The 57671-nt window shown below is 71.9% G+C and carries 47 protein-coding genes (2 of these 47 cut by a window edge); 24 read left to right on the plus strand and 23 right to left on the minus strand.

The window, feature by feature from the left end:
* The 4 genes from DVK44_RS24905 to DVK44_RS24920 all read left to right on the plus strand — a co-directional run.
* Positions 1 to 1255, plus strand: partial view of a S8 family peptidase gene (locus DVK44_RS24905; protein WP_228447361.1) — the final stretch only. The gene continues 2087 nt to the left of window position 1, outside the view; the window shows 1255 of its 3342 coding nt (coding positions 2088-3342); its start codon lies off the left edge, out of view; the stop codon is at positions 1253 to 1255.
* Between the two features lie 333 nt (positions 1256 to 1588).
* Positions 1589 to 2200 (plus strand): hypothetical protein, encoded by a 612-nt coding sequence (locus tag DVK44_RS24910; protein WP_162794040.1) that lies wholly within the window; start codon positions 1589 to 1591, stop codon positions 2198 to 2200.
* Positions 2201 to 2453: 253 nt separating this feature from the next.
* Positions 2454 to 3068 carry an SdpA family antimicrobial peptide system protein gene (locus tag DVK44_RS24915; protein ID WP_114662009.1) on the plus strand — a complete coding sequence of 205 codons (615 nt, stop codon included), beginning with the start codon at positions 2454 to 2456 and terminating at the stop codon, positions 3066 to 3068.
* The gene (locus tag DVK44_RS24920) at positions 3068 to 4099 is read left to right on the plus strand and encodes a sporulation-delaying protein SdpB family protein (protein ID WP_228447362.1); all 1032 of its coding nucleotides are present in this window, start codon (positions 3068 to 3070) and stop codon (positions 4097 to 4099) included. Before DVK44_RS24915 ends, DVK44_RS24920 begins: the two co-directional genes overlap by 1 nt.
* Here the strand turns inward: DVK44_RS24920 and DVK44_RS24925 are convergent.
* The 5 genes from DVK44_RS24925 to DVK44_RS24945 all read right to left on the minus strand — a co-directional run bounded on the left by DVK44_RS24925 (position 3991) and on the right by DVK44_RS24945 (position 6781).
* On the minus strand, positions 3991 to 4374 hold the full coding sequence (locus DVK44_RS24925) for a GntR family transcriptional regulator (protein WP_114662011.1): 384 nt from the start codon (positions 4372 to 4374) through the stop codon (positions 3991 to 3993). The genes DVK44_RS24920 and DVK44_RS24925 overlap by 109 nt on opposite strands.
* A gap of 2 nt (positions 4375 to 4376) precedes the next feature.
* On the minus strand, positions 4377 to 4904 hold the full coding sequence (locus DVK44_RS24930) for a hypothetical protein (protein ID WP_114662013.1): 528 nt from the start codon (positions 4902 to 4904) through the stop codon (positions 4377 to 4379).
* Positions 4901 to 5290 carry a hypothetical protein gene (locus DVK44_RS24935; protein WP_114662015.1) on the minus strand — a complete coding sequence of 130 codons (390 nt, stop codon included), beginning with the start codon at positions 5288 to 5290 and terminating at the stop codon, positions 4901 to 4903. The genes DVK44_RS24930 and DVK44_RS24935 overlap by 4 nt, the downstream gene beginning before the upstream one ends.
* Positions 5291 to 5409: 119 nt before the next feature.
* Positions 5410 to 5868, minus strand: a complete 459-nt coding sequence (locus DVK44_RS24940) for a hypothetical protein (RefSeq protein WP_114662017.1) — start codon at positions 5866 to 5868, stop codon at positions 5410 to 5412.
* Between the two features lie 139 nt (positions 5869 to 6007).
* Entirely contained in the window at positions 6008 to 6781 is a 774-nt protein-coding gene (locus DVK44_RS24945) for an SDR family oxidoreductase (protein ID WP_114662019.1), read from the minus strand.
* Positions 6782 to 6858: 77 nt separating this feature from the next.
* Between DVK44_RS24945 and DVK44_RS24950 the strand changes: the two genes are divergently transcribed.
* Entirely contained in the window at positions 6859 to 7848 is a 990-nt protein-coding gene (locus tag DVK44_RS24950; RefSeq protein ID WP_114662022.1) for a sigma-70 family RNA polymerase sigma factor, read from the plus strand.
* 63 nt (positions 7849 to 7911) lie between these two features.
* Here DVK44_RS24950 and DVK44_RS24955 read toward each other — a convergent pair whose 3' ends face one another.
* Together DVK44_RS24955 and DVK44_RS24960 are read right to left on the minus strand one after the other, a co-directional pair.
* Entirely contained in the window at positions 7912 to 8631 is a 720-nt protein-coding gene (locus DVK44_RS24955) for an AAA family ATPase (protein ID WP_114662024.1), read from the minus strand.
* Positions 8632 to 8686: 55 nt separating this feature from the next.
* Positions 8687 to 9199, minus strand: a complete 513-nt coding sequence (locus DVK44_RS24960) for an NUDIX hydrolase (protein WP_114662026.1) — start codon at positions 9197 to 9199, stop codon at positions 8687 to 8689.
* A 115-nt stretch (positions 9200 to 9314) separates the two neighbouring features.
* On the opposite strand from DVK44_RS24960, the gene DVK44_RS24965 reads away from it, so the two are divergent.
* The gene (locus DVK44_RS24965) at positions 9315 to 10847 is read left to right on the plus strand and encodes an FAD-dependent monooxygenase (RefSeq protein ID WP_228447363.1); all 1533 of its coding nucleotides are present in this window, start codon (positions 9315 to 9317) and stop codon (positions 10845 to 10847) included.
* A 59-nt stretch (positions 10848 to 10906) separates the two neighbouring features.
* A complete protein-coding gene (locus DVK44_RS24970; protein ID WP_114662030.1) occupies positions 10907 to 11446 on the plus strand; it encodes a DUF6584 family protein in 540 nt (179 codons plus the stop codon).
* 54 nt (positions 11447 to 11500) lie between these two features.
* Here DVK44_RS24970 and DVK44_RS24975 read toward each other — a convergent pair whose 3' ends face one another.
* Positions 11501 to 12976 (minus strand): glycoside hydrolase family 16 protein, encoded by a 1476-nt coding sequence (locus DVK44_RS24975; RefSeq protein ID WP_114662032.1) that lies wholly within the window; start codon positions 12974 to 12976, stop codon positions 11501 to 11503.
* Between the two features lie 193 nt (positions 12977 to 13169).
* Between DVK44_RS24975 and DVK44_RS24980 the strand changes: the two genes are divergently transcribed.
* The 7 genes from DVK44_RS24980 (at position 13170) to DVK44_RS25010 (ending at position 20905) form a co-directional block, all read left to right on the plus strand.
* On the plus strand, positions 13170 to 13649 hold the full coding sequence (locus tag DVK44_RS24980; protein ID WP_114662034.1) for a MerR family transcriptional regulator: 480 nt from the start codon (positions 13170 to 13172) through the stop codon (positions 13647 to 13649).
* On the plus strand, positions 13646 to 14008 hold the full coding sequence (locus tag DVK44_RS24985; protein WP_114662036.1) for a thioredoxin family protein: 363 nt from the start codon (positions 13646 to 13648) through the stop codon (positions 14006 to 14008). The genes DVK44_RS24980 and DVK44_RS24985 overlap by 4 nt, the downstream gene beginning before the upstream one ends.
* A gap of 193 nt (positions 14009 to 14201) precedes the next feature.
* Positions 14202 to 14966 carry a DeoR/GlpR family DNA-binding transcription regulator gene (locus DVK44_RS24990; RefSeq protein WP_114662038.1) on the plus strand — a complete coding sequence of 255 codons (765 nt, stop codon included), beginning with the start codon at positions 14202 to 14204 and terminating at the stop codon, positions 14964 to 14966.
* 123 nt (positions 14967 to 15089) lie between these two features.
* Positions 15090 to 16613 carry an amino acid permease gene (locus tag DVK44_RS24995; protein ID WP_228447364.1) on the plus strand — a complete coding sequence of 508 codons (1524 nt, stop codon included), beginning with the start codon at positions 15090 to 15092 and terminating at the stop codon, positions 16611 to 16613.
* Positions 16610 to 18046: an FGGY family carbohydrate kinase gene (locus tag DVK44_RS25000; RefSeq protein ID WP_114662078.1), complete on the plus strand. Its 1437-nt coding sequence runs from the start codon at positions 16610 to 16612 to the stop codon at positions 18044 to 18046. Before DVK44_RS24995 ends, DVK44_RS25000 begins: the two co-directional genes overlap by 4 nt.
* Positions 18039 to 19583, plus strand: coding sequence for an NAD(P)/FAD-dependent oxidoreductase (locus DVK44_RS25005; RefSeq protein WP_114662080.1), 1545 nt, complete (start codon positions 18039 to 18041; stop codon positions 19581 to 19583). Before DVK44_RS25000 ends, DVK44_RS25005 begins: the two co-directional genes overlap by 8 nt.
* Before the next feature lie 86 nt (positions 19584 to 19669).
* A complete protein-coding gene (locus tag DVK44_RS25010; RefSeq protein ID WP_114665421.1) occupies positions 19670 to 20905 on the plus strand; it encodes an NAD(P)/FAD-dependent oxidoreductase in 1236 nt (411 codons plus the stop codon).
* Between the two features lie 63 nt (positions 20906 to 20968).
* Here DVK44_RS25010 and DVK44_RS25015 read toward each other — a convergent pair whose 3' ends face one another.
* Complete coding sequence (locus DVK44_RS25015) at positions 20969 to 21655, minus strand: DUF2848 domain-containing protein (RefSeq protein WP_114662082.1); 687 nt, start codon at positions 21653 to 21655, stop codon at positions 20969 to 20971.
* Between the two features lie 208 nt (positions 21656 to 21863).
* Between DVK44_RS25015 and DVK44_RS25020 the strand changes: the two genes are divergently transcribed.
* Positions 21864 to 23216 carry an MFS transporter gene (locus DVK44_RS25020; RefSeq protein ID WP_228447673.1) on the plus strand — a complete coding sequence of 451 codons (1353 nt, stop codon included), beginning with the start codon at positions 21864 to 21866 and terminating at the stop codon, positions 23214 to 23216.
* A gap of 11 nt (positions 23217 to 23227) precedes the next feature.
* Positions 23228 to 24034 carry a carbon-nitrogen hydrolase family protein gene (locus tag DVK44_RS25025; protein ID WP_114662086.1) on the plus strand — a complete coding sequence of 269 codons (807 nt, stop codon included), beginning with the start codon at positions 23228 to 23230 and terminating at the stop codon, positions 24032 to 24034.
* Positions 24035 to 24077: 43 nt separating this feature from the next.
* Here the strand turns inward: DVK44_RS25025 and DVK44_RS25030 are convergent, their stop codons facing one another.
* Complete coding sequence (locus tag DVK44_RS25030) at positions 24078 to 24704, minus strand: GntR family transcriptional regulator (protein ID WP_114665422.1); 627 nt, start codon at positions 24702 to 24704, stop codon at positions 24078 to 24080.
* 227 nt (positions 24705 to 24931) lie between these two features.
* Between DVK44_RS25030 and DVK44_RS25035 the strand changes: the two genes are divergently transcribed.
* On the plus strand, positions 24932 to 27247 hold the full coding sequence (locus DVK44_RS25035; protein ID WP_228447365.1) for a HelD family protein: 2316 nt from the start codon (positions 24932 to 24934) through the stop codon (positions 27245 to 27247).
* Positions 27248 to 27313: 66 nt separating this feature from the next.
* Here the strand turns inward: DVK44_RS25035 and DVK44_RS25040 are convergent, their stop codons facing one another.
* The 5 genes from DVK44_RS25040 to DVK44_RS25060 form a co-directional block, all read right to left on the minus strand.
* The gene (locus tag DVK44_RS25040; RefSeq protein WP_162794042.1) at positions 27314 to 28723 is read right to left on the minus strand and encodes a hypothetical protein; all 1410 of its coding nucleotides are present in this window, start codon (positions 28721 to 28723) and stop codon (positions 27314 to 27316) included.
* A gap of 230 nt (positions 28724 to 28953) precedes the next feature.
* Complete coding sequence (gene glgB, locus DVK44_RS25045) at positions 28954 to 31137, minus strand: 1,4-alpha-glucan branching enzyme (protein WP_114665423.1); 2184 nt, start codon at positions 31135 to 31137, stop codon at positions 28954 to 28956.
* Between the two features lie 431 nt (positions 31138 to 31568).
* Positions 31569 to 33170 carry a maltokinase N-terminal cap-like domain-containing protein gene (locus DVK44_RS25050; RefSeq protein ID WP_162794044.1) on the minus strand — a complete coding sequence of 534 codons (1602 nt, stop codon included), beginning with the start codon at positions 33168 to 33170 and terminating at the stop codon, positions 31569 to 31571.
* A gap of 325 nt (positions 33171 to 33495) precedes the next feature.
* The gene (treS, locus tag DVK44_RS25055) at positions 33496 to 35238 is read right to left on the minus strand and encodes a maltose alpha-D-glucosyltransferase (RefSeq protein WP_114662093.1); all 1743 of its coding nucleotides are present in this window, start codon (positions 35236 to 35238) and stop codon (positions 33496 to 33498) included.
* Positions 35235 to 37232 carry an alpha-1,4-glucan--maltose-1-phosphate maltosyltransferase gene (locus tag DVK44_RS25060; RefSeq protein ID WP_114665424.1) on the minus strand — a complete coding sequence of 666 codons (1998 nt, stop codon included), beginning with the start codon at positions 37230 to 37232 and terminating at the stop codon, positions 35235 to 35237. The genes treS and DVK44_RS25060 overlap by 4 nt, the downstream gene beginning before the upstream one ends.
* A 585-nt stretch (positions 37233 to 37817) precedes the next feature.
* On the opposite strand from DVK44_RS25060, the gene glgP reads away from it, so the two are divergent.
* A complete protein-coding gene (glgP, locus tag DVK44_RS25065; protein WP_114662095.1) occupies positions 37818 to 40475 on the plus strand; it encodes an alpha-glucan family phosphorylase in 2658 nt (885 codons plus the stop codon).
* Positions 40476 to 40550: 75 nt separating this feature from the next.
* Here glgP and DVK44_RS25070 read toward each other — a convergent pair whose 3' ends face one another.
* Both DVK44_RS25070 and DVK44_RS25075 read right to left on the minus strand, forming a co-directional pair.
* A complete protein-coding gene (locus DVK44_RS25070; RefSeq protein ID WP_228447366.1) occupies positions 40551 to 42299 on the minus strand; it encodes an FAD-dependent oxidoreductase in 1749 nt (582 codons plus the stop codon).
* Positions 42300 to 42392: 93 nt separating this feature from the next.
* On the minus strand, positions 42393 to 43322 hold the full coding sequence (locus DVK44_RS25075) for a threonine/serine dehydratase (protein ID WP_114662098.1): 930 nt from the start codon (positions 43320 to 43322) through the stop codon (positions 42393 to 42395).
* A gap of 77 nt (positions 43323 to 43399) precedes the next feature.
* Between DVK44_RS25075 and DVK44_RS25080 the strand changes: the two genes are divergently transcribed.
* Positions 43400 to 44056 (plus strand): TetR/AcrR family transcriptional regulator C-terminal domain-containing protein, encoded by a 657-nt coding sequence (locus tag DVK44_RS25080; protein ID WP_114662100.1) that lies wholly within the window; start codon positions 43400 to 43402, stop codon positions 44054 to 44056.
* Positions 44057 to 44110: 54 nt separating this feature from the next.
* Here DVK44_RS25080 and DVK44_RS25085 read toward each other — a convergent pair whose 3' ends face one another.
* The gene (locus DVK44_RS25085; RefSeq protein WP_114662102.1) at positions 44111 to 46171 is read right to left on the minus strand and encodes a M4 family metallopeptidase; all 2061 of its coding nucleotides are present in this window, start codon (positions 46169 to 46171) and stop codon (positions 44111 to 44113) included.
* Positions 46172 to 46680: 509 nt separating this feature from the next.
* Here DVK44_RS25085 and DVK44_RS25090 point away from each other — a divergent pair.
* Entirely contained in the window at positions 46681 to 47418 is a 738-nt protein-coding gene (locus DVK44_RS25090) for a glucose 1-dehydrogenase (RefSeq protein WP_114665425.1), read from the plus strand.
* 72 nt (positions 47419 to 47490) lie between these two features.
* Here DVK44_RS25090 and DVK44_RS25095 read toward each other — a convergent pair whose 3' ends face one another.
* The 4 genes from DVK44_RS25095 to DVK44_RS25110 all read right to left on the minus strand — a co-directional run bounded on the left by DVK44_RS25095 (position 47491) and on the right by DVK44_RS25110 (position 53687).
* Positions 47491 to 48633, minus strand: coding sequence for a DUF1266 domain-containing protein (locus DVK44_RS25095; RefSeq protein WP_114665426.1), 1143 nt, complete (start codon positions 48631 to 48633; stop codon positions 47491 to 47493).
* The gene (locus tag DVK44_RS25100; protein WP_114662104.1) at positions 48633 to 49868 is read right to left on the minus strand and encodes a DUF1266 domain-containing protein; all 1236 of its coding nucleotides are present in this window, start codon (positions 49866 to 49868) and stop codon (positions 48633 to 48635) included. The genes DVK44_RS25095 and DVK44_RS25100 overlap by 1 nt, the downstream gene beginning before the upstream one ends.
* A gap of 91 nt (positions 49869 to 49959) precedes the next feature.
* Complete coding sequence (locus DVK44_RS25105; protein WP_114662106.1) at positions 49960 to 51858, minus strand: ABC transporter ATP-binding protein; 1899 nt, start codon at positions 51856 to 51858, stop codon at positions 49960 to 49962.
* Positions 51855 to 53687, minus strand: coding sequence for an ABC transporter ATP-binding protein (locus tag DVK44_RS25110; protein WP_114662108.1), 1833 nt, complete (start codon positions 53685 to 53687; stop codon positions 51855 to 51857). The genes DVK44_RS25105 and DVK44_RS25110 overlap by 4 nt, the downstream gene beginning before the upstream one ends.
* A gap of 172 nt (positions 53688 to 53859) precedes the next feature.
* Between DVK44_RS25110 and DVK44_RS25115 the strand changes: the two genes are divergently transcribed.
* The 4 genes from DVK44_RS25115 to DVK44_RS25130 are packed head-to-tail and all read left to right on the plus strand — an operon-like array spanning position 53860 to position 57574.
* The gene (locus DVK44_RS25115; protein ID WP_114662110.1) at positions 53860 to 54759 is read left to right on the plus strand and encodes an ABC transporter ATP-binding protein; all 900 of its coding nucleotides are present in this window, start codon (positions 53860 to 53862) and stop codon (positions 54757 to 54759) included.
* Between the two features lie 3 nt (positions 54760 to 54762).
* Complete coding sequence (locus DVK44_RS25120; RefSeq protein ID WP_114662112.1) at positions 54763 to 55560, plus strand: ABC transporter permease; 798 nt, start codon at positions 54763 to 54765, stop codon at positions 55558 to 55560.
* Between the two features lie 30 nt (positions 55561 to 55590).
* Complete coding sequence (locus DVK44_RS25125) at positions 55591 to 56886, plus strand: sensor histidine kinase (protein ID WP_114665428.1); 1296 nt, start codon at positions 55591 to 55593, stop codon at positions 56884 to 56886.
* Between the two features lie 37 nt (positions 56887 to 56923).
* Positions 56924 to 57574, plus strand: a complete 651-nt coding sequence (locus DVK44_RS25130; protein WP_114665427.1) for a response regulator — start codon at positions 56924 to 56926, stop codon at positions 57572 to 57574.
* Positions 57575 to 57627: 53 nt separating this feature from the next.
* On the opposite strand, the gene glgX is transcribed toward DVK44_RS25130, so the two are convergent.
* Positions 57628 to 57671: the 3' portion of a glycogen debranching protein GlgX gene (gene glgX / locus DVK44_RS25135; protein ID WP_114662114.1), read on the minus strand. It continues 2290 nt past the right edge of the window; only the last 44 of its 2334 coding nucleotides appear in the window; its start codon lies beyond the right edge, outside the window — the gene reads right to left on this strand; the stop codon is at positions 57628 to 57630.

Below are 57671 nucleotides of genomic sequence, written 5' to 3' on the forward strand. Positions count from 1 at the left end.
CGTCACCGAGAGCACCACCGTCACCTTCGACGCCCGCGAGGCCAAGCCGGTGAGCATCACCGCGCCGGACTCCGCCGAGCTGCGCGAGGCGTATGTGAGCTTCGATGTGAACACGAACAACGGCGCGTTCAACTTCTGGCTCATGGACAGCTTCGACGGGGTGCGCGTCGGCCATGTCGGCCCCCAGGTCCCGAAGGCGCTGCTCAACGCGCAGGTCGGTGGCACCTGGCAGAAGGGCGGCACCAGCTACAACCTGGTCTACAACCGCACCGGTTCGTTCTTCAAGGGGTTCAGCCACAAGGCCACCATGAGTGAACTGGCCCTGGTGAACGTCAAGTTCGGCTCCTCCGCCAAGAACCGCAGGGGCGATCTCTCACCGACCTGGACCTCACCGTCGGTGAGCCGGAGCGTCGGTACGATGACCAGCACGTTCGCCCTGCCCGCCACGGTCAAGGCGTATGTCACCACGCCCGATGGCTTCACCTGGCACTTCGGGGCCCGCCAGCTCGACAGCAAGGACGCCGACACCGAGCTGGAGCTCCAGTCCGTGGTGCCCAAGGTCTACGAGGCGGAGAAGTCGTACGGGGAGACGTTCAACGTCGGTGTGTTCAGCCCGAAGGTGCTCGACACGGGCGTCAAGCGGTTCCGTAACGGCATGGAGTTCTGCGTATCCGAGTTCACCGACGGGGTCGGCCATCTCGGCACCTCGACGGTCTCCAACCAGCGCTCCACGGTCGTGGTCAACGGGAAGACGACCGTCTTCGACGATCCGTACGTGCTGTGCGGGACCGCCGAGGGGCTTCCCGCCGAGTCCGCCACGATCAGGATGAGTACGGAAGCGACCCGCCCCACATCGGTCGCGGGTGTCTCGACCCGGCTCGTCGCGGCCTGGACGTTCACCTCGAAGGAGGTCACGGGCAGCGCCCCCGCGAATCTGCCGATCAACTTCGTCCGCTTCACGCCGAGTCTGGATCTGACCAGCACCGCGAAGGCCGGTGAGACGGTCACGTTCCCGCTCCATGTGCGGGGTCCGGCACAGCACAACCTCGGGTCGCTGACCGTCCAGGTCTCCTACGACGGCGGCAAGGTGTGGACCAACACACCGGTCACCTACGGCACGGGCACGGACGGCAGGCACCACATCACCCTGACCCACCCGACGACCGCCACCTCGGTCTCCCTCAAGGCGAAGCTCACGGACACGAGCGGCAACGCCTACGACGTGACGATCGAGAAGGCGTACCTGCTCAACTAGGTACAGTCCTGGCGAACTTGGCGCCGGAGTGCCCGCAGGGTGGTTCCCTGTGGGCACTCCGGCGTTTCGGCGTTCCGGCACTTCCACGGCTTGGCGGAGGCGGCCCGCAGTGCGGTCGGCGGGCGGATGGAATGCATTCGTCCGTTTATCACGTGCTCCGGAATGTCTTACTCCAATTAATGCCGCATGCAGGCATAAGTTCAATTCCGGCCATGTTCATGATCGGAATGGCCTGCTCCGTGCTTTCCCCGCCCGAGCGTGCCCGATGAAGATCTCTTCTTGTTGAGCCCATCCAACCAGAACAACTAGGGGATCTTTATGATGCACAAGCGCATGATCACCGCGATCGCCGCAGTGGCCGCCCTCGGCGTCGCGGGGGTGACCGCAGCGCAGGCGGTCGCCGCGCCGGCCGGTGTTTCGTCGATCGCGGTCTCCGCTTCGAGCGTGGCCGATGACGGGCGCGCGGTCTTCGCCGGGATCTTCTTCCTCCAGGGCGAGGTCGGCGCGGAACTGTCGAAGTCCCCGGCCTTCTCGGACCCGGCGGGGTGGATGGCCGAGAACGACACGGACGAGGCGCGGAGCGAGGTCGGGGCGCTGATCGAGGAGATCCAGGCGGGACAGCCGGGATTCTTCGGCGAGTTCGGGGACAGGATGCGCTCCGGCGACCCGCGCAAGGTCGAGAGCGCTCTGGACGAGGCCGGCGCTGTTCTGGCGGAGTACGTGGCCAAGACCGAGGGCGGGCTCAAGGACGTCGCCGCCGGTGACGGCCGGGGTCAGGGGCGCTGTGTGCTGAACGTCGCGGTGGCCGGCAACGTCGTCCTCGCGCTGAATGTCGTCAACGTCGCCAACGTCATCAACAAGGTCAACCTGTGGGTGGCCCCCGCCGACCAGGACCTGAGCAAGGAAGAGACGATCCGCGACCTGACCCAGCTTCTCGCCGCCTGACGCTGGGCGTTCAGCTCTGACCAGCCGACCGGGCAGGCGCCTGTCCGGCCAGCCGTGAATCGGTGTCGGCGCCCAGGCAGCCCCCCCCACGCCGGTGCGCGACACAAGGCCGGGCCACCCTCGGTGCATGAGGGTGGCCCGGCCGTTCCATTATCGCGGAAGCCGCCGGGCCGGCGCACCCTTTCGGCCTTCACAAAAAGGGATGTGGCGCCCCTCCGCGCCTTTTCGCTGAAATTCTTCTCATGGGATACGGATGACTTCACGAATCAGCGAGAGATTTCCCCTTCGGACCGAAGAGCCGCAGACCACAGGGGTCCCCCGCGCATGGCTCACCGCCGTCGTCGCGGTGGGCGCCGTCGCCGTCCTCTACACCGCTCAGGCTCATGTTCCGAAGAACGTACTCACCCTGCCGGGACAGCAACAGGTCGCCGGTGGGGTGCACGCGGTGGCCCCCCAGGGGTGGGCCTTCTTCACCAAGTCACCCCGGGACCCCGAACTGGTCCCCTACCGGTACGCCGGCACGTCCTGGAAGACCGTCTCCATGGGGCCGCATTCCAGACCGTCCAACGCGTTCGGGCTCGACCGCGCGTCCAGGTCGCAGGGCATCGAGATGGCCCTGCTGCTCAACGAGGCGCCGGAGCTGAAGTGGACCGAGTGCGAGGACCATCCCGACGTGGAGACCTGCCTGGAATCCATCACCTCCGCCTCCGCCGACGGCCCCGCCCGTATCCGTAACCGGTCCCCGGAACCGACACTCTGCGGGACCGTGGCCATCGTGCAGGCCGAACCGGTGCCGTGGGCCTGGCGGGATCTGATGGATGCCACGCACACGCCCGGACGCGCGGCCGTGTGGGAGGTGACGTGCTGATGCGTGACGTGCTGATACGTACGATCCCCTTGCCGTGGACGAATGTGTACGGAGTCGCCCGTACCCTCGCCGCTCTCGGCACCGCCGGGACCCTTGCCTTCTCCTCCGCGCGTACTCTCTTCCGGCCGGTGGCGCTGACCGGTGAGTATCCGCTGTGCGAGGGCATCTCGGCGGCCGGTGTCTTCTGTCTCGCTCCGGACGGCCACACGGGTCTTACCTGGGCCAAGTGGCTCTGTGTGCTGCTGCTTCTGGCGGTCGCCTCGGGATGGCGGCCCCGGCTCACGGCGCTGCCGCACGCGTACATCTCCTTCAGTGTGTACACGGGAATCGCCATCGGGGACGGCGGCGATCAGATCACCAGTGTGGTCACCCTGCTGCTGGTCCTGCCCGCGCTGGGCGACGGACGCCGGTGGCACTGGCAGACCGCGGGGCGTGAGCCGGACGCGCGGGAGAACGCGGGCACGGCGTACCGCGGGGCGTGGGCACTCGTCGGTGTGACGGGTCTGGTGCTGCTGCGCGTGCAGATGTCGTTCCTGTACTTCCAGGCCGCGGTGGCGAAGCTGCCGCACACGGAGTGGGCCGACGGCACGGCCATGTGGTACTGGGGGACCAGCCTCTCCTTCGGCGCGCCGCCCTGGCTGGAGCCCCTGATGACGCCCATTCTCCGGCTGCCGCTGGGAGTCGCGCTGCTCACCTGGCTGCCCCTCGTTGTGGAGATGAGCCTGGCCGTCGCGCTGCTGCTGCCGCAGCGCCTGCGGTGGCCGGTGATGGGCGCCGGTCTCGCCTTTCACCTGTCGATCGCGGTGGTGATGGGGCTGTGGAGCTTCGCGTTCGCGATGGCCGCGGGCATTGTCGTGCTGTGCTGCCCGCTCGGGGGCGTGCTGCGCCGTCGCGTTACCGGACCGGGCGGCCGGGCGGGCGGTCAGTGTGCGGGCGAGACGGAGGTGGGTGTGGTGGAGAGGCAGTTGGTGAAGGCCGAGAGTGTCTCCTCGTCGGAGAATCCCAGCTCACGGGCGAGTGCGACGGCCTGATTGAAGGTCTCGATGAGCAGGGCGTGCGAGCGGGGTGCGGTGGTGATCACCACCGCACCCCGGCCGGGCCGCAGATCGATCAGTCCTTCCGCCTTCAGCGCCTGGTAGCCGCGGAGAACGGTGTGGACATTCACACCGAGCGACTTCGCCACCTCGCGCGCCGCCGGGAGCCGGTCGCCCGAACGGAGCTGGCCTTCGGCCATGGCGCGCCGTACGGAGCTTGCCACCTGGTCCGACAGCGGCACCCGGGACGTGGGATCGATCTTCACGAGCATCTTCAGCTCCGTCGTTGTGCGCGCGCTAAAAGGGCATTGACGAGGGCCGCGGCGCCGGTCGCGTTGTCGACCGTGATGACGAAGTCCCGGCCGTTGTCGAGCCTGAGCCACAGCGAGTCGCCGGTCCGCAGCGCGATGGCGTGCCGCCCGGGCATGACACGGTACCCGAGCCCGCCCAGCTCCACGAGATTCGCCCAGCGGGCGGAAGCCGTACGGATCCGGTCCAGCCGGATACGGCGGCGGAGGACCGGCAGCACGGCGGGGGCGATCACCACGCCGTTGTCGTCCACCGACACCCGTACGGTGCCCATCAGGATCAGCGCCACGGCGAACGGGAGCGACGAGAAGAACCACGACGCGCTCGCCCCGCCGGGGTTCATGATCCCGCCGGTGACCCCCACAAGGGCCAGGACGGTGCCGGCCCCGGTCATCCACCGGGGGCCCGCGATCCGCGCCCAGACGGCTCTCTCGCCGTCCGCGAGAACGAGGGGGTGGGGGGTCTCCCTCTCGGGGGTTCTGTCTGTGTTCACACCTGGGTCCTCCTTGCCAGTACGTAGCCGATTCCCGACGCGCAGGCGGCGGTGACGGCGGCGGCGGGCAGCTGCCCGGCCAACTGCCAGCCGGGCAGGGGCTGTTCGGACAGTCGCTGTGCGGTGGAGAGATAACCGGTGAGACCGGCCAGGGCCCAGGCGAGTACGCAGTGTGCCTGCCGGCCGCGCAAGGTGCCCGCCATGAGATACACGGGATAGCCGAAGAACAGGGCCTCCACCAGGAACAGGGCACCCGTGGCCGGGGCGAGCCCTCCGGTCAGCGCGGTGTGGACGACCGCGGCGAGAAGGAACGGAGCGACGACGACCGAGGCGCGTGCCGCTCCGGACAGGGCCCAGACGCTGTTCCGGTCGGGTTGGGTACTCATGACGGTTCATCACCTCCCGGGTTGTACATATCATTCCCCTCCAATGAGAACAACACATACAGCCGTCTCAACCAGTCATCTCGACCAGCTGTCTCGACCGGCTATCTCGGTCTGACCTCTCAACCGGCCTTCTGCCACTGGGTGTTGTCCGTGACGGAGAACTGGTTGACCTTGCCGTCGACGACCTGGACCGCGCGGTACGCGGTCGAGTCTCCCGTGCTGAACGACAGCAGTACCCACTGCCCGTCGGCCGACGCGTTGTTGCCGGAGGCGGGGGTGACATCCTCGGCCTTCAGTTCGGCCGTGGAGAGATCCTTCATGGCGTCGGGGGCGCTCGCCTTCTTTCCGCCCGCGCACACGCCGATCCCGCCGCCCCGGAGTTCGTTCGACTCCAGCGCGCAGGCTTCGGTCCACTTGGACTTGGCCGCGAACTTGAAGTGCTCTTCGGCCAGTTCGCTGTCATTGCCGCTTCCGGAGCAGCCGGAGGCTAATGCCAGAACGGCGAGGGTGCTCAGGGTCACGAGGGTGCGTCCGCGGTACGGAGTGTGTCCGGCGCGGGGCGTACGGGTTCTCTGCATCACAACTCCCTTTGTTAGGGTAACGCTATAACAAGTAGAGTGATGCAGGCAATGACGCGTGTCGATCCGGAGGCGCCCCAAAGACGCCCCAGGGACGCCGTCCGGATCACACACACGAACGCCGCACGTCCTACCGCTCCTACCGCCCCAACCGCTCCGTCAGGAAGTCCTCCCAGGTCCGCTTCCCCACGGCGGCGTCCCGGAGCGACAGGTTGCCGCCGGCCCGGTAGGCGCGGCCGGCCTTTCCGGGGATACGGACCGGCACCGTCATCCGGCGCTTGCCCCTGCCCCGCGCCCGCAGGTATCCGCGGGTCAGCTCGGCCATCCCGTACACCGTCGGCCCGGCCAGGTCGGGCACCCGGCCGGACGGCTCGCCGAGGCTCAGCTCCACCAGCCGGGCCGCCACCTCGCGCGAGTCGACCGGCTGGAAGCGCAGTCCGCCGGGCGACGGCACCACCGGCAGCTTTCCCATCGTCCGCACCACGGTCAGGACCAGGTCGTGGAACTGGGCGGCGCGCAGTGTGGTCCAGGGCAGGCCGGACTCGGCGATGGCCCGCTCGGCGTCGGACTTGGCCTTGAAGTAACCGAGGGGTACGGCGTCCGCGCCGATGACGGAGATGTACACCACGTGCCGCACCCCGGCGCGCGACGCGGCCCGCACCAGGTTACGGGTCGCCTCCGCATCGCCCTTGGGGCCGCCCGCGAGGTGCAGTACGGTCTCGACGCCGGCCACCGCGGCCTCGATGCCCTCGTCCTTGAGCAGGTCGCCGACCACGTACTCGACGCCGTCCGCGGACTCGTGGCTGTGCCGGGTGAGGATCCGCAGGTTGTGGCCGGCCGCCCGCAGGAGGGGGACGACATGGCCGCCCAGTGTTCCCGTGCCGCCGGTGACCAGGATGGTTGTTGACGTCATGGCTGCTCCAAGGCTTGTCTGTGGTCGGGATTTCCGGATCTGCCGCTATGACCCCCGGCGACGAAGGAATGTGACACGTGGACGCACAGGATTTGCTGGCAGCGCGTTTCGAGGAGCATCGGCCCCATCTGCACGCGGTGGCCTACCGGATGCTCGGCTCGGTCAGCGAGGCCGATGACGCCGTCCAGGAGGGCTGGTTGCGCGCCGACCGCGCCGGCACCGACGGGGTCGAGAACCTCGGTGGGTGGCTGACCACGGTGGTGGCGCGCGTATGCCTGAACATGCTGCGCTCGCGCCAGAACCGGCGCGAGGAGTCTCTCGACGTACGGGTGTCCGATCCGGTCGGCGAACCGGATTCCGGGGGCGACCCCGAGCGGGAGACGCTGCTGGCCGACTCGGTCGGGCCGGCGCTGCTCGTCGTGCTCGACACACTGACGCCGGCCGAGCGCCTCGCCTTCGTCCTGCACGACATGTTCGCCGTGCCCTTCGACGAGATCGCCCCGATGATCGAGCGGTCCCCGGCCGCGACCAGACAGCTCGCCAGCCGCGCCCGCCGCCGGATCGGGAAGGGCGGCGAGGGTGGTACGGGCGGTACGGGCGGCGAGGGCGGTACGGGCAGCGCGGGCGGTACGGGCAGCGCGGGCGGCGAAGGCGGCACGGGCGGCAAGGGCGCTACGGGCGGTGCCTCCGGCGCCGATCTCGCTCGCCAACGTAAAGCCGTCGACGCCTTCCTGGCCGCCACCCGCGGCGGTGACTTCGACGCCCTGGTCGCCCTGCTCCACCCCGGCGTGGTGCTGCGGGCCGACAAGGCGGTCGTACCCACCCCCACCGCCCTTTCCCTCAGCGGCGCCCACACCGTCGCGAAGGGCGCGATGGCCGCCATGGAGCGGGCCCGGTCCACCGGAACCGTACTGATCGACGGAGCGGTCGGACTGGCGATGGTCCGTCGTGGACGGTTGTTCCTGGTGCTCGTCTTCACGATCATGGACGACCTGATCACCGAGATCGACGTCATCGCGGAACCCGACCGGCTCGGCCGGCTCCACCTCGCCCTTCTCGACGGCTGAGTTCTGGCGCGCGCCCGCGCTCCCTCCCCGAAGCCGGAGGGGGCGCGGGCCCCGTAACACGTCCTACGGCTCCAGGATGTGCCGCAGATACGCCTGCGGTTCGGCGAGATAGCGGCGCCAGTGGTCCACCAGGCCCAGCTCCCCCCAGGCCACCCGGCGCATGCCGTGTTCGCCGACCTCGATGATGTCCGCGCCCGGGAGCGCGGTCAGCAGGGGGGAGTGTGTCGCGCAGATGATCTGGCCGCCCTCCTTGGCCAACCGGTCGATATGGCCGATCAGTTCGAGGCAGGAGGAGAAGGAGAGCGCCGCCTCCGGCTCGTCCATGACGTAGAGCCCGGCGTCCAGGAACTTCCCCCGGAACGCGGCGAGGAAGCCCTCGCCGTGGCTGACCGAGTCCGGCGCGAAGCCCTCCCGGTCGAGGGCGTCCATCGCGGTCTCGGCGCGCAGGAAGAAGCCCTTGCGGGCCGACCAGCTGGTGACCATACGGCGCCCGCGCGGCGTCGCGTCGAACTTCATCCGCTCGCCGAGCGCCGACTTGTCGCGCGCGGAGGCGTAACGCCAGTCGTGGGAGCCGCCGTACGAATCGAGCCCGAACCCCTCGGCCAGCGCCTCGACCAGGGTCGACTTCCCGGAGCCGTTCTCACCGACCAGGAAGGTCACGGGCGCGGTGAACCGCAGCCCCTCTTCCAGTAGCTGCCGGACGCACGGCACCGACCAGGGCCAGGTGTCCTCGGTGTGCGGGTGGTGCGGGGAGAGATGGGCATACGCGCGTTCGACGATCACCCGACCAGTGTCCCTCAGGGCGATGCTCCGGGCGGGGCTCCGGGCCGGGCTCCGGTCAGTGGTGCCAGGGCAGCCGTACGGGGGTGGCGGGCACCCGGCCGGTGAGCAGGGTGGCCACCAGACCGTGCAGGCCGAACGGGTGGACGGGCTCGTCGCCCCGGCCCGCGGCGAGTTCGTCCAGGGACCACCAGTGGTGGCCCGCGTGGAGCGCGCGTTCGTCCGCGAGCTGCCCGCTGATGTCGACCCGGTGGGTGGTGACCCGGTAGTGGAAGAAGCTGTCCTGGCACGTTCCCGCGGCCCAGCCCATGTCCGCGAAGCCGGAGGTCTCCGCGACCACCGGCCCGAGCGCGCCGGGCGCGACGGACAGGCCCGTCTCCTCGCGCAGCTCGCGCGCCGCCGCCTCGGCCAGGGTCTCGCCGTCCTCGACACCGCCGCCCGGGGTGCACCAGCCGTGGCCCCGCTCGGGGGCGCCCGCCGCGACGAGGAACTTGAGGAGCAGGACCCGGTCCGCCGCGTCGAGCAGTACGACACGGGCGGCCCGGCGGAGGGGTGTCTCCTGACTGGTCATCCGTCGATGCTATTGCTCCGCGCCGGCGTCGGGGGCGCTGTCGCAGGGAAGCGTTCTAGGGTGGCGTGGGCGGGGCGATCCCGTATCGGAGACGTGTGCGCGGGAGGTGGCTGTCGTGGCCGATGTGATCGTCGTGGGTGCCGGGCCCAGCGGGCTGCTGCTCGCGGGGGATCTCGCGGCGGCCGGGCACTCCGTGACGCTGGTCGAGCGCCGCGCCGAGCGCGTGGGCAATCTGACGCGGGCTCTGGTGGTCCACGCGCGGACGCTGGAGCTGCTGGACGCGCGAGGGCTGGCCGACGAGCTGGTGGCGTGCGGGAATCCGGTACGGAAGGCGCGGCTGCCGGCGGGCGGGTCGCTCGATCTGTCGCGGCTGCGCAGCCGGTTCCCGTTCATCCTGGTCGTCGGTCAGTACGAGGTGGAGCGGCTCCTCGAACGGCGGGCGCGCGAGGCCGGGGTGGGCTTTCTGTACGGGACGGAGGTGACCGGGCTCCGGCAGGACGCCGACGGGGTGGAGGTCGATGTGGACGCGGCGGCCGACGCTGCCGAGCCCGATGAGGGCGCGGGCGCGAGGCCGGGGCGCCACCGCCGTACGCTCCTCGCCTCCTACGCAGTCGGCGCCGACGGGGCCTCCAGCATCGTCCGGCGCACCCTCGGGCTGCCCTTCCCCGGCTCCGCCGTGATCAGCTCCATGGTGCTGGCCGATGTCCGGCTGGCCGAGGAGCCGCCCGCGCCGATCCTCGCCGACGCGGACGCCGAGGGCGGCACATTCGCGCTGATCGCCACGTTCGGGGACGGCTGGTACCGCGTCATGAGCTGGAGCCGTGACCGCCAGCTGCCCGACAGCGCGCCCGCGGGTCTCGACGAGGTACGGGAGAACGCCCGGCGGGCCCTCGGCTCCGACTACGGCATGCACAGCCCGCGCTGGATCTCCCGCTTCCACAGCGACGAACGGCAGGTCCCGCACTACCGCGTGGGGCGCGTCTTCCTCGCCGGGGACGCGGCGCACGTGCACTCCCCGGCGGGCGGCCTGGGCATGAACACCGGCCTCCAGGACTCCGCGAACCTGAGCTGGAAGCTCTCCGCCGTGCTCGGCGGGCGCGCGGGCGGCAGGGTCCTCGGCGACGCGCTGCTCGACACGTACGACAGCGAGCGCCACCCCGTCGGCGCGGCGGCGCTCCGCGCCAGCGGGACCCTCATCCGGCTTGCCCTGACCGGGTCGCGGCCACTGCGCGGACTGCTGACGGCCGGCGCCCGGCTGGTCGCCCACGCCCACCCGGTCACCGACCGCGCGCTGACCAGGGTCTCCGGCATCGGCATCGCGTACCCGGCCCCCCGCGGCGCCCACCCGCTGACCGGCCGCCGCGCCCCGGATCTGGTGCTGCGCGGAACCCCCGGCCGGCTCTACGAGGCGCTGCGCGCCGGCCGGTTCGTCCTGGTGGGCCCCGCCGGGAACGCCGCCGTACGGGAGTCGGCCCGGGAGTCCGTACGGCCCGACGGGCCGGTGCTGTACGCCGAGTCCGCCCGCAACTCCCACCGCACACTGCTGATCCGACCCGACGGCCACATCGCCTGGGCCTCCAACCACCCCGACCCCTCCGGCCTGCGCCGAGCCCTCACGGAGTGGGGCCTCGCCGGAAGCCACTCGTAAAGAACCGGCGGCGGCGAACCCCCTGGGCCCGGCCCGTCTCCGTACCCGATCATGGCCGCATGGCACTGATACGCACCCTGGCCCGGGCCGACGCGGACCTGGCCGCCGGACGGATCCCCATGGCGCGCCAGCGGTTGCGCGGGCTCGTCGCCTCCTACCCCACCGATCCGGCACCGCGCCGCGCGCTGGCCGAGGTCTACCGGCTGTACGACGACCCGGCGGAGGCCGGCCGGTGGATGTATCTCGAAGAGGACCGCGACGAGGCCGAGACCGCCGCCTTCGAGGCCCGGTACGAAGACCCGGCGCGCCGGATGCGGGCCCTCGCCTGGGCCGGGCCCGAGTCGCTCGCCGGATCCGCCGTCGCCGCCGAGCGGCTGGCGGCGGTCCGGGCCGCCTGCTCGGCGGCGGTCGGGCGCCCCGTCGAGTGGGGCGCCGTACCGCGTACCGGCGACCGCGTGTACGACAACGGCGCACAGCCGGCCGGGCCGCTCCTGCGGTTCATGGAGGACGCCGGGTGCTTTCTGCTGGTGTGCGTGCTGGTGGGGATCTGGCTGGTGGGCCTCGTCAGCCTCATCAGGCTCCTGGGCATCTTCGGCTGACGCCCGCCACCGTGGTGCGGCGGGCGTCAGCCGGCCCGGGACAGGGGCAGCCGGTCAGCTGTACGGGATGCGTACCACTGACTGGTTGCCGGTGCCCACCGTGCTCGCGCCGCCGCCGATGGCGTTCCAGATCTCGATGCGGACCTTGCCGTTGACGAGGTTGCCGAGGGTTCCGGTGGCTGATTTGAGGCCCTGGGCCTGGGTGTAGTGCTCGTAGCCGGGGAGGGGGTCGGTGGCGAAGTACTGGTAGGTCTCCGTACGGTCCCAGACGCCGCTGCCCGTACGGTCGTAACTCACCCTGACCTGAACGCCGTTGCCGACCGTCGTGCCCGCGTCGACGAAGAGGTCGAACTGGGTGGCGCCGCCGTTGTACGTGCGGGTGATGCCGCTGGAGGTGAAGACCTGCGGGTTGCGCGGGGTGCCGTCGGAGTTGACGCCGCCCGCGGAGGTGAGGGTCGCGGACGAGGCCGAGCCCGAGGAGTTGCCGAGCGCGGCGCCGGGCAGCGCGTAGAGGGTGGACGATCCGGTCGACGGCGGCGGAGTGGTGGTGCCGCCGCCACGGGTCCACACGCCGACGTAGTCGACCAGCATGGAGTGGCCGGGGACGGTCGCGGCGGTCGGTGTCGGGCCGCCGAGCGCGTCGGGGAAGGCGCCGCCGATCGCCAGGTTGAGGAGGAGGAAGTACCCGGCGTGATCCGTCATGCTGGCCCAGGACGTCGCGTCCATCTGGTTCTGGCGGACGGTGTGGTACTGCTGGTCGTCCACGTACCAGCGCAGCTCGTTCGGGGTGACCGAGCGGTCCCACTCGAAGCGGTAGGTGTGGAACGCCGACTGGCAGCTCGCCCCGGGACAGACGCGGCTGGCGCCGATGCCGGTGGTCTCGTTGCACGGGCCGCCCGGGTTGACGCCGCAGTGCAGCACGCCCCAGACGGAGTTGAGACCGTTGACGTTCTCCATGATGTCGAACTCGCCTATCGCGGGCCAGTTCCAGTAGTTGCCCCGGTACGGCGCGCCCAGGGCCCAGAAGGCCGGCCAGTAGCCGGCCGCCGCCGCGCCGGTGACGTTCGGCATCTGGAGCCGGCTCTCGATACGGAGTGTGCCGCCGGCCGGGGCCTTGAAGTCGGCGCGCTTGGACTCGATCCGGCCGGAGGTCCAGTTCCCGGCGCTGTCGCGGAGCGCGGTGATACGGAGGTTGCCGTTGCCGTCGAGGCTGAGGTTGTCGGGGCTCGCGGTGTAGTTCTGGATCTCCCCCGTACCCCAGTTGGCGGGGCCGCCGGGGTAGCTGTGGCCGGTGTCCGTCTGCCAGTTGGCGGCGGAGGGGAGGGCGCGGTTCGCGCCGTTGAAGTCGTCGCTCCACTGGAGGTCCCAGCCGGGCACGGTCGGTACGGCCCCCTGCGCGGTCCCGGCGCCGCCGAGTCCGACGAGCCCGGCGAGGGCGACGGTCAGGGCGAGGGCGGCGGCGAGGAAGGGGGTGCGGTGGGCTGAACGGTGGGGGGTGGGGCGCGGGCGTTTCGTGCGGGTCGTTCTCATGGGGGAACACCTCCGGTGCGGTGCGGATGGTGCGGTGGGGATGGCGCAGTGGGGATGGTGCGGTGGGGGAGACTGCCGGTGAGCCGTTGAGAGCGCTCTCAACCAGTCTTGTAGTGGCAGCGCGCCCACCCCGTCAATGGGCCCGAGGGGTCCGCTTGCCTTGACGCCCACGTCAAGTCCTACCGTCGGAGACATGCGCATCGGCGAACTGGCGGAGCGGGCCGGGACCACCACCCGCACGCTGCGGTACTACGAGTCACGGGGGCTGCTGCCCGCACGGCGTACGGGCAACGGCCACCGCACGTACGACGAGAGCGATCTGCGGCTGCTCCGGCAGATCAGGACCCTTCAGGACTTCGGGTTCGATCTGGAGGAGACCCGGCCCTTCGTGGAGTGCCTGCGCGCCGGGCACCCGGCCGGCGACGCCTGCCCCGCCTCGCTCGCCGTCTACCGCCGCAAGCTGACCGAGCTGGACGGTCTGATCGACCAGCTCCGTTCGGTACGGACCCAGGTCGCCGAACAGCTCGCGCAGGCGGAGGCGTTCAGGTCGGCGGCACCCGGCGTGGACGCGCTCGACACGGCGGCGGAACCACTGTGTGAGATGACCGCCGCCGTCGTCAGGGATCAGCGGGGGACGAAGGACAAGGGAAAGAAGGAAGGGGAAGCGAAGTGATCAAGATCGAGGGCGTCGACTCCGTGACGGACGCCGATTTCGAGGAGCGGGTGCTGCGCTCCGGCGGGCTGCCGGTCCTGGTGGAGTTCACCGCCGACTGGTGCCCGCCGTGCCGGCAGATCGCGCCCGTACTGAGCGCCGTCGCCGCCGAGGAGCGCGACCGGATCCGTATCGTCCAGCTCGACGTGGACACCAACCCGGCGACCACCGCGCGCTACGGCGTCCTGTCGATGCCCACGCTGATGGTGTTCCGCGCGGGCGAGCCCGTGAAGTCGATGGTCGGCGCGCGGGCGAAGCGCACGCTGCTGCGGGAGCTGGCGGACGTGCTGGAGGGCGGGCCGGAGGGCGGGCCGCGCTGACACGCGCCGCCGGACGGGTCATACGTCCGCTTTTGCCTGGTGGCGGGATCTCTGAGAGGTCCCGCCACCACACCGTGCGTTATTAATTCATGGTTACGAGGTTTGACGGGGCTCCTGTGACTCTTGACGCGCCCCCTACAAGCATCCACACTCCTCCTCATGAACGGTCAAGAATCCACAGAACCGGGCGCCGATGCTCCCCGCTGAACGGCATCGCCGGATCTGCGAGGCGCTGCGCGAGCAGCGGATCGTCTCTACCGAGGACTTCTCCCGGATGCTCGACGTCTCCCAGGAAACCGTCCGCCGCGACCTGGTGACCCTGGAGCGCCGCGGACTGCTCGTACGGGTGCACGGCGGGGCCACCAACACGCCGGGCGGCTTCGGGGAGGAAGCCCCGTTCGACGAGCGCTCCGGGATGGACCGGGGCGCGAAGGTCGCCATCGGGGTGGCCGCGGCGGCGCTGGTGCGGCCCGGTCAGACCGTGGTGATCGATGTCGGTACGACCGCGGTGGAGGTGGCCCGCGCGCTGCCCGCCGACTACCGCGGCACCGTCGCGACCTGCTCCCTGCTGGTCGCCGCCGAACTCTCCACCCGGCCCCGGGTGGAGGTCCTGGTCAGCGGTGGCCGGCTGCGCTCCGGCGATCTGGTGCTCTCGAACGCGCAGACCATGGCGTTCTTCGCGGATCTCCGCGCCGATGTGGCGTTCCTCGGCTCCGGGGGAGTGGACGCCTCGGCCGGACTGACCGATTTCCATCTGGACGAGGTGGCCACCCGGCGGCTGATCCTCTCCAACACCGTCCGCTCCTACATCCTGGCGGACGCCACCAAATTCGGCCGGGTCGCCCCGCATCGCGTGTGCGGCCTGGAGGAGGTCGACGGGCTGATCACCGATGCCCGTCCGTCCCCGACGCTGGAGTCGGGTGTGGAGCGCTCGGGCGGCGTGGTCGTCGTCGCGTAGAGCCCCACCGCACCCCATCAAACCCCACTCGGGACCTCGGTAAGCGAAAAGTGGTCAGGCGACGCGGCTACGTCACCTGACCATGATCGAAAAACCCTGCAATTCACCGCATAGGAGTCGATCGTGACCCAGTCTTCCACACCGTCCGAAAATACGACGGTCAACCCACCCGTTTCAGACATACCGCCAAGTAGCGGCGCCGACGGAGGCGCCACCGCCACCGTCGCCGCCGGCTACAAGCCCCAGTTCGCCCGGACGCTCAGCCGCTTCGAGTCCTTCGCGGTCGCGTTCTCCTTCATCTCCATCACCACCGGCCTCTTCACCACCTACGGCACCGTGCTCGGCTCCGCCGGCCCCGCCGGTATCTGGACCTGGCCGCTGGTCACCCTCGGTACGGTCCTGGTGGCGCTCGTCTACGGCATGCTCGCCAGCCGTATCCCGATCTCCGGCTACAGCTACCAGTGGGCCAGCCGGCTTGCCTCGCCCGTGCTCGGCTGGTGGTTCGGCTGGGTGTCGTTCGCGTTCCTCGCGATCGTCGTGGTCGCCGTCGACTACGGGCTCACACAGGTCGCGCTCTTCCCGCTGCTCGACATCACGTACACCGCGACCGGCGGCGCCATCGGCACCGTCATCGTGCTGCTGCTCCAGATGACCCTGATCATCTGGTCCACCCCCATCACCACCAAGATCAACAACCTGGCGGTGGGCGCCGAGATCATCGTCATGATCGGCCTCACCGTGCTGATCGCCGGCGCCGTGGTCTTCTTCGGCAAGGGCGACTGGAGCAACCTCGGTTCGTACGGCACGATCTCCGGTGACGGGTACTACGGATTCCTCGGCCCGTTCATGCTCTCCGCCCTGCTCGGCGCCTTCACCCTGGTCGGCTGGGAGTCGGCCGCCAACCTCGCCGAGGAGACCCACAACCCGAAGAAGGTCGTCCCGCAGGCCATGGTCCGCGCGATCCTGCTCAGCGGCGGTATCGGGATGCTCTTCCTCATCGTGATCACCGCGGGCGCCGGCAAGAACGTCGCCGCGCTCACCCAGGACTCGGCGCCCGTCGCCTCCATCATCGAGTCGACCGTCGGCAGCGCCGTCGCCACCGCCATGCTGGTCGTCGTCTGCATCGCCATCTTCGCCTGCGGCCTGGTCATCATGGTCAGCAACAGCCGGCTCGTGCACTCCATGGCCCGCGACGGCCGCGTGCCCTTCGCCGAGACCCTCAGCAAGGTGCCGCGTCCCACCGGCGGCCCGACCTTCGCCACGCTGACCGTCGCCCTCGCGTCCATCGGGATCGTCACCCTCTTCGCGGGCAACGAGGACGCGCTGCCGCAGCTGCTCGGCGCCGGCACCCTGATGCCCGCCATCCTGTACGCGGGCACGGTCGTCCTCTTCATCGCCACCCGCAGCAAGTACACCCCCGCCGAGGACGACTTCCAGCTCGGCAAGTGGGAGAAGCCCGTGGTCATCGGCGCCTCGCTCTGGCTGATCACCGAACTCTGCATCTTCATGATCCCGTCGGACTTCCGCGGCGCCCAGCAGTACGCGCTGGGCACCCTGGTCATCGGCGGTGTCCTCTTCGCCATCGTCTGGTTCACGCGCAAGGAGCAGCTCGTGTCGCAGCCCAGCCTGGAAGCCGAAGAGCTGTGACCGTCCTCACCATCGACCAGGGCACCTCGGGGACCAAGGCCCTCGTCGTCGACCCGGTGGACGGCGTGGTCGCCGTCGCCGAGGTGCCCGTCACCCCGGTGTATCTGCCGGGCGGCGGGGTCGAACAGGACCCCGAACAGCTGCTGGCCTCCGTCCTGGAGGCCGGCCGGCTGGCCCTGGAGAGGGCCGGCGGCCGGACCGTACAGGCCGTGGCCCTCGCCAACCAGGGCGAGACCGTCCTCGCCTGGGACCGGCGCACCGGCCGGCCCCTCTCGCAGGCGATCGTCTGGCAGGACCGCAGGTCGGAGGCGCTCTGTACGGGCCTGGCCGACGACAAGGAGTGGGTCGCGCAGCGCACGGGGCTGGTCCTCGACCCGTACTTCTCCGCGCCCAAGATGGCCTGGCTGCGCGCGAACGTCACCCGCGGCGGGGTGGTCACCACCACCGACACCTGGCTCGTCCAGCAGCTCACCGGCGCCTTCGTCACGGACGCGTCCACCGCCAGCCGCTCGCTGCTGCTCTCCCTCGACTCCGTCGACTGGGACCCGGAGCTGACCGCGCTGTTCGGGCTGGACGGCGAGGAGCTGCCCAGGATCGTCGCCTGCGACGAGATCGTCGGCACGACCACCGCGTTCGGCGGCGTGCTGCCCGTCGCCGGGCTGGTCGTCGACCAGCAGGCGGCCCTCCTCGCCGAGGGCTGCTTCACCCCCGGCACCGCCAAGTGCACGTACGGCACAGGGGCGTTCCTCCTCGCCAACACCGGGGACAAGGCGCTGCGCTCCACCTCAGGACTCACCTCGTCGGTGGCCTGGCGGGCCCGCGGCGAGACCCCGTACTGCGTGGACGGCCAGGTCTACACGGCCGCCTCCGCCGTACGGTGGCTCCAGGACCTCGGCTTCGTCGACACCGCCGCCGATCTGGACCGTACGGCCGCGAGCGACCCGGAGGGCGTGCTGTTCGTCCCGGCGCTGGCCGGTCTCGCGGCCCCCTGGTGGCGGCCGGACGCCACGGCGGCGCTCACGGGTATGACGCTCTCCACCCGCCGCGAGCACCTGGTGCTCGCGGTGCTCCAGGGCATCGCCGCCCAGGTCGCCGAGCTGGCCGGGCTGGTCGCGGCCGACCTCGGCGCGCCGCTGACCCGGCTGCGCGCCGACGGCGGACTCACCCGCAGCCGGGTGCTGATGCAGGCGCAGGCCGACCTGGCGCAGATCCCGGTGGACGTCTACCCGTCGCAGCACGCCACCGCGCTCGGCGCCGCCGCCCTCGCGCGGCTCGCGATCGAGCCGGAGCTGGGCCTCGAAGAGGCGGTACCGGCGTGGACGCCCGGCGTCACCTTCGAACCGGTCTGGTCCGAGGACCGGGCCCAGGACCACCGCGCCCGCTGGCGGGCGGCGGTGGACGCCACACTCCCGCAGGAGGAGCCGCATGACTGAGCACAGCCCGCCCGCCGGCCCCGGAGCCCGGGGGGAGGTGAACGAGCAGGCGAATGAGCAGGTGAACGAGAGCGTGTACGACAAGGTGTACGACGTGGCCGTGATCGGCGCCGGGGTCGTGGGCTCGGCGATCGCCAGGGACCTGTCGGGACACGACCTGTCCGTGGTCCTCCTCGACGCCCGCGACGACGTCGGCGACGGCACCAGCAAGGCCAACACCGCCATCCTGCACACCGGATTCGACGCCAAGCCCGGCACCCTCGAATCCCGGCTGGTCCGGCGGGGTTACGAGCTGCTCTCCGCGTACGCCGACGACACCGGCATCCCCGTGGAGCGCACCGGCGCCCTCCTCGTCGCCTGGACCCCGGAGGAGCAGGACGCCCTCCCCGGGCTGCGCGAGAAGGCCGTCGCCAACGGCTACGAGCACTGCGAACCCGTCACCGCCGAGGAGGTCTACCGGCAGGTCCCGGCCCTCGGGCCGGGCGCCCTCGGCGGCCTCACCGTCCCCGACGAGTCGATCATCTGCACCTGGACCACCACCCTGGCGCTGGCCACCGACGCCACGGCCCGCGGCACGACCGTGCTGCTCGGCCACCGGGTGGACGCCGTCGAGGGCGCGGAAGCGGGTACGGAAGGTACGGCGGCCGGCGAAAGCACGGCGGGTACGGAAGCGGCCCCCGGCGGTGACACCACCACCCTGCGCACCTCGCGCGGCTCCGTCACCGCCCGCTGGGTCGTCAACGCGGCCGGGCTCGGCGCCGACGCGCTGGACGGCCTCTTCGGCCACCGGCGCTTCACCGTCACCCCGCGCCGCGGCGAACTGCTCGTCTTCGACAAGCTCGCCCGGCCGCTCGCGGACCGTATCGTGCTGCCCGTGCCCAGCTCGCTCGGCAAGGGCGTGCTGATCAGCCCCACCATCTACGGGAACGTGATGCTCGGCCCCACCGCCGAGGATCTCACCGACCGTACGGACACCGGCACTTCGGAGTCCGGCTTCGAATTCCTCCGCACCAAGGGCACCCGGCTGATGCCCACGCTGCTGGAGGAGGAGGTCACCGCCTCGTACGCCGGACTGCGCGCCGCGATCGACCACGGCGACTATCTGATCGAGCCCAGCCCCGAGCAGCGCTATCTGCTGGTCGGCGGCATCCGCTCCACCGGGCTCACCGCGTCGCTCGCGATCGCCGAACACGTCCGGGGCGTCCTCGCCGAGGCCGGCCTCAAGCTGGAGCCGCGCCTCGACCTGCCGGAGCCGCCGCGCATGCCCAACCTGGGCGAGGCGTACCTCCGGCCGTACCAGGACGCCGCGCTGATCGCCGAGGACAGCGCCTACGGGCGGATCGTCTGCTTCTGCGAGCGGGTCACCGAGGGCGAGATCCGCGACGCGTACCGCTCCCCGCTGCCGCCCGCCGGACTCGACGGGCTGCGCCGCCGCACCCGGGCGATGAACGGGCGCTGCCAGGGCTTCTACTGCGGAGCCACGGTCGACGCCCTCATGGCCACCAAGGGCGGCACCTGTCAGGAGGCAGCCAAGTGAGCACGTCCCCCACCCCCGGGGCCGCCGACTACGAGGCGCTCGCCGCGGAGCTGGCCGTCACGGCCGCCGAGGCGTCCGCCCCCGAGCTGCTGACGCCCGACGTCGTGATCGTCGGCGCGGGCCCCGCCGGGCTCACCGCCGCCGCCGAACTCGCGCCGCGGTGCGGCACGGGCCGTGTCCTGGTCCTCGACCGGGAGGCGGCGGCGGGCGGCATCCCGCGCCACAGCGACCACACCGGTTACGGAATCCGCGACCTCAAGCGGGTCGTCACCGGCCCGGCGTACGCCCGTACGCTCGTGGACCGGGCCCGCGCCGCGGGCGCCGACATCCGTACGGAGGCCACCGTCACCGGCTGGTCCGGCGAGCGCTCCCTCGAAGTCACCACCCCCTCCGGGCGGCTGCGCGTCGACGCCCGCGCGGTCGTCCTCGCCACCGGCGCCCGGGAACGCCCCCGGGCCGCCCGGCTGATCCCCGGCGACCGGCCGGCCGGCGTCTACACCACGGGCCAGCTCCAGAACCTCGTCCACCTCCACCACCGCGAGGTCGGCCGGCGGGCCGTCGTCGTCGGCGCGGAGCTGGTCAGCTGGTCCGCCGTCCTCACCCTGCGCGAGGCGGGGTGCCGTACGGTCCTGATGACCACCGAGTACGACACCCCCGACGCGTACGCGGCCTTCCACGTACCGGGCCGCGCCCTGCTGAAGGAGGCGGTGGCCACCGGCACCCGGATCACCCGGATCATCGGGCACGGCCGGCTGGAGGCCGTCGAGGTGGAGGAGACCGCCACCGGGGTGCGCCGCACCGTCGCCTGCGACACGCTGATCCTCACCGGCAGCTGGATCCCCGACCACGAACTGGCCCGCACCGCCGGGCTCGATCTGGACCCGGGCACCAAGGGACCGCTGGTGGACACCGCGCTGCGCACCAGCCGCCCCGGCGTCTTCGCCGCCGGGAACCTGCTGCACGCGGTCGACACGGCCGACATCGCCGCGCTGGACGGGCGGCATGTGGCACGGCACGTACGGCTCTGGCTCGACGGACACCAGCCGCACGAGACCGCCGTACCGATCGTCGCGGACGAGCCGTTCCGCTGGGTCGCCCCGGGGCTGCTGCGCGTCGGCGACCCCGCACCGCCGCGCGACCGGCTGCTGCTGTGGACCGAACGACTGGTCCGGGTACCCCGGGTGACGGTACGTCAGGACGGTCGGCTGCTGAACCGCCGGGTGATCCCCTGGCCAGCCGCGCCGGGCCGGGTGTTCCGTGTTCCCTGGAATCTGCTGCGGAATGTCGACCCGAAGGGCGGTCCGATCCGTATCGGACTCTGACCGGGACACGAAAAGGGGCCGGTGGCACTCGCCACCGGCCCCTTTCCCGTGCCGGCGGGAGGCTCAGCCGATGGGCGCCGGCATCCGCACCACGTCGTAGGCGAGCCCGATCGTGTCGCCGGTGGCCGGGTCGCCCAGCTCGACCCGCCACCGGCCGGCGAACTGGTCGACGCCCTCGGTCATCGGGATCGTGCCCGAGATCAGCACCGTGCCCGGCACCAGATCGCCGCGCTCGCGCAGGACATCGGCCCAGTAGCCCGGGGTGAGCAGCTCCGCCAGGGTGCCGTCCTGGATGACGGTCTCCGCGCCGTCGTGGGTCACCCAGGCCCGGAGCGTCAGCTCGTCCAGCCGGTCCTGCACCTCGGCCAGCCGCCAGGCCCGCCGGGCGAGCACATCGGGGCCCGCGTTCTTGCTCCACGCCACCCCGTGCACCTCCAGTTCCCGGTCGGTGTGGTCGCACGCGGCCGTCAGCAGCAGCTCCCCGTCCCCGTCCACCACCAGCGCCCACTCCGCCTCGCCCGAGGTACGGCCGTGCTGGACGCTGACCCGGTCCGTGTGCTGCGCGAGATACGGCGAGACCGGGTAGAGGGCGGGCGTCACGGCCGGCGCGGGCACCCCCAGCTCGGCGAGTTCGGCCACATGCGCGGCGACATCGGCCTGGCCGCGTCCGGCGTAACCGGCGTTGAGCACCTGGACGACATCGACGGACCGGGTGGTGCCGTCGGGGAGTTCAAAAGTCAGCAGCGCCATGGGTGTTCTCCACATCGGTCGCGGTATCGGCGAGGTTAACTTTGCGCGGAAGGCTTGCGCATACGACCTGTATACAAGAAGTATGCCGGAAGGTCGACAGTGCGCCTCCCCAAGGACGGACATCGTGAAGAACAGCACAGGAACAGCCGCGGACACGGACGACGCGGGCAAGGACGACGCGGGTACGGACGGAAGTACGGGCGCGGACCTGAGTACGGCGGGCACGGGCGGCGGCCGGTCGGCCGTCCGCCGCGCCTTCTTCGCCAGCCTCACCGGCACGGCGCTGGAGTGGTACGACTTCGCCATCTACTCCGTGGCCGCCGCGCTCGTCTTCGGGGAGGTCTTCTTCCCCTCCGAGGACCCCGCCACCGGCACCCTGCTGGCCTTCTCCACCTACGCCGTCGGCTATGTCTCCCGCCCGCTCGGCGGATTCGTCTTCGGCCGCCTCGGGGACAAGATCGGCCGCAAGAAGGTCCTCATCGCGACCCTCGTCCTGATCGGTGTCGCCACCCTCCTCATCGGGCTGCTGCCCGGATACGCCACGATCGGCGTCGCCGCGCCCATCGCACTGGTCATCCTCCGTTTCGCGCAGGGCGTCGGTGTCGGCGGTGAGTGGGGCGGCGCCGTGCTGCTCTCCAGCGAGTTCGGCGATCCGCGCAAGCGCGGGTTCTACGCCTCGGCCGCCCAGATCGGCCCGCCCGCCGGCAACCTCATGGCCAACGGCGTACTCGCCCTGCTCGGCGCCGTTCTGACGGACGCTCAGTTCGTGTCCTGGGGATGGCGGGTGGCGTTCCTGCTCTCCGGTGTCCTCGTCGTCTTCGGGCTGTGGATCCGCGCGAAGCTCGAAGAGACCCCCGTCTTCCAGGCGATGGAGGCCGAGCAGACCCGCCCCGAGGCCCCGATCCGCGAGGTCTTCACCACCCACCCCCGCGCACTGACGGCCGCGATCCTCAGCCGGGTCGCCCCCGATGTGCTGTACGCGCTGTTCACCGTCTTCGTCCTGACGTACGCCACCACCGAGCTGGGCATGTCGCGCGGCTCGGCCCTCGGTGCCGTGCTCCTCGGCTCCTCCTTCCAGGTCTTTCTGATCCCGCTCGCCGGCGCCCTCTCCGACCGGATCAACCGGCGCCTGCTGTACGGGTGTTCGGCCATCGCCGCCGGTGTCTGGCCGTTCGTGTTCTTCCCGATGGTCGGCGGCGGGAGCTGGCCGCTGCTGGCGTTCGGTGTCGTGGTGGCCCTGGCCATCCACTCGCTGATGTACGGGCCGCAGGCGGCCTTCATCGCCGAGCAGTTCTCCCCGCGGCTGCGCTACACGGGCTCCTCGCTCGCGTACACCCTGGCCGGTGTCATCGGCGGCGCGGTGGCGCCGCTGCTGTTCACCGCGCTGCTCGACGCGTACGACTCGTGGCTGCCGCTGGGCCTCTATCTTGTGATCACGGCCGTGGTCACGATCATCGGACTGTCCCTGGGCCGCGACGCCGACCCGGAGGAGGAGTCCACCGCCCCGGCCCCCGCCACCGAGCCCACTCCCGTGTCCGCCCCCGCACCCGCATCCGAGTAAGGAACGGCCCCATGCGCATCGCCCTGAGCCAGCTCACCACCGGTCCCGACCCCGGGCGGAACCTCGCACTCCTCCGGGCGGACGCCCGGCGCGCGGCCGACGGCGGCGCCCGCGCCGTCGTCTTCCCCGAGGCCGCGATGGCCTGCTTCGGGACGCCGCTCGCCCCGCTGGCCGAACCGCTCGACGGACCGTGGGCCACGGCGGTGCGCGGGATCGCCGCAGAGACCGGGCTGGTCGTCGTCGCCGGCATGTTCACCCCGGCCCCCGACGGCAAGGTCGCCAACACCCTGCTCGCCACCGGCCCCGGAGTGGAGGCGTCGTACGACAAGATCCACCTCTACGACGCCTTCGGCTACGCCGAGTCCGACAGCGTCGCGCCGGGCCGCGAGATCGTCACCATCGAGGTCGACGGCGTCCGGATCGGCCTCGCCACCTGCTACGACGTCCGCTTTCCCGAGCTGTTCAGGGCCCACGCCGACGCCGGGGCGGCCGTCTCGCTGCTCCTCGCCTCCTGGGGCGCGGGTCCGGGCAAGCGCGAGCAGTGGGAGCTGCTGACCCGGGCGCGGGCGCTCGACGCCACCAGCTGGCTGGTCGCGGTCGGCCAGGCCGACCCGGCGGCCTCGGAAGCCGTTGCCCCGCCCCCGGGCAACGCGCCCACCGGGATCGGCCACAGCGCGGTCATCGGCCCCGACGGCACCGTACGGCAGCGGCTCGGCGCGGAGCCCGGTCTGCTGCTCGCGGATCTGGACCTCGACGAGGTCGCCGCCGTCCGCCGGACCGTACCGGTCCTGGCCAACCGCAGACTGCCCCTGACCTGAACCTCCCGGGGGCTCCCGGGCCGCCCGGGAGCCTCTTTGGGCGTCAGCCCGCCAGCAGCACCTTGAGGGTCGTCTCCAGGTGACCGTCGATCGCGGCGCACGCGGCCGGCCGGTCACCGGAGGCGATCGCCTCCAGGATCGCCCGGTGCTCCGTCAGCACCGCTTCCTGCCGGCCCTGCTGGTTGTAGAGGGCGACCACCCCGGCCCGGATCTGCCGGCTGCGCAGCCCGTCGTAGTGCCGGCTCAGCAGCTCGTTGCCGACCGCCGCCACCATCGTCGCGTGGAAGAGATGGTCCACCGCGATGAACTCCTTGGCCTGGTCGGGCCGGCACAACGCGCGCTGCCGCTCCAGGAGTTCGGCCAGCTCGGCCAGCGGGGCCCGGCCCTCGGGGATGATCCGCTCGGCCGCGTACCGCTCGACCAGCCCGCGCAGCTCCATCAGTTCGGTGATCTCGCGCCCCGACAGGGGGACGATCTGCGCCCCGCGCTTCGGGACCAGCCGGACGAGATCCTCGGCGGCGAGCAGCAGAAGCGCCTCCCGGATGGGGGTGCGGGAGACGCCGATCCGGTCGGCCAGCTCCTGTTCGGAGAGGAACTCGCCCTGCCGGTCCGGGTCGGTCAGGACGTGCTCCTTGAGGAACGCGTACGCCTTCTCCCGCCCCGACGTCATGATGTCTCCCGCGGTCGCGACCATTGCATACAACGAGTATACGGGCGCCGTTCGTACATATGGGCGTGCGTGCGGGCGCACAGAAAAACCCCGGACCGAGGGCGGCCGGGGTGAGCGTCGTGCGTAGCCGGAGAAGACGTATCCGGGTATGCTGAGTGATTCATGCCCTGATCAAGTCAGGTGCAAACTCATAGCGTTAAGCAACAGCGTATCGAACAGGGGCTGAATTGTCAACCGAGGACTTGCAGGACGAACAGCGGTTCGTCTCCCTCCTCTACGCGCGCCTCGATGCCCTCAGGGAGCGGGCCGGGGCCGCGGTCGAGGCGACGACCGGGCAGGTCACCACCGTTCGCCAGAGCCGTGTCGAGCGGGACATCCGGGTGGCGGAGGACTCCGGACTGCTCGCCGCGCTGAACGCCGTGGAGTCCGGCCTCTGCTTCGGCCGGATCGACCTCGGGCCGGCGGACGCCGGGGCCGACGGCACCGGAGCCGGCGGCGCGACACACCACATCGGCCGGATCGGGATGCGCGCGGACGACCGCGAGCGCACCCCGCTGCTGATCGACTGGCGGGCCCCGGTGGCCCGCCCCTTCTACCTCGCCACCGGCCACACCCCGATGGGGCTGCGCCGCCGGCGCCATCTCACCACCCGGGGCCGCGAGGTCACGGCGCTCCACGACGAGATCATGGACCTCGGTGACACCACCCGCACCGGCCACGAGGACCCGGACGCGGACGCCGTGCTGCTCGCCGCGCTCAACTCCGCGCGTACGGGCCGGATGAGCGACATCGTCCAGACCATCCAGGCCGAGCAGGACCGCATCATCCGCGCCCCCTACCAGGGCGTCCGGGTGGTCGAGGGCGGCCCCGGCACCGGCAAGACCGCCGTCGCGCTGCACCGGGCCGCTTATCTGCTCTACGCCCACCGCGAGCAGCTGGCCCGCCGCGCGGTGCTGATCGTCGGGCCGAACCCGGCCTTCCTCGGCTACATCGGGGAGGTGCTGCCCTCCCTCGGCGAGACCGGAGTGCTGCTGGCGACGGTCGGCGAGCTGTTCCCCGGAGTGGTCGCCACCGGCACGGACACCCCCGCGTCCGCCGAGGTCAAGGGCCGCGCGGAGATGGCGCGGATACTCGCCGAGGAGCTGGCCGCCCGGCAGACCCTGCCCGATCCCGTACTGGAGATCGCCCACGAGGAGTACGGCACCCTCACGCTCGACCGGGACACCGCGGCCGAGGCCCGGCAGCGCGCCCGTGACACCGGTGAGCCGCACAACCTCGCCCGGCCGGCCTTCGCCTTCCGGATCATCGACGCGCTGACGGCGCAGCTCGCCGAGCGGATCGGCGCCGACCCGCTCGGCGGCCCCAACCTCCTCGACCCCACCGACATCGCCCAGCTCGGCAAGGAGATCGCCACCAGCCCGGAGGTCCAGGCCGCGATCGACACGCTCTGGCCGACGCTCACCCCGCAGGAGCTGGTGGCCGGCTTCCTGGCCGAGCCCGGGGACCGGCTCTCCGCGCGCGACGCCGCCGCCGTACGCCGGTCCGGGCCGCGTACCGGCGCCGACGCCATCGACGACTGGACCCCCGCCGACGTACCGCTGCTCGACGAGGCCGCCGAACTCCTCGGCGAGGACGACTCGGTGGCCCGCGCCGCCGCCGCGCGCGAGCGCCAGGAGCGGATCGCCTACGCGCAGGGCGTGCTGGAGCTGTCGTACGGCTCCCGCACCCAGGAGTTCGAGGACAAGGAGGACGAGGACTCGGAGGTGCTCGGCGCCCACGACGTCATCGACGCCGAACGGTTCGCGGACCGCCACGAGGAGGCCGACACCCGCAGCGCCGCCGAGCGCGCCGCCGCCGACCGCACCTGGGCCTTCGGCCATATCGTCGTGGACGAGGCACAGGAACTCTCCGCGATGGCCTGGCGGCTGCTGATGCGCCGCTGCCCCAGCCGCTCCATGACGCTGGTGGGCGACCCGGCCCAGACCGGCGACGCGGCGGGCTGTGACTCGTGGCGGCAGATCCTCGGCCCGTACGTCGGGGACCGCTGGGAGCTGTCCAGGATCGGCGTCAACTACCGTACGCCCGCCGAGATCATGGCGGTCGCTGCGGAGGTACGGCGCACCGCCGACCCCGACTTCGAGCCACCGACGTCCGTACGCGCCACCGGTCAGGAACCGGACGTACGGTCTGTGGAGACCTCCCAGCTCCTGCGGACGGCGGCCGGGATGACGACGGTCCGGCCGGGCGGGGGCCGGCTCGCGGTGATCGCGCCGCCCGCCCTGCTGCCGGGTCTGGCCGCCGAACTCCCGGACGCCTCCTGGGGATCGGCGCCCGATCTCACCCGGCCGGTGGTGCTGCTGGACGCCCGGCAGGCGAAGGGGCTGGAGTTCGACACGGTGGTCGTGGTCGCTCCCGAGGCCATCATGGCCGGCTCGCCGCGCGGCACCAACGACCTGTATGTGGCGCTGACACGGGCCACACAGCGGCTGGGTGTCGTACGGGACGCGAGTGTGCCGTCACGGCTGCCGTCACTGCGGGGGTGAGACGGCAGGGGCCCGGCAGGTGGCGTACGTACACCACCTGCCGGAGCCCACCGTCCGACGCGCGCCTCAGTTGACGACGATGGCGGTCTCGTTGTTGCTCAGATCGGGATCGAAGGCGCTGATCCGCAGATCGGGGTTCTCGTTGAGCGTGACCGCGCTCCCCGTGGCGCCCGGCACGACCCGGTCGATCCGGAGCGAGAAGGAGAAGCTCAGGCTGCCGCTGTTGTCCAGGTACGTGGGCGTGGCGCAGGCGTAGCGGGGCGCCCCGAGCTGCGGGCGCTGCCACTCGCCGGCCGCGTTCTGCGCGGAGCAGCTGTCGGGCTTCTGGGTGACGGTCGCGCCCTCGGGGATGTTCACGACGACGGTCATGGGCTCGCCCGCGTACAGCGAGGAGATCCACGCCGGGCCGTCGTTCGTCACCGTGACGGACGCGGTGACGGTCTCACCGGCGGCGCCGGACACCGCGCTGCCGGTCAGCCGCAGATCGGCGGTGTTGACGGCCTTGAGGGACGCCGAGCCGTATGCGCTCGGTGTCTCGGCGCCGGGCGTCTGTCCCGGGAGCGCGCGGGCGGCGAGCGGGGCTCCGGTGCCCCGGACGAACGTCCACATCGCGCGCGCCTCCGCCAGCGCCTCGGCGGAGTACGGCTCCACCCAGTAGTCGAAGCGGTCGTACATCATGAAGCTCTTGGAGGTCAGCCGTCCGGCGTCGAGCGCGTACACCCCGCCTGCGGCCAGCGGCTCGTCCAGTACGCACACCGCGCGTCCGGCGACCGAATCGCCGGTGGGGGAGCTGTCGGCGTACTCGCAGTTGCCGTACCGGGTGGCGAAGTCCAGTCCCTTGGACGCGTACAGCCACAGCAGGGTGCGGCCCGTGGGCTTGTTGCCGTGGTTGGTCACGACGAGCGGCAGCTCGATGTCCGCGCCCGCCACCAGCCCCGTACGCTCCCGCAGCTGGCCGACGCCCAGCTCGGGACCGTCGACCACGGTGACAGTGGTCTCCGCCCAGGAGGTGCTGAACTCGCCTGCCCGGGCCGTGTAGTTGACGGTCCCGGCCGTCCCGTTGGCCGCGCCCGCCCTGGCGCGCAGGGTGACCCGGGCCGCCGGGACCGTCGGGGTCAGCGGGGTCTCGGCGAACGCGCACTCACCGACGACCTTGCGGTCCCCGCCCGTTCCGCTGACTTTCTCGGCGCAGTTGGCGGGCCAGGTGATGTCGGCGACGGCCGCCAGATCCGTGACATCGACGGTGAGCGTGCCTCCGGGCACCTCGACCCGCTCGTTGTCGTGGTAGACGCCGATGTTCAGTGTCTTCGCCGGCACGGTGCCGTCGGCCGCGGGCCCCGGCAGCGACAGCTCGTACGGCGCGTCGATCCAGATCCGGTCGGTGTCCTCGTCACCGGCGTACGCGGGGCCCGCCCCGGCGGCGAGGAGGGCGGACACGGCGAGAAGCGGGGTGAGCAGACGGGATATCCGGGGCATCCGGGATCCCCGTCCGTTCCGGAACGCGTGGTGTGGCCGGTGCGGCTTCAAAAGTGACTCCCCGTTGATGATCGTGTACCTGACGACGATCATCATGGCCCGGGAGCCACACGGGCGGTAGTGCGCGCCGCTGAGCCGGAACGCGGCGGCGACCGGGCTCAGACCGCCCCGAACTAACTAGCCCCGCCGGATCCGCTCCGGCGGGGCTCCCGCGATACGTCGTCAGACCGTCACGCCGGGCGGAGCCACAGCGTCGCCAGGGGTGGCAGGGTCAGCTGGAGCGAGACCGGGCGGCCGTGGGCGGACACCGGGTCGGGCTTCACGGGGTCCGGGTTGGTCACGCCACTGCCGCCGTAGCGGGTGGCGTCGGTGTTGAGGATCTCCGTCCAGGCGCCGAACTCCTCGGGTACGCCCAGCCGGTAGCCCTCGCGGACCACCGGCGAGAAGTGGGAGACCGCCAGCAGCGGCGAGCCCGTCGCGTCGAAGCGCAGGAACGCGAAGACGTTGTCCTCGCCCGCGTCCCCGTCGACCCAGGCGAACCCCTCCGGCACGGTGTCGCGCTCCCAGAGCGCGGGCGTCGCGCCGTACGCCCTGTTCAGATCGCGGACCAGGTCCCGTACGCCCCGGTGGTCGCTCTCCGCCGCGTACGAGGGGTCGAGCAGCCACCAGTCCGGGCCGTGGCCCTCGGACCACTCGGCGCCCTGGGCGAACTCCTGCCCCATGAAGAGGAGTTGCTTGCCGGGGTGGGCCCACATGAAGCCCAGATAGGCGCGTTCGTCGGCGCGCTGCTGCCACCAGTCGCCGGGCATCTTGGAGACCAGCGCGCGCTTGCCGTGCACCACCTCGTCGTGCGAGATGGGCAGGACGTAGTTCTCGCTGTACGCGTACACCATGGAGAACGTCATCTCGCCGTGGTGGTACTTGCGGTGCACCGGCTCCTTGGCCATGTACTCCAGCGAGTCGTGCATCCACCCCATGTTCCACTTCAGCCCGAAGCCCAGCCCGCCGAAACCGTCGGGCCCCACATGGTGGGTGGCGCGCGTGACACCGTTCCACGCGGTGGACTCCTCGGCGATCGTCACCACCCCCGGGCAGCGGCGGTAGACGGTCGCGTTCATCTCCTGGAGGAAGGCGACCGCGTCCAGATTCTCCCGGCCACCGCGCTCGTTGGGCGACCACTGGCCCTCCTCGCGCGAGTAGTCGAGGTAGAGCATCGAGGCGACCGCGTCAACCCGCAGCCCGTCGACATGGAACTCCTCGCACCAGTAAACGGCGTTCGCCACAAGGAAGTTGCGCACTTCCGTACGGCCGTAGTCGAACTCCAGCGTGCCCCAGTCCGGGTGCTCGGCCCGGCGCGGGTCCTCGGGCTCGTACAGCGGTCTGCCGTCGAACCGCGCCAGCGCCCACTCGTCCTTCGGGAAGTGTGCGGGCACCCAGTCGACGATCACCCCGATCCCCGCCCGGTGCAGCGCGTCCACCAGGAAGCGGAAGTCGTCCGGTGTGCCCATCCGGGAGGTCGGCGCGTAGAAGCCGGTGACCTGATAGCCCCAGGACCCCCCGAAGGGATGCTCGGCGACCGGCATCAGCTCGACATGCGTGAAACCCAGATCCTTCACGTACGCGGGGAGTTGGGCCGCCAGTTGACGGTACGTCAGTCCCGGTCGCCAGGAGCCGAGATGGACCTCGTAGACGGAGAACGGCGCCTCGTGCACCGGCCGGTCACCGCGGTGCGCCAGCCACCGCGCGTCGCCCCACTCGTAGCGCGACTCGGTCACGACGGACGCCGTCGCGGGCGGTACCTCCGTACGCCGGGCCATCGGGTCGGCGCGCACGGTGTGGGTGCCGTCGGCCCGCGCGATGTCGAACTTGTACAGCGCGCCGTCACCGATCCCCGGCACGAACAGCTCCCACACACCGGTGGAGCCGAGCGACCGCATCGGCAGGCTCGTGCCGTCCCAGTAGGTGAAGTCCCCGGTGACCCGTACGCCCCGGGCGTTGGGCGCCCAGACCGTGAAGCGGGTGCCGGTCACCCCCTGGTGTGTCATGACCCGCGCGCCCAGCGCCTGCCACAGCTCCTCGTGCCGGCCCTCGCCGATCAGATGCAGATCGAGATCGCCGAGCGCGGGCAGGAAGCGGTACGGGTCCTGGATCTCCAGCTCGTCGGGGTTCTCGGCGGTGTCCCCGTACCGCACGAGCAGCGTGTACTCCGGTACGCGGGCCAGCGGCAGCACCCCGGAGAAGAGCCCGTCCCCGTCGTCGTCGAGCGCCGTTCCCGCGCCGTCGACGACGACTGTGACGGCGCGGGCGTACGGGCGCAGCGCGCGGAACAGCACCCCGGCGCAGGCACCCGAGCCGTCCGCCACCGGATGCGCCCCCAGCAGCCCGTGTGGATCGTGGTGCGCGCCGGCGAGCAGCCGCTCCCGGTCACCCCCGTCGAGCGGCGGCGCGGTCCGCGTCGCCGGGGATACGGCGGTGGTGGCGGATGCGGTGTCCGTGGCAGCGGTGGTGGCGGTAACGGCGGCCGGCTTCGCGCGCGGGCGGGGAGTCGTCGGTGTCTGCGCCTTGGACTGTCCCCGTTTGGCGGCGGCGCGCGCGGGTTTCTTCCGCGCCTTCGGTGAGGTGGCGGGCGCCGGCACGGACCGGGCGGCGGCGGGGCTCTCCGGCTGGGGCGGGCGGTCGGACGGCGTGCGGGCGCTCACGGGGGTGGGCCTCCTCGGCAGGGGTCACAGGGGGTCACGGGGCATGGAGGGGCATGGAGGGGCAAGAGGAGTGCGGGAGTTGGAGCCGCAAGGGAGTGTGGGTGGATTCGGTTACGGGGGCGGGGAGGGGCGGCCGGCGTTCCGGGTCAGGCGCCCGCGGCCAGTCTGCGGATCGCCGCCATCGGGACGGGGAGCCAGTCGGGGCGGTGCCTGGCCTCGTACAGGACCTCGTACACCGCCTTGTCGGTCTCGTACGCGCGCAGCAGCTCCGGTTCCGCGCGCGGGTCGGTGCCGGAGGCCGCCGCGTAGCCCTCGCAGTAGGCGGCCCGGCAGCGCGCCGCCCAGTCCGGGCGCCACGGTTCGTGCGAGCGGGCCGCGTAGTCGAAGGAGCGCAGCATGCCCGCGACATCGCGGACCGGTGGCTGCGGACGGCGCCGCTCCGCGAGCGGCCGGGCCGGCTCGCCCTCGAAGTCGATGACCGACCAGCGGCCGTCCGGGGTCCGCAGTGTCTGCCCCAGATGCAGATCGCCGTGGACCCGCTGCGCGAGCCGCCCGCGGCCGGCCTCGGCCGGCCCGGCGAGCGCGTCGAAGGCGGCGCGCAGCCCGGGGACATACGGCCGGAGCGCGGGCACCGCCTGCGCCGCCGCCGTCAGCCGCTCGTGCATGCCGGTGGCGACCAGCCCCGACTGCCGCCGGCCGAGGGTGACGGTGGGCAGCGCGCGGGCCAGCGCGGTGTGCACCTCGGCGGTGGCCCGGCCGAGCGCGCGGGCCTCCGCGGTGAACTCCCCGCCGTGCGTGAGCGCGCTGAGCGCCAGTTGCCAGCCGTCCCGCGAACCGCGCAGATACGGCTGGAGCACACCGAGCGTCAGTGTGTCGCCGCCGCCCGCCGGGTCGGCCGCCTCGAACCAGCCGACCGGCGCGGGCACCCGCCCGCAGCCCTCGGCGGCCAGCGCGAGCGGCAGTTCCAGATCCGGATGCGGGCCGGGGAAGACCCGGCGCAGGATCTTCAGGATGTACGCGTCACCCCCGGAGCCGTCACCCCCGGAGCCGTCACCCCCGGAGCCGTCGCCCCCGGAGCTGCCACCCCCGTCACCCGCGCCCCCGGCCGTCCCGTCCCCGTACACCAGCGACGTGTTCGACTGCTCCGCGTCGAGCAGCCGCCCGGTGAGTCCGGCCGGGATCGGGTCCGTCCGTTCGAAGCGCAGCGGCCCGGGCACGCCGGGCGTCCGCAGCCGTTCCAGCAGGAGTTCGGCCAGCAGGGGATCGTGCAGGCCCTCGTACACGGTGTGGCCGGCCAGCGGTCCCCGGTCCACGCGGCCGATCAGCGCGGGGGCCAGCTGGGGCGGCAGCGACGCCCTGACGCCGATCAGCAGTTGATAGCAGTCACCGGCCGTCGTCCCACCGGGTGGCGACGAGGCCGCGCCCGGGGGGACGGCGGAGGTGGGGATCGATGGCGCGGACCCCGGTCCGCCGCGCTGTTCGACCCGTACGAGCAGATGCAGCAGCCCCGGACCACCCGCGGCCATCGGCAGCAGCTCCGTGACCGCCACCGGTACGAACCCGGTGATCGGGCGGCCCTTGCCCGCGAACCAGCGCCTGCGCGGCAGCCAGTCGTGGAGCAGCGGCGCGAGCGAGCCGACCAGCGTGCGCGCGTCGGCGGACGGCGGGGCGGGCGACACGGCGGGCACCTCAGCGGGCGAAGCGTTGAGAAGGCGCGGGGTAATCCGGGTGGATGCAGCCTTCGACATGGCATCGCGTCCTTTCCCCGGGCACACCACAGGATGCGCAGAGTGTCCCGGATTGCGGCAATGGCTGTCCGGCTGTGCGGGACGTGTCGGGTGAGGATGATCCGTACGGATCGATTCCGTACGAACCTGATACGAATTTGATCGAATCGATCGAACTGGATGTGGAATCGAACGGGATGTGCAGAGGAGCGTGCCCCGTGCGAAGCGGAAGAAACCGCCACGCACGGGACCACCGGGCCGGGCCGCGGGGACCGTCGGACCGGGCCGCGGCACCCACCGGATCAGGCCGCGGTATCCATCGAACCAGACCCGTGTTACCGCCGGATCAGGCCGGTGTGACCGGTGTGACCGGAGTACCGTCCTTCCGCAGCCGGAACCAGTAGAAGCCGTGACCCGCGAGCGTCAGCAGATACGGCCACTCACCGATGGCCGGGAACCGCACCCCGCCGATCAGCTCCACCGGATGCCGCCCGCTGAACGACTTCAGGTCCAGCTCCGTGGGCTGCGCGAACCGCGAGAAGTTGTGGACGCAGAGCACCAGGTCATCGCCGTCCCCCTGCTCCGAGGGCGCCTCGCGCAGGAACGCCAGCACCGCCGGGTTCGACGACGGCAGCTCGGTGTACGAGCCGAGCCCGAAGGCCGGGTTCTGCTTCCGGATCTCGATCATCCGGCGTGTCCAGTGCAGCAGCGAGGACGGCGACGCCATCGCCGCCTCCACATTGGTGACCTGGTACCCGTAGACCGGGTCCATGATCGTCGGCAGATAGAGCCGGCCCGGGTCGCTGGACGAGAAGCCCGCGTTCCGGTCGGGCGTCCACTGCATCGGGGTCCGTACGGCGTCCCGGTCGCCCAGCCAGATGTTGTCGCCCATCCCGATCTCGTCCCCGTAGTAGAGGATCGGGGAGCCGGGCAGCGACAGCAGCAGCGCGGTGAACAGCTCGATCTGGTTGCGGTCGTTGTCCAGCAGGGGGGCCAGCCGCCGCCGGATGCCGATATTGGCGCGCATCCGCGGGTCTTTCGCGTACTCCGCGTACATGTAGTCGCGTTCTTCGTCCGTGACCATTTCGAGGGTCAGCTCGTCATGGTTGCGCAGGAAGATTCCCCACTGGCAGCCGGTCGGGATCGCCGGGGTCTTCGCCAGGATTTCCGACACCGGATAGCGCGATTCGCGCCGTACCGCCATGAAGATGCGCGGCATCACCGGGAAGTGGAACGCCATATGGCATTCGTCGCCGCCCTTCTGGAAGTCGCCGAAGTAGTCGACGACGTCCTCCGGCCACTGGTTGGCCTCGGCGAGCAGCACCGTGTCCGGGTAGTGCGCGTCGATCTCCGCGCGGACCCGCTTGAGGAACGCGTGGGTGGCCGGCAGGTTCTCGCAGTTGGTGTTCTCCCGCTGGTACAGATACGGCACGGCGTCCAGCCGGAAGCCGTCGATGCCCAGGTCGAGCCAGAACCGCAGCGCGGAGATGATCTCCTCCTGCACCTTCGGGTTCTCGTAGTTGAGATCCGGCTGGTGGGAGAAGAACCGGTGCCAGTAGTACTGCTTGCGCACCGGGTCGAAGGTCCAGTTGGACGTCTCCGTGTCGACGAAGATGATCCGGGCGTCCTGGTACTGCTTGTCGTCGTCGGCCCAGACGTAGTAGTCGCCGTACGGGCCCTCGGGGTCCTTTCTGGACTCCTGGAACCACTCGTGCTGATCGCTCGTGTGGTTCATGACGAAGTCGATGACCACACGCATACCGCGCTGGTGCGTGGCGTCGACGAACTCCACGAAATCGGCGAGATCACCGAATTCCGGGAGGACGGCCGTGTAGTCGGAGACGTCGTAGCCGCCGTCGCGCAGCGGCGACTTGAAGAAGGGCGGCAGCCAGAGACAGTCGACACCGAGCCACTGGAGATAGTCCAGCTTGGCGGTGATTCCCTTGAGGTCGCCGATTCCGTCGCCGTTGCTGTCCTGGAACGAACGCACCAGGACCTCGTAGAAGACGGCTCGCTTGAACCAGTCGGGATGGCGGTCCTTGACCGGGGTGTCCTCGAATGTGTCGTGGACGGGCTCGTTGACGATCATGATGTGGGTGACCCTCCGATCGGCGGGGACGGTCGCAGCACCACGATGTGCGCGGGCGTGACGCCCGGCTCCAGTCGCACATAGGTGGAGCTGCCCCAGTGATAGGTCTGGCCGGTCAGCTCGTCGCGTACCGGAACGGTCTCGTGCCGGGAGAGGCCGAGCCGCTCCATGTCCAACGAGACCGTCGCCTCCTGGGTGTGGTGAGGGTCGAGGTTGACGACCACCAGAACGATGTCCGTGCCCGACCTCTTGCTGTACGCGATGACCGCGTCGTTGTCGGCGTGGTGGAAGTGGATGTCACGCAGCTGCTGGAGGGCCGGGTGCCGCCGTCTGATCCGGTTCAGCGTGGTGATCAGGGGGGCGATCGTACGGCCCTCACGCTCGGCCGCTTCCCAGTCCCGGGGCCTCAGCTGATACTTCTCCGAGTCAAGGTACTCCTCGCTGCCCGGTTTGGCGGGGGAGTTCTCGCAGAGTTCATATCCCGCGTACACGCCCCATGACGGGGACATGGTCGCGGCGAGTACGGCTCTGACCTCGAACGCCGGACGGCCGCCGTTCTGGAGGTAGGAGTGCAGGATGTCGGGCGTGTTGACGAAGAAGTTCGGCCGCATCGTCGCGGCGGACTCCCCGGACAGCTCCGTCAGGTACTCCGTCAGCTCCCCCTTGCCGTTCCGCCAGGTGAAGTACGTATACGACTGCTGGAAGCCGACCGCGGCGAGTGTGCGCATCATCGCCGGGCGGGTGAACGCCTCGGCCAGGAAGATCACATCGGGATCGGTCCGGTTGATGTTCGCGATCACCTTCTCCCAGAAGAGGACCGGTTTCGTATGCGGATTGTCGACGCGGAAGATCCGTACGCCGTGCCCCATCCAGTACCGCAGCACCCGTACGGTCTCCCGGACCAGACCGCGCAGATCGCTGTCGAAGGCGATCGGGACGATGTCCTGGTACTTCTTCGGCGGGTTCTCGGCGTACGCGATCGAGCCGTCCGCGCGGTGGTGGAACCACTCGGGGTGCTTGGCGACCCACGGGTGGTCCGGCGAGCACTGGAGCGCGAAGTCGAGCGCGATCTCCATCCGCAGGGTGCGGGCCGTCTCGACGAAGTGGTCGAAGTCCTCGATCGTGCCCAGCGCGGGGTGGACCGCGTCATGGCCGCCGTCGGCCGAGCCGATCGCCCAGGGCACACCGACATCGTCGGGCCCGGCGGTCAGGCTGTTGTTGGCACCCTTGCGGTGGGTGGTGCCGATGGGGTGGATGGGCGGCAGATACACCACGTCGAAGCCCATCGCGGCCACCGCGGGCAGCCGTTCGGCGGCCGTCCGGAACGTGCCGCCGACCGGTGGCACGCCCTTTCCGACCACCGCGCCCTCGGAGCGCGGGAACAGCTCGTACCACGAGCCGTACAGCGCGCGCCGGCGCTCCACCAGCAGCGGCGCCGGGCGGGAGGCGGTGACCAGATCGCGCAGCGGATGGCGCGCGAGCACCGCGTCGACCTCCGGCGCGAGCGCCGCTTCCAGCCGCGCCCGCGCGGGCAGCGCGGTGTCGCGCAGGGTGTCGGCGGCGGCCAGGACGGTCTCCCGCCCGTCCCGCTTCGGCACCCCGGCGGCGGCCCGGTCGTACAGCGCGGCGCCCTCGGCGAGGACGAGCGCGATGTCCTTCGGGTCGTCACCCGCCGGAATCTTGACGGTGGCGGCGTGGCGCCAGGTGGCGACGGGGTCGCTCCACGCCTCGACGGTGTAGGACCAGCGGCCTTCCTCGGTCGGGGTGACCTCGGCGCCCCAGCGGTCGCTGCCGGGGGCGAGTTCGGTCATCGGGGTCCAGGGGCCGGGGCGGCCACCGGGGTCCAGGAGGACGACATTGGCCGCGACGGCGTCATGGCCCTCGCGGAAGACGGTCGCGGTGACCTGGAAGGACTCACCGCTCACCGCCTTCGCGGGGCGTCTGCCGCAGTCGACGAGCGGGCGTACGTCCAGGACGGGGATACGGCCAATCAGCGGTTTCACGGGATCACCTGAGTGCTGTGCGGGCGTGACAGGCAGGGCGGGTGGAGCGGATGGAGCGGGTGGAGCGGATAGAGCGGATGGTTCGGACGGATTGGATACGACGGGGTGGGAATGAGAGGTTTGGCTGAATTTTGACGGTTTGAAAGTTCTTTGTAGCTGCTCGATGGACGACTGGGAGGCTGCGAGCATGGCCGCTCCTGTCCGCGTTCACTCGAATAGCGCTGGAATCGTGTGGAGACGCGCTCGTGTGCGGTAAGTACGCCCCGTGCGTGCCGGCCGGGCGTCCGGGCCGTGCGTACCGCAGGAGCCTTCCCACTCCTCTTGGGTGAGCAATCCGGCGGATTGTTAACTACTGGGGCGTACGGACAGGCCCCCGGCGCGCCTCATCCGAAACACGGACACGAAATGCGACGCCCCGGGCGGGGCGCGGAGGCGCACGGGTGAGTGCGCGAGTGCGCCGTGGTCGCAGAGGGCACGGTGGGGCTACCGTCGAAAGCGACGGCGGGGCGCACAGCGTCGTGCGTCCCCCGGCTCGCCCGTCCCCCGGCTCGCACGCCCCCTGCGAAGGTGGAACACGTGAAGGCAATCCGTCGGTTCACCGTCCGCCCCGTCCTGCCCGAACCACTCCAACCGCTCAGCGACCTCGCCCGGAATCTGCGCTGGTCCTGGCACACCGAGACCCGAGAACTCTTCGAGGCCGTCGACCCGGCCGGCCGGCGGGGGGCCGGTGCCGATCCCGTACGGCTGCTCGGGTCGGTGTCCGCGGCGCGCCTCGACGAGCTGGCCCGGGACCAGCCCTTCCTCGACCGGCTCAACGCCGCCGCCGCCGATCTCGACACCTACCTGCGCGGTGACCGCTGGTACCAGGACCAGGACGGCGGAGGCGGCGGCGCGGGCCCGGGCGCCGAGGGGGGCGGCGCCGCGCTGCCCGCCGCCATCGGCTACTTCTCGCCGGAGTTCGGGGTGACGGCGGCCCTGCCGCAGTACTCCGGCGGCCTCGGCATCCTCGCCGGGGACCACCTCAAGGCCGCCAGCGACCTCGGCGTGCCGCTCATCGGCGTCGGACTGCTCTACCGGCACGGCTACTTCCGCCAGTCGCTCTCCCGCGACGGCTGGCAGCAGGAGCAGTACCCGGTCCTCGACCCCGACGAACTGCCCCTGACCCCGCTCCGCGAGGCCGACGGCACCCCCGTCCGGGTCGCCCTCACCCTGCCCGGCCACCGCTCGCTGCGCGCCGCCGTCTGGCAGGCGCGGGTGGGCCGCGTACCGCTGCTGCTGCTCGACTCGGACGTCGAGGAGAACGGCCCCGGCGAGCGCGGGATCACCGACCGGCTCTACGGCGGCGGCAGCGAACACCGGCTGCTCCAGGAAATGCTGCTGGGCATCGGCGGCGTCCGGGCCGTCCGGGCGTACTGCCGGCTCACCGGCCACCCGGCGCCCGAGGTGTTCCACACCAACGAGGGGCACGCCGGCTTCCTCGGCCTGGAGCGGATCCGGGAGCTGATGGCGGGTGATCCGGGCAAGGGCGGCGAGGAGGGCGGCGGCGGGCTCGGTTTCGAAGCCGCGCTGGAAGCCGTCCGCGCCGGTACGGTCTTCACCACCCACACGCCCGTGCCCGCCGGTATCGACCGCTTCGACCGCGAGCTGATCGCCCGCCACTTCGGCGACGACGGCGAACTCCCCGGCGTCGCCGCCGAACGCGTCCTCGGCCTCGGCCTGGAGACCTACCCCGGCGGCGAGCCGCACCTGTTCAACATGGCCGTCATGGGTCTGCGGCTCGCCCAGCGCGCCAACGGCGTCTCCACCCTGCACGGCGCCGTCAGCCGCGAGATGTTCGCCGGGCTCTGGCCCCACTTCGACCCGGCGGAAGTGCCCCTCACCTCCATCACCAACGGGGTGCACGCGCCGACCTGGACCGCGCCCGAGGTCACCCGGCTCGGCCCGGCCGGCGAGATCCCCGACGCCGCCCTCTGGGACGTCCGGCGCACCCTGCGCGAACGGCTCGTCGGTGAGGTACGGACCCGGCTGCACGCCTCCTGGCTCGGACGCGGCGCCGAGGCCGCCGAACTCGGCTGGATCGACGGCGTCCTCGACCCCGACGTCCTCACCATCGGCTTCGCCCGCCGCGTCCCCTCGTACAAGCGCCTCACCCTCATGCTGCGCGACCGCGAGCGGCTGACGAATCTGCTGCTCCACCCCGAACGGCCGGTCCAGATCGTCGTCGCGGGCAAGGCCCACCCGGCGGACGACGGCGGCAAGCGGCTGGTGCGCGAGCTGGTGCGGTTCGCCGACGATCCGCGCGTCCGGCACCGCATCGTCTTCCTGCCCGACTACGGGATGGGGATGGCGCAGAACCTCTACCCCGGCTGCGACGTCTGGCTCAACAACCCGCTGCGCCCGCTGGAGGCGTGCGGCACGAGCGGGATGAAGGCCGCGCTGAACGGCTGTCTCAACCTGTCGGTGCTGGACGGCTGGTGGGACGAGTGGTTCGACCCGGACTTCGGCTGGGCCATCCCGACGGCCGACGGCGCGTACGCCGACGAGGACCGCCGCGACGACCTGGAGGCGAACGCCCTCTACGAACTCCTGGAGGACCGGATCGCGCCGCGTTTCTACGACCGGGGCGAGCCGGGCGGGCTGCCCGGGCGCTGGATCGCGATGGTCCGCCGCACCCTGACCGAGCTGGGGCCGAAGGTGCTCGCTGACCGGATGGTCCGGGAGTACGTGACCCGGCTGTACGCGCCCGCGGCCGATGCCCACCGCGCCCTCGACGGCGCCACGGCGACGGAGCTGGCGGCGTGGAAGTACCGCACGCGCACCCTGTGGCCGTATGTCTCGGTCGACCATGTGGAGGCGGTCGCGGCCAGCGGTGCGGGCGGCGAGGGCGGGGCGGGCAGCGGCGCGGAGCTGGGCTCCACGCTCTCCCTGCGGGTGAGCGTCGCCCTGGGCGAACTCCGCCCGGAGGACGTGGAGGTGCAGGCCGTCGCGGGCCGGGTCGGCGACGACGACACGATCGCGGAGGCCCGGACCTTCCCGCTCAAGCCCGCGGCCGGCCCGGATCTGGACGGCCGCTGGGTGTACGAGGGCCCGCTCGCCCTCGACCGTACGGGCCCGTACGGCTACACCGTCCGTGTCCTGCCCGCCCATCCGCTGCTGGCCACCAGCGCGGACCTGGGGCTGGTGGCGCTGCCGACGGAGGCGACGGGGGAGGGCGCGGGGGTGCTGATGCGCTGAGCGCGCGGGGCCGGTCCGTACGTACGCCAGGGACCGGCCCCGCGCGTACGTACGGACCGGCCCCGGCCCGGGCGCTCAGCGGCGCCGGACCTTGAGGACGCAGTCCGAGCGGGTGCCGGTGCGGCCGTCGGGGCTGGTGGCCTCCCGCTCGTGCTCGGTGTCGGCGAGCACCTCCCACTCCCCGTCGGGCAGTTCGAGGGAGTCGAGGACCTCCTGGCCCGAGGGGAACGAGATGTGGTGGAGGTGGTCCGCCCAGTCGGGCAGGGTGTAGTGGCCGACGATCAGCAGCACCCCGCCGGGAGCGACGGCGCCCGCCGCCCTGCGCAGGATCTCCTCGCGCGGCATGTCGTACTCGGAGTGCAGGAAGTGCGCCGAGACCAGGTCGAACGCGCCGGCGGGGAAGGACTCCGCGAAGTTGTGCCGCTCCAGCGTGACCAGACCGGTCACACCCGCCTCCGCCGCGTGCTCGGCGGTCCGGCCGAGGGCGACGGTGGAGATGTCCGTACCGGTGACGCGCCAGCCCTGCCGCGCGAGCCAGATCGCGTCGCCGCCCTCGCCGCAGCCCAGATCCAGCGCGGTGCCCGGCGTCAGACCGGCGGTTTCGGCGACCAGGGTGGGGTTGGGCTTGCCGCTCCAGATGCGGTTCTGCTCGCGGTAACGGTCGTCCCAGTGCCGCGCGTGGGCGGCGGAGGAGTCGTCGTCGGTCTTCTGCACGGGAGTGTCCTCCTGGACGACGGAGTGGGCGGTGTGAGTGGTGTGGGTGTCGAGGATGCCGTGCCGGTGCGGGGTCATGGTGCGCTCGGCGGCCTCCCGCTCGCGCTGGGCGGAGAACGGCGTCCGGCGCTCGGTGACGGCGCGGTGGATGTCCGCGTTGACGAGATCGGCGTTGATCGCGGCAGCCGCCGTGACACCCGCCGCGGCGGCGGCGCCGACCTGGGCGAAGAGGTTGGTGATGTTGCCCGCCACCCACACCCCGGGGACCTCCGTGGCGCCGGTGGGATCGGCGGCGACGGCGGAGCCGACCACGTGCCCGGACCGCTCCACCTCGGTGCCGGTGAGGCCGAGACCGGCGAGGAAGCCGGCGCGGGCGGTGAAGCGGGGCGCGATCACCAGGGCCCGGCAGGGCAGAATCCGGCCGTCTGCCAGCCGTACCCCGGCGAGCCGGTCGCCGGAGTCCGTGGTCACCGCGTCCACCACGCCGTCCACCACGGCGATATCGCGGGCGGCGAGCTGCTCGTACTCCTCGTCCGTCGGCTCGTCGGCGGTGTGCAGCAGCAGGGTGACGTCCTTGCTCCACTGCCGCCACAGCAGCGCCTGGTGCACGGCGAACGGCCCGGTCGCCAGCACGGCGATCTTCTCGTCGCGGACCTCCCAGCCGTGGCAGTACGGGCAGTGCAGTACATCCCGGCCCCAGTGCTCGGCCAGGCCCGCCACCTCGGGCAGTTCATCGGCCAGGCCGGTCGTCACGAGCAGCCGCGCCGCCGTGACGGACGAGCCGTCGTCGAGCACGACCCGGAACCCGCCGCCCGCCGCGCCGCCGTCCTTCACCGCCTCGGCCGCGACGACCCGGCCGTCCACGACCGTGCCGCCGTACGCCGCGACCTCTTCGCGCCCGGTCGCCAGCAGCTCCGCGGGCGCGGTCCCGTCCAGCCCCAGATAGCCGTGCACCCCGGCGGCCGGCGCGTTGCGGGGCTCGCCCGCGTCCACCACCAGCACGGACCGCCGGGCCCGCGCCAGCACCATCGCGCCACTCAGCCCGGCGGCCCCGCCACCGACGACCACCACGTCGTAGTGGCGGTTCCCTCGCTCGCCCATGTCCCTCATGCGCGGTACCTCCGTTCGCGTTCGACGGCCCGATCGTGCGCCCGGAGGAGGTGAACCGGCAAGAAAGCTTGCCGAGTCAGCAAAAGGCGGGGGTCACTCTTCCGTCAGTGTCGTGACGTCCGTGTTCGCGCCGCAGAGCACGACGCAGACCTTCTCGCCCTCGGCCGGGGTGTACGCCCCCGCGGTGAGCGCCGCCAGCGCGGTCGCGGCGCCGTGTTCCACGGCGATGCGGTGGTCGGCCCAGAGGGTCCGGCGCGCTGCGACGATCGCCGCGTCGGGGACCAGCACGCTGTGCGCGCCGTCCTGCTGGGCGGCGTACAGGGCGTCCGCCGAGGCGCGGGTGGCGGCCAGGGAGTCCCCGGCGACCGAGTCGACCGGGGTGTCCACCGGGCGGCCCGCTTCGAGCGCCGCGTTCAGGGCCCGGCAGTTCTCCGGCTCGACGGCGACCACCCGTACGCCGTGGTGCCGCGCCGCCGTGGCGACGCCCGCGAAGAGACCGCCGCCGCCCACCGCGACCACCACCGTGTCCAGGGACGGGAGTTGCTCGCGGATCTCGTCCAGGAGGGTGCCCGCGCCGGCCGCGACGAGCGGATGGTCGTACGCGTGCGAGGCGAGCGCCCCCGACGTGGCGGCGAAGTCCTGGCAGGCGGCCAGCGCCTCGGCGTAGACGGTCCCGGCCAGCCGTACATCGGCCCCGTACGAACGCAGCCGCGCGACCTTGACCGGCGGCGCCGTCTCCGGGAGGAAGACCGTGGCCCGTACACCGAGCCCGCGCGCGGCCCATGCGCAGGCGAGGCCCGCGTTGCCGCCGGAGGCGATGGTGACACCGGCCGCCGGGAGGGAGCCGGCCTCCGTGTGGGCGCGCAGGAAGTTCAGCGCGCCCCGTGCCTTGAAGCAGCCCGTGTGCTGGAGGTACTCCAGCGCCAGCCAGAGGTCCGGGCTGTCCGTCGGCGCGACCGGTACGCGGCGCAGCGCGCCTGCCGTACGGTCCGCCGCCTGCTTGATGTCGCCATAGGTGAGCACCGGTACGCGCCTCTTTCTGCGTCGGGATGCGGGAGTATGAGCGGTGAGTAGATACGCTGTATCGTACGCTGGCTCGCATGACCGAGCACAAGGTCGCCTCCGCCGACCGCATCGCCGCCGCCGCCCTCGCCCTCGTCGACGCGGAGGGCCCCGGCGCCCTCAGCTTCCGTACGGTCGCCGCCCGGCTCGGGGTCGCGCACGCCACCGTCCAGCGCCGCTGCACCGATCTCGCCGGGCTGCTGGACCTCTGCGCCGACCAGCTCGCCGCCGGGCTCCCCGACATCCCGCCCGGCACGGACTGGGCGCAGGCCACCGAGGCCCGGTTCCGCGGGCTGTACGAGGCGCTCACCGCCCATCCCGGGCTGCTCGCGCTGCGCGGCGGACGGCCCTGGCTGGGCCCGCGGCTGCTCGGGCGTCTGGTGGAGCCGCAGCTCGCGGCGAGCGTCGCGGCCGGGATGACGGCACGGGAGGCGATGGTCTCGTACCGCCAGCTCTATCTGCTCACCCTCGGCAGCGCGACCTTCGTCGACCACCGCGACCCGAAGGCGTCCGTGGCGCTGACCCGGACCGCGCTGGCGGCGCTCGATCCGGCGGAGTTCCCCGTGCTCACCGGGCATCTCGCCGAGATCCTGCCCCCCACGGTCGACCACGAGGTCTACTACGGGGCGCTGCGCCGGCTCGTCCGGGCCGCCGATCCCCGTCCCCGGGGCAACGCGGAGCCGCCCGGGGCGTGATGCCCCGGGCGGCCCGGTGTTCTCCGTACGGCTGTGCGTGAGTACGGCTGTGCGTCAGAACGTGAGCTTGAAGCCGTTGAGCTGGCCGGTGTCCCGGGTGAGGACGTCCTGCACCTTGAGCTGCCACGTGCCGTTCGCCGTCTCCGACGACGCGTTCACGTAGTACGTCTCGTTCACGTTCTGCGCCGAGTCGCTGCTCGCGGAACTCTTCAGCCGGTACGAGGTGCCGCTCGGGCCCACCAGGTCGATGACCAGGTCACCGCGCCAGGTGTGGGTGATGTCCACGTCGACCTGGAGGGACGACGGGGCGTTGCCCGTGACACCCGTGACCGTGAGCGGCGAGAAGACCGCCGGGCCGTTGTCCGGGATGGCGACGACGGTCGAGCTGGAGAAGACCTGGCCGGTCCCGCCGCCGCCGGTGCCCGGCCGGGCACCCACGTTGATGGCCGCCCACGCGTCCGCCACCGACTTGTACTCGTCGCTGGCCGTGCCGTACAGATCGGCCGTGACGGCGAGGGTGCCGACGCGGGCCGCCGCGTAGTTGGTCGTCGAGACGAACTTCGTGGTCAGCGCCTTGTACCAGATCTCCGACGCCTTCTCACGGCCGATGCCCGTCACCGGAAGGCCGTCGTAGGTCGGGGAGTCGTACGCCACACCGTTGATCGTCTTGGCGCCGCTGCCCTCGGAGATCAGGTAGTACCAGTGGTTCGCCGGACCCGAGGAGTAGTGGACGTCCACGCTGCCCAGCGTCGAGGACCAGTAGTCGCGCGAGACGCCGTCCCGGCTCGGCCTGTCCATGTAGCGCAGCGGGGTGCCGTTGCCGTTGATGTTGATCTTCTCGCCGACGAGGTAGTCGCCCGGGTCGTTCGGGTTGTCGGCGTAGAACTCGACGGCCGCCGCGAAGATGTCGGAGGTGGCCTCGTTGAGACCGCCGGACTCGCCGCTGTAGTTGAGCCTGGCGGTGACGGAGGTGAGGCCGTGCGTCATCTCGTGGGCGGCGACGTCGATGGACGTCAGCGGCCGGGCGTTGCCCGAACCGTCGCCGTACGTCATGCAGAAGCAGCTGTCCTGCCAGAAGGCGTTGACGTAGCCGCTGCTGTAGTGGACGCGGGAGTACGCGCCGACGCCGTCACCGCGGATACCGGTGCGGCCGTGCACGTTCTTGTAGTAGTCCCAGGTGAGCCCGGCGCCGTAGGCCGCGTCGGCGCCCGCGGTCTCCAGGTTGGCCGGCAGGCCGTTGCCCCAGATGTCGGTGGAGTTCGAGAAGAGGGTGCCGGTGCCGGAGGTACCGCGGTTCAGGTTGTACGTACGGTGGTTGCCGCGCCCGCCGTCGGTGAGGTTGAACGTGGTGCCCGACGCGGTCGAGCCCAGGGTCACCTGGCCGCTGTACTGGGTGTTGCCCACCCCGTTCTCGACGGCCTGCCACTCGTAGAGCTTGGCGCCGGTCGCCGCGTCGGTGATGACATGCAGCTCGTTGGGTGTGTCGTCGTGCTGGAACCCGCCGATGACCGTCTCGTACGCGAGGGTGGGCGTGTTCTTCGAGCCCTCTCCCAGCCAGACCACCTTGCGCGGCGCGCTCTCGGTGGCGATATCCGTGGCGTCGTTCGCCTTCGACTCCGCCGCCGCGGCGACGGCCAGGGCCAGCTTCTCGGCCTTGGCGGGTGTGACGGCGGCGGTGGTCGGGACGTTCTTCAGCGTGGCGGTGGACGCCTTGCTGACGCTCTCGGCCGCGCCGGCCTTCGACGTGGTGACGACGAGGTCGCCACCGAGGACCGGGAGGCCCTGGTACGTGCGCTCGTACCGGGTGTGCGTGGTGCCGTCGACGTCCTGGACGACGTCCCGTACGACGAGCTTCTCCTGCGCGCCCAGGCCGATGTCCTTGGCGGTCGCCGTCTTGTCGGCGTCGGCCTCACGTATCAGCGCGGTGCGCTCGGCCGGGGAGAGCGAACGCGGCAGCGCGCCGGGGTCGGCCTTGCCCGCGCGGGCGGCCGGGGCGCTGTCGGGCTGGGCGGCGGCCGTGCCGGTCTGCGCGCCGACGGCGAGCAGGGCGGCGGCGGCGATCAGCGCGCCGGCGGCGGTGGCGCGGCGGCCGGTGGCAGGTCTGACTGGTCTCACGCGAACTCCTTCTGCGAGGGGGGTGCGGGGTGACTGGGGATCAGCCGCCCGTACAGAGCAAGCGGAGCAAGGTGGTGCGGAGAGACATGGTGCCGAGAGACGTCTGCGGAGAGACGTGGTGCGGAGCGAGGTGGTGCGGAGAACGGGGGAAGAGTGGCAGGGGTGAACCCTCCCTGTCAGGAGCGCGTCAAGAAGTTGGCCGGAAATGTTCGTTGCCCGAAATTGCGTGTTCGTTAAGCGGACGTTTCGCCGGATGTCCCGCCGGTCGCCGCGCCGAACGCCGCGCCGGACTCGGACGAGGGTAGTCGGGCAGGGGCGTGTGAACGCGGTACGAAGAGCGTGTTGAGCGGCTGATACGGGCCCCGCGCGGCCCACGTGCCGGACCCGCGCCGGAGCGTGGCGCGATCCGCGCCGTGCGCGCCCCTGTTTGAGGCCGCCCCGCGCGACGTAGGTTCCTACCCGAGCCGGAAAGCCGTTCGCGACACGTCCTGGAGGGTGTGGCAGTGGGAGTGCTGAAGGGGAAGACAGCGGTCGTCACCGGGGGGTCCCGGGGCATCGGGCGCGGCATCGTGGAGCGCCTCGCCCGGGACGGCGCGCGGGTGGTGTTCAACTACGCCCGGAGCGAGGAGGCCGCCGCCGAGGTCGTCCGTACGGTCGAGGAGGCGGGCGGCAGCGCCCTCGGGATCCAGCTGGACCTGGCGGAGCCGGGAGCGGGCGAGCGGCTGATGGAGAGCGCCGAGGAGCACCTCGGACAGCTCGACATCCTCGTGAACAACGCCGCCCGGAGCTTCACCCCGGTGCCGCTCGCGGAGACCGACGAGGAGCTGTACGACACGATCATGGCCGTCAACGCCAAGTCCGTCTTCCTCACCACCCGTTACGCGGCCCGGCGGATGCGCGACGGCGGCCGGATCATCAACATCTCCAGCCTCAACACCGTCCGGCCCGCGCCGGGAATCGTGCCGTACGTGGCGAGCAAGGGCGTGGTCGAGCAGCTGACGGCGGTGGTGGCGCACGAACTGGGGCCGCGCGGGATCACGGTCAACACCGTCTCCCCGGGCGCCACCGACACCGAACTCCTCCGGGGCACCAACGCCCCCGAGATACTCGACCTGATCGTCGGCATGACCCCGCTGCGCCGGATGGGACAGCCCGCCGATGTGGCGGACGTGGTCGGCTTCCTGGCGGGCCCGGACGGCCGCTGGATCACGGGGCAGAACATCCGGGCCACGGGGGGCTTCAGCTAGGGCGTGTCTGGGCCGGGCGTGGGGTGAGCGGCGCGCGGTGAGGAGGGGCACAGGAGGGGCGCGGTGGCGCGTTCAGCGCCAGGGGATGTGCCGCCAGGGGCTGCCCTCGTGCTCCGTCAGCACCCCGTGCGCGGCGACGATCCGCGTGTAGTACTCCCCGTACTCCTCGTCGTCGAAGCGCAGCACCCGGCCCAGCGCGTACCCCGCCGAGAACTCCTCCCACGAGCCGTACGCCGACTTGCTCAGCGCCCCCGCGTACACGATCGCCTGCTCCGCCTCGTGCGGGTCGCAGAACCGGGCCGACAGCCCCCAGCGGGCCACGTTCACCGCGCGCCCGTAGTCGTACGCGACCGTCGTGCTGACCCGGCCGTCCGGCGGCAGCAGCCCATCCGCGCGGAACCTCGCCTCGTACCGTACGATCCGCCGCACCAGCTCCTCGATGTCCCGGACCGCGCCCTGGCCCGCCCCCACGTCCTGGGCGTGCCCGGCGGCCGTCTCGCGCCACAGCTCGGCGGTCGGCGCCTCGCCGAGGGCGGCGCGCAGCTCCTCCCGTACGCGCAGGACGAAGTCGGGCTCCGGCGGGCTGTTCCGCGCGTCGAGCAGCGCGTTCAACTGCTCCTGCCACTCGGCGCGTTCGGTGATCCCCCAGGCGTCGCGGAGGCTCTCGCGCTCTTCCGTGTACTCCCGGCAGACCGTGCCGACCTCGTTCCACGGCACGCCGTTGCCGAACGCCAGATGCACCCCGCAGGCCAGCCCGTACGCGAGCGGGCCGTGCAGCGCACCGTGCCGCAGAGCGAGCAGCCGGTGCCCGCTCGGGCGGTCGTTCTCCGCGTAGTGGCGCAGCCAGATCGCGCGGTGCTGCGGGGTGGACGGCAGCAGGAGCTGGGCCGGGGTGCCGGGATTGACCGCCAGCGGCTGGCCGAGATCCCGCCACGCGAAGTTGGCGATCCACTTCAGGGTGACCCCGTGGAACACCCACTCGGGATGCCACGGCGGCAGCATCCCCCGGGTGAGGACCGGCAGCATGCTGAGGCCCGACGCGTCCCGGTACGGCCGCCAGGTCACCATGCCGGGGTCCCCCTCGACCTCCGCGCGCGGCGCGCCGATGTACAGCTCCGCGCCCGCCAGCACCCGCAGCTGTGCCTCGACATCACCGCGCGCGCCGGCCTCGTACAGCAGCTGCTCGGTCTCGGAGGGCGGCACCCAGGAGTTCATCACCACGGGATGTTCCGGTAGGGGCTCGCGGGATCCCGGGTGAGGACGCGGTGCTGGGCGAGGGTCTCCTCGTACGTGAGGCGAGCGGCGTCCGGGTCCCCGGCCTCGTCGTCGTGGAAGCCGATCAGCCGGGCCAGCCCGTAGCCGAGGGAGAATTCCGGCCAGGAGCCGTACGCCTGCCGCGCCGCCTCCCCGATCCGCAGGACGGCCCGCTCGGCCTCCGCCGGATCGCAGTACCGCGCTCCCAGCGCCATCCGTACGACATTGACCGCGCGCCCGAGGTCGAACGCGGCCAGGGTGTCGATCCGGCCGTCGGGCGCGAGGGCGCCGTCGGCGCGGAGCCGGTCCTCGTACGCGACGACGACCCGCAGCAGCGCCTCAGCCTCCGTCAAGTCGGCCCGGGAGCCGTCGAGTCGGTCCGCCGACCGGGTCACGCCGGCGGACCACTCCGCCAGGGAGGGCGTACGGTCCAGCCGCCGGGCGAGGGTGCGCCGGGTCGCGAGGACGGACTCGGCGGCGCGGCCCACGAGCTGGCCGGCCAGCAGCGAGTCGAGCTTCTGCCGGTACTCGGCGCGGTGGGTGACGCGCCACGGGGAGCGCAGCCAGGAGATGTCCGTCGGGTAGTCGATGTAGGCCGCGCCGAGCCGGTTCCAGACCAGGCTGTTGTGCACGGCGAGATGCGCGCCGAGGGCCAGCCCGTGGGCGAGCGGCCCGTACAGCGGGCCGGTGCCGTCCGTCAGCAGCCGCCCGCGCCGTACGCCCCCGGTCCGCTCCTCGGCGGCGGGCCACGCCTTGCGCCGCGCGGTCCTGGCGTCGACCGTGGCGGCGTACGGCGTGCCCAGGTTGACGCCGAGCCGGCGTTCGTCGTACGGCCAGCTCCGGGCGAGTGCGGTGAGGGTGGTCGCCCGGAACACCCACTCCGGGTGCCAGGGCGGCAGCATTCCGGCGGTCAGCACGGACACGCACCGACGGCCCGTCAGGGGGTCGCGGAGGGTGGCGAGCGGCGGGACGTATCCGGGGGTGTCGGCGTGCAGCCGGGCGACGAGGACGTAGAGGCGGCCCCGCGCGAGGATGTCGAGGACGCCCTCGTCGTCGCCGCGCGCCACCGCCTCGGCGAGCAGCCGCTCGGTCTCCGTCGGCGGGGAGGCCCCGGCGGTGGTCGCCGCCGTGTCCGCCGCCGCGCCCGTCCCCGTATCCGCCCCTGTGCCTGTCCCCGTACCGGTCCCCGTTGTCACGGCACGATCCTACGGACCGGCCGTGACGCGTACATTCCCGGGACTCCGCCCGGATCACGATCCCGGATCGCGCCCCGGAACTTGCTTTGGATCACGCCAGGCTGTCCCGCCACGCGCGGTGCAGCCCCGCGAAGCGCCCGGTGCCGGCGATGAGTTCGGCCGGGGGGCCGTCCTCCACGATCCGGCCGTGCTCCATCACCAGGACCCGGTCCGCGATCTCCACCGTGGAGAGCCGGTGGGCGATCACCACCGCCGTACGGCCGTGCAGGACCGTGTCCATCGCCCGCTGCACCGCGCGCTCGCCCGGGACGTCGAGCGAGCTGGTCGCCTCGTCGAGGATGAGGACGGCCGGGTCCGCGAGGAGCGCGCGGGCGAAGGCGACGAGCTGGCGCTGCCCGGCGGAGATCCGGCCGCCGCGCTTGCGCACGTCCGTGTCGTACCCCTCCGGCAGACCGCTGATGAAGTCATGGGCGCCGATGGCCTTCGCCGCCTGCTCGATGTCCGCGCGGGAGGCGTCCGGGCGGCCGATGGCGATGTTCTCGGCGACCGTGCCGGAGAACAGGAACGCCTCCTGCGTCACCATCACCACCCCGCGCCGCAGTTCGGGCGTCTCCAGATCCCGCAGATCGACCCCGTCGAGCAGCACCCGGCCCGCCGTCGGGTCGTAGAACCGGGCCAGCAGCTTGGCGAGCGTGGACTTCCCCGCGCCCGTCGAGCCGACGACCGCGACCGTCTGCCCGGCCGGCACCGTCAGATCGAAGCGGGGCAGCACCTCCCCGCCCGTACGGTACGAGAACGCCACGCCGTCGAAGACGGCCTCGCGGCCCGGGTGTTCGCCCGCAAGCGGCGGCAGCGGCCGGGGGCGCGCGGGCTCCGGCACCGAGGGCGTCTGGGCCAGCAGCCCGGCGATCTTCTCCAGCGAGGCCGCCGCCGACTGGTACGAGTTGAGGAACATCGCCATCCGGTCGATCGGCTCGTACAGCCGGCGCAGATACAGCACGGCCGCCGCGAGCACCCCGAGCGCCAGGGTGCCGTCCGCGACCCGGTAGGCGCCCCAGAGCACCATCCCGGCGATGGCGGTGTTGGCGACGAGCCGCGAGCCGACCACATAGCGGGCCATCTCCAGCAGGGCGTCGCCGTTGCTCCGCTCGTGGGTCCGGTTGAGCGCGTGGAACGTGCTGTCGTTGGCGTGCTCGCGGCGGAACGCCCGGACGGGCCGGATGCCGTTCATCGTCTCGGCGAACTTCACGATGACGGCGGCGATCGCGGTGGACCGCCGCCCGAAGACCAGCGCGGACCTGCGCCGGTAGAGCCGTACGAGCAGATACAGCGGGACGAAGGAGGCCACGGCGACCGCGCCGATGCCCAGGTCCAGATAAAGCAGCATCGCCCCGATGTAGGCGAACGCCAGCACCACCCCGATCAGTTCCTGGAGCCCCTCGTTGAGCAGCTCCCGCAGGGACTCCACATCGGTGGTCGACCGGGAGATCAGCCGGCCCGAGGTGTACCGCTCGTGGAAGTCCACGCTGAGCGCCTGCGCGTGCCGGAAGATCCGGCCGCGCAGATCGAGCAGCACGTCCTGGTTGATCCGGGCGGCGGCGCGCACGAACGCGTACTGGAACGCGCCCGACCCCAGCGCGCAGAGCAGATACCCGGCGCCGACCGCGTACAGCGGCCCGTTGTCACCGGTCCGGAAGGCGGGCACGCCGCGGTCGATGGCGTACGCGACGAGCAGCGGGCCGGCCTGCGCGGCGGCCTGCTGGAGCAGCAGGAGCAGCGCGGCCACCGCGAGCCGCGCCCGCGCGCTGTCCAGCAGGGACCGCAGCAGCGCCCCGGTCGCCCCGGGGGGCGCGGGCAGCGCGTCGCGCTCGAAGGGGTCCGGGCCGGAGTCGGGCGCGGGCCCGTGTGTGGATCCGTTTGCGTGTACGGGGGCGGGCGCGTCCGGCGCCGATTCCGCCGGACCGGGACCTGTGCTGGTCGTTGTCGTCACCTGTCGCTCCCCTCAAGAGCCTTGGCGCCCGTGTGCGGCTCCGTCCCGGCCATCAGCCACGCGTACTCCGCGCTGGTGCGCAGCAGCTCCTGGTGGGTGCCGACCGCCGCGATCCGGCCGCCCGAGAGCAGGGCCACCCGGTCCGCGAGCAGCACGGTCGAGGGGCGGTGGGCGACGATCAGGGCCGTGGTCTCGCGCAGGACGCGGCGCAGGGCCGCCTCCACGAGGGCCTCGGTGTGGACGTCCAGCGCGGACAGCGGGTCGTCGAGCACCAGGAAGCGCGGGCGGCCCACCACCGCGCGGGCCAGCGCGAGCCGTTGGCGCTGGCCGCCGGAGAGGCTGTGGCCCTGCTCACCGACCTCCGTACGGATGCCGTCGGGCAGATCGGTGACGAAGCCCGCCTGCGCCACGTCCAGCGCGCGCGTCAGCGCCGCCTCGTCGGCGTCGGCCGCTCCCATCAGGACGTTCTCACCGACGCTCGCGGAGAAGAGTGTCGGCTCCTCGAACGCCACCGACACCAGCTCGCGCAGCCGCCGCCGCTCCATCAGGGCGATGTCCTCGCCGTCCAGGGTGATCCGGCCGGCGGTCACCTCGTGCAGCCGCGGGACGAGCGCGGTGAGCGTCGTCTTGCCGGAGCCGGTCGCGCCGACCAGCGCGAGTGTCTCGCCGGGCCGGATATGCAGATCGACGCCGTCCAGTACGGCATCGGGCGCGTCCGGGTAGTGGAACCGGACCGCCTCGAAGCGCAGCCCGTCCTCGTCCCCGGCCCCCGAACCGGAAGCAGCCGCTCCGGAAGCTTCCGTTCCGGAACGTACCGTCTCCTTCTCCTCCGGTACGTCCATCACCTCGAAGTACCGCTCGGTCGCCGTCGCCGCCTCCTGGCAGAGCGCCAGAATGAACCCGATCGACTCCACCGGCCAGCGCAGCGCCAGCGCCGTCGACAGGAACGCGACCAGCGTGCCCGCCGACAGATCGCCGTTCGCGACCTGGACCGTGCCGAGCACCAGCGCCGCGCCGATGGCCAGCTCCGGGATCGTCATGATCACGCCCCAGATGCCCGCCAGCAGCCGCGCCTTCCCCAGCTCCGTCGTCCGCAGCCGCCGTGTCAGCTCGCGGAAGGCGAGCGACTGGCTGCGGTGGCGGCCGAAGCCCTTGATGATCCGGATCCCGAGGACCCCCTCCTCGACCACCGTCGTCAGATCGCCGACCTGGTCCTGAGCCCGCCGCGCGGCCAGTGAGTACCGCGACTCGAAGAGCGAGCACAGGATCATCAGCGGCACCACGGGAATCAGCAGCACCAGCCCGAGCGTCCACTCCTGCATCAGCAGAATGACAAAACCGGCGAGAATCGTCGTGGCGTTGACCAGCAGGAACGTCAGCGGGAACGCCAGAAACATTCGCAGCAGCATCAGATCCGTCGTCCCGCGCGACAGCAACTGCCCCGAGGCCCAGCGGTCGTGGAACGCGATCGGCAGCCGTTGCAGATGACGGTAGAGCGCGGCCCGCATCGCCGCCTCCACCCCGGCCAGCGGACGCGCCACCAGCCATCGCCGGAAGCCGAACAGCACGGCCTCCAGCACCCCGAGCAGCAACAGCACCAGCGCGCCGAGCCAGACACCCCCGGGATCCCGGTCGGCGACCGGCCCGTCCACCATCCACTTCAGCACAAAGGGAAACACCAGCCCCAGACACGAGGCCACCACCGCCACGAACGCCGCACCGAAGAGCCGCGCACGCACCGGCCGTACGTACGGCCAGAGCCGCAGCAAGGTGCGCACGGCGGACGGTTTCCGGGAGGCGGCGCCGGTGGCCGCGGAGATACTGGTCATCAGGAGCGAGCCTACGGTTCACCACTGACAACGCTCACGTGCTTTTCCCGCCGACGTCCCCTTCCCGGCCGCGGCGCCGTCCGGCCGTACCGTCGTATCAACCGATCGGCTGATGGAGAGTCGAGCGGAACGGCCGATGCCCCGGGCCCGGTCCCGCCGCCATCCTCGGAGCATGGCAATGGTCGAAGTGAGCGGTGTACGCAAGGCATACGGCGGCAGGACGGTGGTGGACGGGATCTCGTTCACGGTGGACGAGGGCGAGATCTTCGGGATCCTCGGCCCCAACGGCGCGGGCAAGACCACGACCGTCGAATGCGTCGAAGGACTCAGGGTTCCCGACGCGGGAACGGTCCGGGTGGCCGGTCTCGATCCGGTCGCCGACCACGACCGGGTGACCCGGATCCTCGGCGCGCAGCTCCAGGAGAGCGAACTCCAGCCCAAACTGACCGTGGGCGAGGCGCTGGAGCTGTACGCGGCGTTCTACCCGGAGCCGGCCGACCGGTCGGCCCTCGCGGAACGGCTCGGTCTCACCGCCAGTCTCACGACCCGGTTCGCGAAGCTGTCCGGCGGCCAGAAGCAGCGGCTGTTCATCGCGCTCGCCCTGATCGGCCGCCCCCGCGTTGTTGTTTTGGACGAACTGACCACGGGGCTCGACCCGCGCGCACGCCGGGACACCTGGCAGCTCATCGAGGAGATACGCGACTCCGGGGTGACCGTGCTGCTCGTCACCCATTTCATGGAGGAGGCGCAGCGGCTCTGCGACCGTATCGCCGTCATCGACGGTGGCCGGATCGCCGCACTCGACACCCCTTCCGGGCTGATCCGCCGGTCGACCGCCTCCACCGTCATCTCCTTCATCCCCTCGCAACCGCTCGACGGCGCGGAACTCGCCGCGCTGCCCCGGGCCGCGTCCGTCGCGACGGAGGGCGGCCGGGTCGTGATCAACGGGACGGACGAGACGGTCAACGCCGTCATCACGCTGCTCGCCCGCCGCGGTATCACCGCGCGCCAGCTCCGGGTCACCGACGCGACGCTGGACGACGCGTTCCTCGATCTCACCGAGAGGTTCTGAGCGATGTTCTCCGCCCCCGCCCCTTCCTCCGCCGCGCCCGGCTCCACCACCACGGCGTCCCTCGGAGTCTTCCGCGCCGTGCTGAAGGCCGAGACCCGGCTCTTCCTCCGCGAGCCCGGCAGCCTCTTCTGGATCGTCCTCTTCCCGACCGTCCTCACGACGATCCTTGGGCTGATCCCCTCCTTCCGTGAGACGGACGGAGCGCTCGGCGGCCGGCGCGTCATCGATCTCTACGTGCCCGTCGGGGTCCTGCTCGCCATGATCATGTCCGGGATCCAGGCCATGCCGCCCGTCCTCACCGGCTACCGGGAGCGCGGCATCCTGCGCCGGATGTCGGCCACCCCCGTACGTCCCGGCTCGCTGCTCGCCGCGCAGATCCTGCTGCACGGTCTGGCCGCGGTCTGCTCCGCCGTGCTGGTGATCGTCGTGGGGCGGCTCGCCTACGGGGTCCGGCTGCCGGAGCGGCTCGCCGGGTACGCGGTCGCGCTGCTGCTCACGACGGCGAGTGCCCTCGCCCTGGGCGCTGTGGTCTGCGCCGTCTCCCGTACCCAGAGGATCGCCTCCGCCGTCGGTTCCCTCGTCTTCTTCCCTACGATGTTCACGGCGGGGGTCTGGCTGCCGGTGCAGTCGATGCCGGAAACCCTGCGGCACATCGTCGAGGCCACCCCCTTCGGCGCCTCCTCGCAGGCGCTCGACCAGGCCATGCGCGGTGGCTGGCCGGAGTGGAGCCATCTGGGTGTGACGGCGTTGTGGGCGGTCCTGCTGACGGCAGTGGCGGCCCGCCGGTTCCGATGGGAGTGAGCGGTGCGGGGATCGACAGCGGGAATGACGATGGATTCGTACGGCGGGGGCGAGGCATGGGGACGGCTGCCGCCAGGTGTCCCGTCCGGTGTCGCCGGACCCGGCTCCGGGTCGATCGAGGAGCGCTGGGCCCAGTTCCACCGCTGGGCGCCGTACTTCCTGCTCGCCCTGGCCACCGTGGTCGCGACGGCCGCCGCGGGACCGATGGGGATGAGCGGAGCCGCCCGTACGGCGGGGACGGCGGCGCTCGTGGCGGTGCTCGCGGTCGAGGTGTGGTGGAGCCGCACCCGGCCCGCCGAGCCCAAGGGGTCCCTGGCCGGCCAGATCTACTTCTGGACGCGCACGGCCCTCGCGTTCCTGCTCACCTGGCTCAACCCCTTCTACGCCATCTACGCCACCCTCGGCTACTGGGACACCGACCTGCTGCTGCGCCGCCGCGCCATCCGGGCCGGGGCCTTCGTCACCGCCGTGGCCATGGCGGGCGCGCAGTCCGGCGGTATGCCGCCCCGGTCCGTACTGGGCTGGTTCGTCTTCGGCGCGCTGCTGGTGCTCCACTGCTCCCTGGCGGTCGTCTTCGGGCATCTGGGTGCCCGGGAGAGCGCTCGGGCACGGGAGCGGGCGGCGACCATCGCCGAGCTGGAACGGGCCCTCGCGGAGAACGCCGCGCTCCACGCCCAGCTGCTGGTCCAGGCCAGGGAGGCGGGGGTGGCCGACGAGCGGCGCAGGCTCGCCGCCGAGATCCACGACACCATCGCCCAGGGGCTGACCGGCATCATCGCCCAGCTTCAGGTGGTCACCGCGGCCTCCGACCCGGCTCTCGCCCGCGTCCATCTGGAGCGGGCCTCCGCCCTCGCCCGGCACAGCCTGGGCGAGGCGCGCAGATCCGTACAGAACCTGAGCCCGGCCGAACTGGCGGAGGACTCGCTTCCCGACGCGCTCAGGAAGACGGTGGCCGTCTGGTCGGAACGGTCCGGAGTACGGGCCGCGTGCACGGTCACCGGCACCGAGGAGCCGCTGCACGACGAGGTCGCGGCGACCCTGCTGCGGATCGCCCAGGAGGCGCTGTCCAACACCGCCCGGCACGCCGTCGCGACCCGGGCCGGTGTCACGCTCTCCTACATGGGCGACGAGATCACCCTCGACATCCGCGACGACGGCGGCGGCTTCGACCCGCTCGCGCTGCCCGCGCGCCGCGGTACGGGCGGCTTCGGCCTGGCCGGCATGCGCGCCCGCGCCGAGCGCATCGCCGGGACGGTCACCGTGGAGTCGGGGGCGGGGGAGGGGACGGCGGTCTCGGCTCGCGTACCGTTGGTCCGCCATGACTGACGCGACCGACCCGACCGACGCGACCGACCCGACCGACATGACCGGTCCGCCCGCCCCGGCCATCACGCTGATCGTCGTCGACGACCACCCCGTCGTACGGGACGGCCTGCGCGGCATGTTCGAGTCGGCGGCCGGATTCACCGTGCTCGGCGAGGCGGCGAACGGCGTGGACGGTGTCGCGCTCGCCGCCCGGCTCGACCCGGATGTGGTCCTGATGGACCTGCGGATGCCGGGCGGCGGCGGGGTCGACGCGATCGCCGAGCTGACGCGGCGCGGTGCCCGCGCCAAGGTCCTCGTCCTCACCACGTACGACACGGACTCCGACACCCTCCCCGCGATCGAGGCGGGCGCGACGGGCTATCTGCTCAAGGACGCGCCCCGCGAGGAGCTGTTCACGGCCGTCCGGGCGGCGGCGCTGGGCCGTACCGTTCTGTCGCCCGCCGTCGCCTCCCGGCTGGTCTCCCGGGTACGGGCACCGGGCGCGGGCGGCGGCGAGCAGCTGTCCGCGCGGGAGCGCGAGGTGCTCGGGCTGGTCGCCCGGGGCACCTCGAACCGGGAGATCGCCGCGGAGCTGTTCATCAGCGAGGCGACGGTGAAGACCCATCTGACGCATCTGTACGCCAAGCTGGGCGTCAAGGACCGTGCGGCGGCGGTCGCGGCCGGGTACGAGCGGGGCATCCTCGGCTGACGGCGGCGGCGCTCACGTACCGCCGCCGGGCAGGGCTTCCCCGCCGCCGCGCCTCACGCGTCCGAGACCCGGAACAGCAGGACCGAGCGGGCCGGGA

The sequence above is a fragment of the Streptomyces paludis genome (assembly GCF_003344965.1).
GTDB classification, from domain to species: domain Bacteria; phylum Actinomycetota; class Actinomycetes; order Streptomycetales; family Streptomycetaceae; genus Streptomyces; species Streptomyces paludis.

Bases quoted from the DNA above. Each gene is read 5' to 3' on its own strand.
- DVK44_RS25015 (WP_114662082.1), bottom strand. From the start codon at position 21,655: ATGGCGCTGCTGACTTTTGAACTCCCCGACGGCACCACCCGGTCCGTC.
- DVK44_RS24990 (WP_114662038.1), top strand. From the start codon at position 14,202: ATGCTCCCCGCTGAACGGCATCGCCGGATCTGCGAGGCGCTGCGCGAG.
- DVK44_RS25095 (WP_114665426.1), bottom strand. From the start codon at position 48,633: ATGAACTCCTGGGTGCCGCCCTCCGAGACCGAGCAGCTGCTGTACGAG.
- DVK44_RS25005 (WP_114662080.1), top strand. From the start codon at position 18,039: ATGACTGAGCACAGCCCGCCCGCCGGCCCCGGAGCCCGGGGGGAGGTG.
- DVK44_RS25070 (WP_228447366.1), bottom strand. From the start codon at position 42,299: ATGAGGGACATGGGCGAGCGAGGGAACCGCCACTACGACGTGGTGGTC.
- DVK44_RS24910 (WP_162794040.1), top strand. From the start codon at position 1,589: ATGATCACCGCGATCGCCGCAGTGGCCGCCCTCGGCGTCGCGGGGGTG.
- DVK44_RS24960 (WP_114662026.1), bottom strand. From the start codon at position 9,199: ATGACCAGTCAGGAGACACCCCTCCGCCGGGCCGCCCGTGTCGTACTG.
- DVK44_RS25125 (WP_114665428.1), top strand. From the start codon at position 55,591: ATGGATTCGTACGGCGGGGGCGAGGCATGGGGACGGCTGCCGCCAGGT.
- DVK44_RS25120 (WP_114662112.1), top strand. From the start codon at position 54,763: ATGTTCTCCGCCCCCGCCCCTTCCTCCGCCGCGCCCGGCTCCACCACC.
- DVK44_RS24935 (WP_114662015.1), bottom strand. From the start codon at position 5,290: ATGAGTACCCAACCCGACCGGAACAGCGTCTGGGCCCTGTCCGGAGCG.
- DVK44_RS24945 (WP_114662019.1), bottom strand. From the start codon at position 6,781: ATGACGTCAACAACCATCCTGGTCACCGGCGGCACGGGAACACTGGGC.
- treS (WP_114662093.1), bottom strand. From the start codon at position 35,238: ATGATCGTCAACGAGCCCGTCCACGACACATTCGAGGACACCCCGGTC.
- DVK44_RS24925 (WP_114662011.1), bottom strand. From the start codon at position 4,374: ATGCTCGTGAAGATCGATCCCACGTCCCGGGTGCCGCTGTCGGACCAG.
- DVK44_RS25080 (WP_114662100.1), top strand. From the start codon at position 43,400: ATGACCGAGCACAAGGTCGCCTCCGCCGACCGCATCGCCGCCGCCGCC.
- DVK44_RS25040 (WP_162794042.1), bottom strand. From the start codon at position 28,723: ATGCCCCGGATATCCCGTCTGCTCACCCCGCTTCTCGCCGTGTCCGCC.
- DVK44_RS25130 (WP_114665427.1), top strand. From the start codon at position 56,924: ATGACCGGTCCGCCCGCCCCGGCCATCACGCTGATCGTCGTCGACGAC.
- DVK44_RS25110 (WP_114662108.1), bottom strand. From the start codon at position 53,687: ATGACCAGTATCTCCGCGGCCACCGGCGCCGCCTCCCGGAAACCGTCC.
- DVK44_RS24920 (WP_228447362.1), top strand. From the start codon at position 3,068: ATGCGTGACGTGCTGATACGTACGATCCCCTTGCCGTGGACGAATGTG.
- DVK44_RS24975 (WP_114662032.1), bottom strand. From the start codon at position 12,976: ATGAGAACGACCCGCACGAAACGCCCGCGCCCCACCCCCCACCGTTCA.
- DVK44_RS25030 (WP_114665422.1), bottom strand. From the start codon at position 24,704: ATGACGTCGGGGCGGGAGAAGGCGTACGCGTTCCTCAAGGAGCACGTC.
- DVK44_RS25050 (WP_162794044.1), bottom strand. From the start codon at position 33,170: ATGTCGAAGGCTGCATCCACCCGGATTACCCCGCGCCTTCTCAACGCT.
- DVK44_RS24970 (WP_114662030.1), top strand. From the start codon at position 10,907: ATGGCACTGATACGCACCCTGGCCCGGGCCGACGCGGACCTGGCCGCC.
- DVK44_RS24915 (WP_114662009.1), top strand. From the start codon at position 2,454: ATGACTTCACGAATCAGCGAGAGATTTCCCCTTCGGACCGAAGAGCCG.
- DVK44_RS24940 (WP_114662017.1), bottom strand. From the start codon at position 5,868: ATGCAGAGAACCCGTACGCCCCGCGCCGGACACACTCCGTACCGCGGA.
- DVK44_RS25025 (WP_114662086.1), top strand. From the start codon at position 23,228: ATGCGCATCGCCCTGAGCCAGCTCACCACCGGTCCCGACCCCGGGCGG.
- DVK44_RS25115 (WP_114662110.1), top strand. From the start codon at position 53,860: ATGGCAATGGTCGAAGTGAGCGGTGTACGCAAGGCATACGGCGGCAGG.
- DVK44_RS24980 (WP_114662034.1), top strand. From the start codon at position 13,170: ATGCGCATCGGCGAACTGGCGGAGCGGGCCGGGACCACCACCCGCACG.